General features: G+C 36.8%; 59 protein-coding genes and 3 riboswitches (1 of these 62 only partly in view). Of the genes, 15 read left to right on the top strand and 44 right to left on the bottom strand.

Going from position 1 to position 57,671, the window contains the following annotated elements; all coding sequences use genetic code 11:
- The 3 genes from ptsG to ACFSTA_RS04485 form a co-directional block, all read right to left on the bottom strand.
- Positions 1-326, bottom strand: partial view of a glucose-specific PTS transporter subunit IIBC gene (gene ptsG, locus ACFSTA_RS04495; RefSeq protein ID WP_377555358.1) — the beginning only. Its footprint begins 1,615 nt before the window's first position; only the first 326 of its 1,941 coding nucleotides appear in the window; the start codon lies at positions 324-326; its stop codon lies off the left edge, out of view.
- A 219-nt stretch (positions 327-545) separates the two neighbouring features.
- Positions 546-1,373, bottom strand: coding sequence for a glucose PTS transporter transcription antiterminator GlcT (glcT, locus tag ACFSTA_RS04490; protein ID WP_377555357.1), 828 nt, complete (start codon positions 1,371-1,373; stop codon positions 546-548).
- Between the two features lie 203 nt (positions 1,374-1,576).
- Positions 1,577-3,502 (bottom strand): ATP-dependent DNA helicase, encoded by a 1,926-nt coding sequence (locus ACFSTA_RS04485; protein WP_377555356.1) that lies wholly within the window; start codon positions 3,500-3,502, stop codon positions 1,577-1,579.
- Positions 3,503-3,846: 344 nt separating this feature from the next.
- Between ACFSTA_RS04485 and ACFSTA_RS04480 the strand changes: the two genes are divergently transcribed.
- Positions 3,847-5,286 carry a potassium/proton antiporter gene (locus ACFSTA_RS04480; protein WP_377555355.1) on the top strand — a complete coding sequence of 480 codons (1,440 nt, stop codon included), beginning with the start codon at positions 3,847-3,849 and terminating at the stop codon, positions 5,284-5,286.
- A 40-nt stretch (positions 5,287-5,326) separates the two neighbouring features.
- Here ACFSTA_RS04480 and ACFSTA_RS04475 read toward each other — a convergent pair whose 3' ends face one another.
- The 4 genes from ACFSTA_RS04475 to ACFSTA_RS04460 form a co-directional block, all read right to left on the bottom strand.
- Positions 5,327-5,791, bottom strand: a complete 465-nt coding sequence (locus ACFSTA_RS04475; RefSeq protein WP_377555354.1) for a hypothetical protein — start codon at positions 5,789-5,791, stop codon at positions 5,327-5,329.
- 198 nt (positions 5,792-5,989) lie between these two features.
- Entirely contained in the window at positions 5,990-7,504 is a 1,515-nt protein-coding gene (locus ACFSTA_RS04470; protein WP_377555353.1) for an acetyl-CoA hydrolase/transferase family protein, read from the bottom strand.
- 129 nt (positions 7,505-7,633) lie between these two features.
- Positions 7,634-8,278 (bottom strand): LytTR family DNA-binding domain-containing protein, encoded by a 645-nt coding sequence (locus tag ACFSTA_RS04465; RefSeq protein ID WP_377555352.1) that lies wholly within the window; start codon positions 8,276-8,278, stop codon positions 7,634-7,636.
- Between the two features lie 55 nt (positions 8,279-8,333).
- Complete coding sequence (locus tag ACFSTA_RS04460; protein WP_377555351.1) at positions 8,334-8,816, bottom strand: PaaI family thioesterase; 483 nt, start codon at positions 8,814-8,816, stop codon at positions 8,334-8,336.
- Between the two features lie 154 nt (positions 8,817-8,970).
- Here ACFSTA_RS04460 and htpX point away from each other — a divergent pair, with 154 nt between their 5' ends.
- Both htpX and ACFSTA_RS04450 read left to right on the top strand, forming a co-directional pair.
- Entirely contained in the window at positions 8,971-9,843 is an 873-nt protein-coding gene (gene htpX, locus ACFSTA_RS04455) for a protease HtpX (RefSeq protein WP_377555350.1), read from the top strand.
- 244 nt (positions 9,844-10,087) lie between these two features.
- Entirely contained in the window at positions 10,088-10,756 is a 669-nt protein-coding gene (locus tag ACFSTA_RS04450) for an SIMPL domain-containing protein (RefSeq protein WP_377555349.1), read from the top strand.
- Positions 10,757-10,913: 157 nt separating this feature from the next.
- On the opposite strand, the gene ACFSTA_RS04445 is transcribed toward ACFSTA_RS04450, so the two are convergent.
- A complete protein-coding gene (locus ACFSTA_RS04445) occupies positions 10,914-11,687 on the bottom strand; it encodes a hypothetical protein (RefSeq protein WP_377555348.1) in 774 nt (257 codons plus the stop codon).
- Positions 11,688-11,890: 203 nt separating this feature from the next.
- On the opposite strand from ACFSTA_RS04445, the gene ACFSTA_RS04440 reads away from it, so the two are divergent.
- A complete protein-coding gene (locus tag ACFSTA_RS04440; protein ID WP_377555347.1) occupies positions 11,891-12,952 on the top strand; it encodes an NAD(P)/FAD-dependent oxidoreductase in 1,062 nt (353 codons plus the stop codon).
- 42 nt (positions 12,953-12,994) lie between these two features.
- Here ACFSTA_RS04440 and ACFSTA_RS04435 read toward each other — a convergent pair whose 3' ends face one another.
- From ACFSTA_RS04435 to ACFSTA_RS04410, 6 genes are all read right to left on the bottom strand, one after another.
- Positions 12,995-14,086, bottom strand: coding sequence for a glycosyl hydrolase family 8 (locus tag ACFSTA_RS04435; protein WP_377555346.1), 1,092 nt, complete (start codon positions 14,084-14,086; stop codon positions 12,995-12,997).
- 55 nt (positions 14,087-14,141) lie between these two features.
- Positions 14,142-15,419 (bottom strand): glycosyltransferase family 2 protein, encoded by a 1,278-nt coding sequence (locus ACFSTA_RS04430; protein WP_377555344.1) that lies wholly within the window; start codon positions 15,417-15,419, stop codon positions 14,142-14,144.
- Entirely contained in the window at positions 15,412-17,178 is a 1,767-nt protein-coding gene (locus ACFSTA_RS04425; protein ID WP_377555343.1) for a DUF2334 domain-containing protein, read from the bottom strand. The genes ACFSTA_RS04430 and ACFSTA_RS04425 overlap by 8 nt, the downstream gene beginning before the upstream one ends.
- Before the next feature lie 77 nt (positions 17,179-17,255).
- Positions 17,256-18,938 carry a DUF2334 domain-containing protein gene (locus ACFSTA_RS04420; RefSeq protein WP_377555342.1) on the bottom strand — a complete coding sequence of 561 codons (1,683 nt, stop codon included), beginning with the start codon at positions 18,936-18,938 and terminating at the stop codon, positions 17,256-17,258.
- Positions 18,939-19,099: 161 nt separating this feature from the next.
- Positions 19,100-19,858: a hypothetical protein gene (locus tag ACFSTA_RS04415; RefSeq protein ID WP_377555341.1), complete on the bottom strand. Its 759-nt coding sequence runs from the start codon at positions 19,856-19,858 to the stop codon at positions 19,100-19,102.
- Positions 19,859-20,098: 240 nt separating this feature from the next.
- On the bottom strand, positions 20,099-20,254 hold the full coding sequence (locus ACFSTA_RS04410) for a hypothetical protein (RefSeq protein WP_377555340.1): 156 nt from the start codon (positions 20,252-20,254) through the stop codon (positions 20,099-20,101).
- Positions 20,255-20,610: 356 nt separating this feature from the next.
- On the opposite strand from ACFSTA_RS04410, the gene ACFSTA_RS04405 reads away from it, so the two are divergent.
- Positions 20,611-21,180, top strand: a complete 570-nt coding sequence (locus ACFSTA_RS04405) for a hypothetical protein (RefSeq protein ID WP_377555339.1) — start codon at positions 20,611-20,613, stop codon at positions 21,178-21,180.
- Between the two features lie 214 nt (positions 21,181-21,394).
- On the opposite strand, the gene map is transcribed toward ACFSTA_RS04405, so the two are convergent.
- Positions 21,395-22,135, bottom strand: coding sequence for a type I methionyl aminopeptidase (gene map / locus ACFSTA_RS04400; protein ID WP_377555338.1), 741 nt, complete (start codon positions 22,133-22,135; stop codon positions 21,395-21,397).
- 384 nt (positions 22,136-22,519) lie between these two features.
- Positions 22,520-22,622, bottom strand: a riboswitch (SAM riboswitch).
- Positions 22,623-22,816: 194 nt separating this feature from the next.
- Between map and ACFSTA_RS04395 the strand changes: the two genes are divergently transcribed.
- Positions 22,817-23,467, top strand: coding sequence for a glycoside hydrolase domain-containing protein (locus ACFSTA_RS04395; protein ID WP_377555337.1), 651 nt, complete (start codon positions 22,817-22,819; stop codon positions 23,465-23,467).
- Positions 23,468-23,536: 69 nt separating this feature from the next.
- Here ACFSTA_RS04395 and ACFSTA_RS04390 read toward each other — a convergent pair whose 3' ends face one another.
- The gene (locus ACFSTA_RS04390; protein WP_377555336.1) at positions 23,537-25,231 is read right to left on the bottom strand and encodes an FAD-binding dehydrogenase; all 1,695 of its coding nucleotides are present in this window, start codon (positions 25,229-25,231) and stop codon (positions 23,537-23,539) included.
- Between the two features lie 294 nt (positions 25,232-25,525).
- Here ACFSTA_RS04390 and ACFSTA_RS04385 point away from each other — a divergent pair, with 294 nt between their 5' ends.
- Together ACFSTA_RS04385 and ACFSTA_RS04380 are read left to right on the top strand one after the other, a co-directional pair.
- Entirely contained in the window at positions 25,526-26,113 is a 588-nt protein-coding gene (locus ACFSTA_RS04385; protein WP_377555335.1) for a sigma-70 family RNA polymerase sigma factor, read from the top strand.
- Entirely contained in the window at positions 26,106-27,302 is a 1,197-nt protein-coding gene (locus tag ACFSTA_RS04380) for a hypothetical protein (protein WP_377555334.1), read from the top strand. The genes ACFSTA_RS04385 and ACFSTA_RS04380 overlap by 8 nt, the downstream gene beginning before the upstream one ends.
- A gap of 55 nt (positions 27,303-27,357) precedes the next feature.
- Here ACFSTA_RS04380 and ACFSTA_RS04375 read toward each other — a convergent pair whose 3' ends face one another.
- The 5 genes from ACFSTA_RS04375 to ACFSTA_RS04355 all read right to left on the bottom strand — a co-directional run bounded on the left by ACFSTA_RS04375 (position 27,358) and on the right by ACFSTA_RS04355 (position 30,516).
- On the bottom strand, positions 27,358-27,561 hold the full coding sequence (locus tag ACFSTA_RS04375) for a CDGSH iron-sulfur domain-containing protein (protein ID WP_377555333.1): 204 nt from the start codon (positions 27,559-27,561) through the stop codon (positions 27,358-27,360).
- Positions 27,562-27,645: 84 nt separating this feature from the next.
- Positions 27,646-28,560: a fumarylacetoacetate hydrolase family protein gene (locus tag ACFSTA_RS04370; RefSeq protein WP_377555332.1), complete on the bottom strand. Its 915-nt coding sequence runs from the start codon at positions 28,558-28,560 to the stop codon at positions 27,646-27,648.
- A 174-nt stretch (positions 28,561-28,734) separates the two neighbouring features.
- Positions 28,735-29,364, bottom strand: a complete 630-nt coding sequence (locus ACFSTA_RS04365; protein ID WP_377555331.1) for a GNAT family N-acetyltransferase — start codon at positions 29,362-29,364, stop codon at positions 28,735-28,737.
- A 112-nt stretch (positions 29,365-29,476) separates the two neighbouring features.
- The gene (locus tag ACFSTA_RS04360) at positions 29,477-30,028 is read right to left on the bottom strand and encodes an alpha/beta hydrolase (protein ID WP_377555330.1); all 552 of its coding nucleotides are present in this window, start codon (positions 30,026-30,028) and stop codon (positions 29,477-29,479) included.
- A 59-nt stretch (positions 30,029-30,087) separates the two neighbouring features.
- Positions 30,088-30,516, bottom strand: coding sequence for a VOC family protein (locus tag ACFSTA_RS04355; protein WP_377555329.1), 429 nt, complete (start codon positions 30,514-30,516; stop codon positions 30,088-30,090).
- Positions 30,517-31,131: 615 nt separating this feature from the next.
- Here ACFSTA_RS04355 and ACFSTA_RS04350 point away from each other — a divergent pair.
- On the top strand, positions 31,132-31,929 hold the full coding sequence (locus ACFSTA_RS04350) for an N-acetylmuramoyl-L-alanine amidase (protein WP_377555328.1): 798 nt from the start codon (positions 31,132-31,134) through the stop codon (positions 31,927-31,929).
- 39 nt (positions 31,930-31,968) lie between these two features.
- Here ACFSTA_RS04350 and ACFSTA_RS04345 read toward each other — a convergent pair whose 3' ends face one another.
- The 5 genes from ACFSTA_RS04345 to ACFSTA_RS04325 form a co-directional block, all read right to left on the bottom strand.
- Entirely contained in the window at positions 31,969-32,403 is a 435-nt protein-coding gene (locus tag ACFSTA_RS04345) for a pyridoxamine 5'-phosphate oxidase family protein (protein ID WP_377555327.1), read from the bottom strand.
- 298 nt (positions 32,404-32,701) lie between these two features.
- On the bottom strand, positions 32,702-34,984 hold the full coding sequence (locus ACFSTA_RS04340; RefSeq protein ID WP_377555326.1) for an ATP-dependent DNA helicase: 2,283 nt from the start codon (positions 34,982-34,984) through the stop codon (positions 32,702-32,704).
- Positions 34,985-35,075: 91 nt separating this feature from the next.
- On the bottom strand, positions 35,076-35,264 hold the full coding sequence (locus ACFSTA_RS04335) for a XapX domain-containing protein (RefSeq protein ID WP_377555325.1): 189 nt from the start codon (positions 35,262-35,264) through the stop codon (positions 35,076-35,078).
- Between the two features lie 11 nt (positions 35,265-35,275).
- Positions 35,276-35,431, bottom strand: a complete 156-nt coding sequence (locus ACFSTA_RS04330; RefSeq protein WP_377555324.1) for a XapX domain-containing protein — start codon at positions 35,429-35,431, stop codon at positions 35,276-35,278.
- A 73-nt stretch (positions 35,432-35,504) separates the two neighbouring features.
- Positions 35,505-36,050: a D-glycero-alpha-D-manno-heptose-1,7-bisphosphate 7-phosphatase gene (locus tag ACFSTA_RS04325; protein ID WP_377555446.1), complete on the bottom strand. Its 546-nt coding sequence runs from the start codon at positions 36,048-36,050 to the stop codon at positions 35,505-35,507.
- 190 nt (positions 36,051-36,240) lie between these two features.
- Here ACFSTA_RS04325 and ACFSTA_RS04320 point away from each other — a divergent pair, with 190 nt between their 5' ends.
- On the top strand, positions 36,241-37,002 hold the full coding sequence (locus ACFSTA_RS04320; protein WP_377555323.1) for a DUF2087 domain-containing protein: 762 nt from the start codon (positions 36,241-36,243) through the stop codon (positions 37,000-37,002).
- Positions 37,003-37,020: 18 nt separating this feature from the next.
- Here the strand turns inward: ACFSTA_RS04320 and ACFSTA_RS04315 are convergent, their stop codons facing one another.
- Positions 37,021-37,746, bottom strand: coding sequence for an endonuclease/exonuclease/phosphatase family protein (locus tag ACFSTA_RS04315; protein ID WP_377555322.1), 726 nt, complete (start codon positions 37,744-37,746; stop codon positions 37,021-37,023).
- A 95-nt stretch (positions 37,747-37,841) separates the two neighbouring features.
- Here ACFSTA_RS04315 and ACFSTA_RS04310 point away from each other — a divergent pair, with 95 nt between their 5' ends.
- Positions 37,842-39,428, top strand: coding sequence for an alkaline phosphatase family protein (locus tag ACFSTA_RS04310; RefSeq protein WP_377555321.1), 1,587 nt, complete (start codon positions 37,842-37,844; stop codon positions 39,426-39,428).
- 370 nt (positions 39,429-39,798) lie between these two features.
- On the opposite strand, the gene ACFSTA_RS04305 is transcribed toward ACFSTA_RS04310, so the two are convergent.
- On the bottom strand, positions 39,799-41,004 hold the full coding sequence (locus ACFSTA_RS04305) for an MFS transporter (protein ID WP_377555320.1): 1,206 nt from the start codon (positions 41,002-41,004) through the stop codon (positions 39,799-39,801).
- Positions 41,005-41,134: 130 nt separating this feature from the next.
- Between ACFSTA_RS04305 and ACFSTA_RS04300 the strand changes: the two genes are divergently transcribed.
- Positions 41,135-41,941 (top strand): polysaccharide deacetylase family protein, encoded by an 807-nt coding sequence (locus ACFSTA_RS04300; RefSeq protein ID WP_377555319.1) that lies wholly within the window; start codon positions 41,135-41,137, stop codon positions 41,939-41,941.
- Between the two features lie 62 nt (positions 41,942-42,003).
- On the opposite strand, the gene ACFSTA_RS04295 is transcribed toward ACFSTA_RS04300, so the two are convergent.
- The 5 genes from ACFSTA_RS04295 to ACFSTA_RS04275 all read right to left on the bottom strand — a co-directional run bounded on the left by ACFSTA_RS04295 (position 42,004) and on the right by ACFSTA_RS04275 (position 46,570).
- Positions 42,004-42,348: a helix-turn-helix domain-containing protein gene (locus ACFSTA_RS04295; protein ID WP_377555318.1), complete on the bottom strand. Its 345-nt coding sequence runs from the start codon at positions 42,346-42,348 to the stop codon at positions 42,004-42,006.
- Positions 42,349-42,583: 235 nt separating this feature from the next.
- Positions 42,584-43,411 carry a MetQ/NlpA family ABC transporter substrate-binding protein gene (locus tag ACFSTA_RS04290; protein ID WP_377555317.1) on the bottom strand — a complete coding sequence of 276 codons (828 nt, stop codon included), beginning with the start codon at positions 43,409-43,411 and terminating at the stop codon, positions 42,584-42,586.
- Between the two features lie 28 nt (positions 43,412-43,439).
- Positions 43,440-44,105: a methionine ABC transporter permease gene (locus tag ACFSTA_RS04285; RefSeq protein WP_377555316.1), complete on the bottom strand. Its 666-nt coding sequence runs from the start codon at positions 44,103-44,105 to the stop codon at positions 43,440-43,442.
- Positions 44,092-45,108, bottom strand: a complete 1,017-nt coding sequence (locus ACFSTA_RS04280; protein WP_377555315.1) for a methionine ABC transporter ATP-binding protein — start codon at positions 45,106-45,108, stop codon at positions 44,092-44,094. The genes ACFSTA_RS04285 and ACFSTA_RS04280 overlap by 14 nt, the downstream gene beginning before the upstream one ends.
- A 65-nt stretch (positions 45,109-45,173) precedes the next feature.
- A riboswitch (SAM riboswitch) is annotated at positions 45,174-45,280 on the bottom strand.
- A gap of 117 nt (positions 45,281-45,397) precedes the next feature.
- Positions 45,398-46,570, bottom strand: coding sequence for a pyridoxal phosphate-dependent aminotransferase (locus ACFSTA_RS04275; RefSeq protein WP_377555314.1), 1,173 nt, complete (start codon positions 46,568-46,570; stop codon positions 45,398-45,400).
- A gap of 130 nt (positions 46,571-46,700) precedes the next feature.
- Positions 46,701-46,805, top strand: a riboswitch (SAM riboswitch).
- A gap of 74 nt (positions 46,806-46,879) precedes the next feature.
- Here ACFSTA_RS04275 and ACFSTA_RS04270 point away from each other — a divergent pair.
- Together ACFSTA_RS04270 and ACFSTA_RS04265 are read left to right on the top strand one after the other, a co-directional pair.
- Complete coding sequence (locus ACFSTA_RS04270; RefSeq protein WP_377555313.1) at positions 46,880-47,980, top strand: iron-containing alcohol dehydrogenase family protein; 1,101 nt, start codon at positions 46,880-46,882, stop codon at positions 47,978-47,980.
- A gap of 1 nt (position 47,981) precedes the next feature.
- Complete coding sequence (locus tag ACFSTA_RS04265) at positions 47,982-48,767, top strand: carbon-nitrogen family hydrolase (protein ID WP_377555312.1); 786 nt, start codon at positions 47,982-47,984, stop codon at positions 48,765-48,767.
- 60 nt (positions 48,768-48,827) lie between these two features.
- On the opposite strand, the gene abc-f is transcribed toward ACFSTA_RS04265, so the two are convergent.
- From abc-f to ACFSTA_RS04220, 9 genes are all read right to left on the bottom strand, one after another.
- Entirely contained in the window at positions 48,828-50,696 is a 1,869-nt protein-coding gene (abc-f, locus tag ACFSTA_RS04260; RefSeq protein WP_377555311.1) for a ribosomal protection-like ABC-F family protein, read from the bottom strand.
- A gap of 245 nt (positions 50,697-50,941) precedes the next feature.
- The gene (locus tag ACFSTA_RS04255) at positions 50,942-51,079 is read right to left on the bottom strand and encodes an RAxF-45 family protein (RefSeq protein WP_377555310.1); all 138 of its coding nucleotides are present in this window, start codon (positions 51,077-51,079) and stop codon (positions 50,942-50,944) included.
- A 554-nt stretch (positions 51,080-51,633) separates the two neighbouring features.
- A complete protein-coding gene (locus ACFSTA_RS04250; RefSeq protein ID WP_377555309.1) occupies positions 51,634-52,722 on the bottom strand; it encodes a metallophosphoesterase in 1,089 nt (362 codons plus the stop codon).
- Entirely contained in the window at positions 52,715-53,671 is a 957-nt protein-coding gene (locus tag ACFSTA_RS04245; protein ID WP_377555308.1) for a Gfo/Idh/MocA family protein, read from the bottom strand. Before ACFSTA_RS04245 ends, ACFSTA_RS04250 begins: the two co-directional genes overlap by 8 nt.
- A gap of 54 nt (positions 53,672-53,725) precedes the next feature.
- Complete coding sequence (locus tag ACFSTA_RS04240; protein WP_377555307.1) at positions 53,726-53,965, bottom strand: hypothetical protein; 240 nt, start codon at positions 53,963-53,965, stop codon at positions 53,726-53,728.
- 21 nt (positions 53,966-53,986) lie between these two features.
- Positions 53,987-54,322, bottom strand: coding sequence for a hypothetical protein (locus tag ACFSTA_RS04235; protein WP_377555306.1), 336 nt, complete (start codon positions 54,320-54,322; stop codon positions 53,987-53,989).
- A gap of 1 nt (position 54,323) precedes the next feature.
- Positions 54,324-54,791: a hypothetical protein gene (locus tag ACFSTA_RS04230; protein ID WP_377555305.1), complete on the bottom strand. Its 468-nt coding sequence runs from the start codon at positions 54,789-54,791 to the stop codon at positions 54,324-54,326.
- Between the two features lie 184 nt (positions 54,792-54,975).
- The gene (locus ACFSTA_RS04225; protein ID WP_377555304.1) at positions 54,976-55,668 is read right to left on the bottom strand and encodes an SRPBCC domain-containing protein; all 693 of its coding nucleotides are present in this window, start codon (positions 55,666-55,668) and stop codon (positions 54,976-54,978) included.
- A complete protein-coding gene (locus ACFSTA_RS04220; RefSeq protein ID WP_377555303.1) occupies positions 55,661-55,981 on the bottom strand; it encodes an ArsR/SmtB family transcription factor in 321 nt (106 codons plus the stop codon). The genes ACFSTA_RS04225 and ACFSTA_RS04220 overlap by 8 nt, the downstream gene beginning before the upstream one ends.
- A gap of 150 nt (positions 55,982-56,131) precedes the next feature.
- Here ACFSTA_RS04220 and ACFSTA_RS04215 point away from each other — a divergent pair, with 150 nt between their 5' ends.
- A complete protein-coding gene (locus ACFSTA_RS04215; protein ID WP_377555302.1) occupies positions 56,132-56,518 on the top strand; it encodes a YidH family protein in 387 nt (128 codons plus the stop codon).
- A 47-nt stretch (positions 56,519-56,565) separates the two neighbouring features.
- Here the strand turns inward: ACFSTA_RS04215 and ACFSTA_RS04210 are convergent, their stop codons facing one another.
- On the bottom strand, positions 56,566-56,922 hold the full coding sequence (locus ACFSTA_RS04210) for a VOC family protein (protein ID WP_377555301.1): 357 nt from the start codon (positions 56,920-56,922) through the stop codon (positions 56,566-56,568).
- A gap of 77 nt (positions 56,923-56,999) precedes the next feature.
- On the bottom strand, positions 57,000-57,656 hold the full coding sequence (locus ACFSTA_RS04205) for an RNA polymerase sigma factor (RefSeq protein ID WP_377555300.1): 657 nt from the start codon (positions 57,654-57,656) through the stop codon (positions 57,000-57,002).
- Positions 57,657-57,671 lie beyond the last annotated feature (15 nt).

The raw sequence follows: 57,671 nt of genomic DNA, 5'->3' as shown, positions 1-57,671 counted from the left end.
TGTAGTGTGGTGATTCCGAGCATTTCAATTGTTTCAACACCTCTAGCCTCCGCCATGATGCCAAGTGTTACATTCATAATTAAGAATCCTATAACAGCTGCTAACCCAGCAACACCATCACCATCAGAAAGTCCTATTGCTACTCCAATAGCAAATAGTAATGGTAAATTATCAAAAATAATTCCACCAGCTTGAGCCATAATTGCTATGTCTAAAACGTTTTCATGACCGAGCCCAAGTAATAGACCCGCAGCTGGCAAAACGGATACCGGAAGCATTAATGCTTTACCAACCCGTTGAAGTAAGCCAAAAGCTTTTTTAAACATGGTTTTTCCTCCTAAATAAATAATAAAAAAATGACGTCAAGGATATATGTTAAGATTCCCTTTCACCAGTAAATTACTTGCATAAAAACGCAAAAAAGGCATGAGTAAGAAAGGATTCCGTTTCAATTTTGGATAGGCGTATCCCGTATTGAAACATAAATCTTTCTTCACTCATGCCTGAATCGAATCAGTTACACGTAAAGAATAAGTGTTATGAAATTAATCCAATAATCGTTGTAAATGAATCGTTAAATAAACGACCTCTGATTCATCTACTGGTTTCTGTATGGTCTTTTGCATCACCTTAACGATTTTCCAAGCAAGATTATAGCATAATGGATATTCCTTTTTCAATACATTTGCTAAAATTGCTTGGTCCTTTGTGTAACTACCACTTTTTGCTCGTTCGATCGCATGACGAATATGTTGAACTAAACGATAGTAATTAATACTATCGCGGTCTAGCTTAATTTCCAATCCTTCTTCGATCATTTGAATGAGATGAAATACCAGTTTCGAATATTGATTGAGCTCACTCAGATTCCGATCTGTAACAGAACTATGGATATGTAAAGCGATCATCCCTATTTCCCCTTCAGGAAGATCGACACCACTGTATTTTTGGATCATTGCTACAATGTCTTTCGCAACTTTATACTCTTGATGGTAGAGCGCTTCCGTTTCTACTAAAAAGGGGTTCTTTATATAGATCCCTTCTCTTGCTCGTTTAATGGCAAAAGCAATGTGATCTGTTAACCCGATATGAATATGTTCATTGATAATCTTACCCATCTTACTCTCAATAAGACTTAATACATCATGCATAAATGTTATAAAGTCTTCATCTAGGTATGGGAGTAATTGTTTATATTTGTCCTGTTCTTTCTGATCCTCAAGCCGAAATACCTTTTCTGCAGCATCTGCATTTATCGTTTGACCCACTTTTTTATTGAAACCAATTCCTTTTCCTATTAAAATTACTTCTTTATAAGAGGGATCGATTGTGATGACAACATTATTATTTAAAACCTTTTTAACTTCCACCATTATCTCCCCTTGTAAGTAATATTGTTTAGTATAGCAACTAATAGGGTTGTTGTCGAAAAAAGCAGAAGAAGTGCTAGCTACCAAATGCTGATTACAGCTTGTTGATTGGTGCAAAAATCAGTCCAACCTTATCATAGGATAGACAAAATAAAAAAGTCTGCCCATAAGCCATGGTTCATGACTTATGGGACAGCCTCTTTCTATTATTCCCATACTAAATCCACTGGTAGAACACGTTTGATTACATGATGATAATTATTATGTTCTTCTGAAGTCATCCAAATATGAGCTGTTCCGTAATCATTGCTCGTTCGAATAAGGCGCCCAACACCTTGCCTTAGTCGCAGTACCATATATGGTATATCTACTTTCTCAACAGGATCGTTGACATGCTTACGTTTCGCTTGAAATACTGGATCTTTTGGCGGGAAAGGAAGTGATGAAATAATTACTTGTGTTAATGATTCACCGGGTACATCTAGCCCTTCCCACAAATGATGAGAGCATAAAACGGTACTATGTTCCATTTGGAACTGTTTTACTGTTTCACTAATTTCTCGATCGCCTTCAAACAATAATACAAATGGCCATTCTTTATCGGAAGCCCATTGACGAAATTGATCCATTTCTTCTTCCGATGAAAATAAAACCAATGATCTACCATTATTCTTCTTAAGCTGTCCCTCTATTCCAGACCATTTATCAGTTGTATCAAAATGTCCAAACAGCTTCATTTTATCCTCATAATCAAATGGGGAGGAAACGGTAAATGAATCATATAGATCAATGCCTAAGCTGTTCGCCAAATAAGTAAAATCTCCATCTTGTGATAGTGTGGCTGAAGAAAACACAACTGGCATGTCCTTGGAGAATACTTCTTTTTTCAACACATTTTCTACTAATCTAGGCATCATAACAAAAGAGGTTGTTGTTTCATCTTCTTCCAGCCAAAATATCCCTTCATCATTTTTCAAGAATATCGATAACCCATGGAAAAAGAACTCCAAGTATTCCTCAATGATCTTAATATGATACTCATCAATCGTAAACATCTCAGAATCAAATACGAGTTGGTCCAGTAGCTGTTCCACTTTTTGAAATAAATCACTAGCTATTTGTAAAATATTCTCATTCAACATGAGTTCTCTTCGATTGGAACCAGCTACATAGGTTGAATTTTTACTAAGTAGATCGAACCAATCATCATGTAGTGTAAGGATGTCCTCGATAAGAAGAAGTGATTCTTCCCTTACGTCCTGTCCCATGTAACCCGTGAGTACTTTTTCCAAGGTTTCTGCGTTAAATCGATAAGTCAGACCTTTTTGTGCTGCAAATTCTAACAAATGTCCTTCATCAAAAACAACTGTACTCGATTCAGGTAACAGTGGGATTTGACCTTCACGTTTACGAGATTCCTTTGTCCAAACATGCTCCATATAAAAGTCATGTGAGCAAATAATTAAATCTGTTGCTTGTCGATAGTAATCTCGGTTTAATGTTTGCCCACTACGATGACGCCATTCACAAGTGGAGCATTGCTGCAATGGATCCCATGCTATTTTCTCCCAAGTTTCATCAGAAACCCACGGATACTCTTTACGATCCCCATAACGTTCAAAGGATTTCCTAGAAGTACTTTGATCAAAAACAAAATCAGGAATATGATCATGTACTTGCATAATACCCTCATCTGATGTTTTATCTATCATTGCATCTAACTTTCTAGCGCAAACATAATTTTCACGTGCTTTTGCTAATCTAACATCGATGTTAAGGTCCAAAGCTTTCTCTAGCTTCTCAATGTCACCATCTTTTTTTACAAGTTGCTCGATTAATGTTTCATCTGCACAAGATATAATCGCTGGTCGACCTTTGTATCTTGCGTAACTAATGGCATATAACAAGTACACAAGTGTCTTACCAGTTCCTACTCCTGCTTCAGCAAATATTGTCCGTTTATTTTTGAATGCCTGCTCTAGCTGAAAGGCCATATAAATTTGTTCATCTCGTAATTCAAATCCTTTTTCCGGTAGGATATCGTAGAAAACATCGCCGACAAAGTCCCCTAATCGTTCGAAGAAATTTTCTGTCTTTGATATCGTGAACGGTAATGCATTTGGTTTATTCATGTAAAACTCCTTCTCCATCTATCATTAGCCATGCTATTATACTTTAATTGTGTCTCTCCTGTCGATAGTTTAAACAAATTGGACGAGACACAGTAAAGTTTTTTCGTCATTCTAATTTATTTTTTTCGGAATTATCGTTAAAATAGTTATAGGAGCGTGTTCAAATAGGAGGATAAAAAGGACCGAGAAGTTCGAGGCAGCGTAGCTTTGAGTAGCGGAATGTATGCTTTTAATACATGAGCAACGGAAAAGCAAGCTAACGAAGAAATTCGATGTGTCATTTTTACCGGACCTTTTGAACAACCTCTATAGGTGTATTTTTTACACAAGAAAGGTGGTTCGGATTGGACATAACGATTGTAACTTTACTCTTTTTATTAGCGATCATGCTATTAACTGGTGTTTTAGCAACCAAATTCTCTACTAGGTTAGGCCTTCCAGCCTTAGTGTTATTCCTTTTAGGGGGCATGCTACTTAATAATGTGTTTTATTTTGATAATGTTGAACTAACTCAAATAATTGGGATTATGGCTCTAATCATTATTTTATTTGATGGTGGTACCCAAACGAAATGGAACCATATACGTCCGATTATAGGCGCAGCTAGTTTGTTGGCGACCATTGGTGTATTGTTCACAAGCGTACTTACTGGGTTAGCTGCAATGTATATTTTAGATTTTTCATTACTTGAAGGGATGCTTTTTGGAGCAATTGTAGGCTCAACCGATGCTGCTGCTGTCTTCTCTGTATTAGGAAATAAGAACTTCAACAAACGATTAACCGCAACGCTTGAGGCAGAGTCAGGATCCAATGATCCAATGGCTGTTTTCTTAACAGTTGCGTTGATAGAGCTAATTCAAATACCCGATAGTTCTATTTGGATGGCGATCGGAAGCTTTTTTATTCAAATGGGAGTTGGCCTTCTTTTAGGATTACTTCTTGGAAAGGCAACCGTATTTATCATTAACCATATCAAGCTGGATACGTCTGGTCTATATCCAGTCTTAGCAATGGGGGCAGCTGTTTTCACCTACGCAATTACAGATGCAATAGGAGGAAGTGGACTACTTGCCGTATATGTAATGGCTTTATTTGTTGGAAATAGTGATCTAACATATCGATTTACAATTATCCGATTTAACGAAGGATTTGCCTGGATGATGCAAATTGTTATGTTTACACTACTTGGATTTTTAGTATTTCCAAGTGAATTATTGGATGTATTCTGGCAAGGTATTTTACTAGCAATCATATTGATGTTCATCGCAAGACCTTTTGCTATATTTATTAGTATGTTGTTCATGAAGTATAGCAATAAAGAAAAAGTATTTATATCTTGGGCAGGCTTAAAAGGAGCCGTACCAATTGTATTAGCTACCTATCCCGTGATCGCTGGTGTGGAAAATAGCAACTTAATCTTTAATGCTGTCTTTTTCGTTGTATTGTTCTCTGCATTAGTGCAGGGCAGTTCGTTGTCTTGGCTAGCTAGTAAGCTTGGACTAACGATTAGTGAAGAAGACGCAGCATCTCCAAGTCTAGAACTTATCCATCTTGGAACAAATGAATCAGAAATTATGAAGCTAACATTAACCAAGAAAAATGCTGCAGTTGGCATTTCCCTTACAGACCTTAAACTGCCTGATGATACATTAATAATTGGGATTACTCGAGGCAAGAAGCTCATTACACCAACCGGGAACTCCGTCATCAAACATGGAGATACCTTATTCGTACTAAGCGACAAAGAACATCGCGAAGAAGCGAAAAAAGTATTACTTGGATAGGTGCCAGGCACTTGTAAAAAATTAACAAGTGCCTGGCACCTTAAATGGTTTTGGTTCGGAACAATTTATCTTCTTTTGTTCGTCTTTGCAATTCTGTTTTAAATTGCTTAAGGTCACTTGGGGATAACCATTCAGTATGTATTTGGACATCTCCAGGACTGTCCTTTAATTGGATTTTCATGTACTTCCGATCCTTTTCATACACCTCGACACAATAATCGATATATCTATAGTCTATTTTCTCTCGTGGCAGAAATGGTCCACGGTAAATATATAGTTTATCTTCAGCCATATAGATGTATTCCATATCCGCTCTTTTCATATAATGAATCCCTTGCAAAACAGCTATCACAACAGGTAAAAATGCTATTATGACAATCATGTTATCGGGTCGATACATATGTTTCGCTTGTAAAACAACTAACCCAAGGCTTAGGAATGCCAAAGAAAAAGCGCCCCAGGCTTTTTTCATCCACGCACTATTGTTTGCATATTGAAATCCCAATAACATCACCTCGACTAAAATTCATTACTTACAAATACGACTGAGATAAACCAAAAGTTTCATGGAATGAAAAAAGCCCGGTTATCTTTCCCCCAAAAGAAAACCTGACTTTTATATATGAATCCCCGTTGTTTATTTAACCAACATAAGCAAAACTGCCCCGCTATATACTTACATCCCTTACTACTACAGTACGTATTACCTTACTTTTTCAAAAGAACGCATTGTTCCCTTTTCCATGAAGTTGGTATGCCAAGAGAATGCCTTTTCAAGCACGTGCGGGGTCTGCCCATCCCTTTCAAGTGCCTCTTGATAGTATTCCCAAAGCTGCTGGCGATACAGTGGATGGGCACAGTTTTCAATAATTAGTGGTACACGTTCTCTTGGTGCCAAGCCTCGTAAATCAGCATAGCCTTGTTCTGTAACAACGACATCTACATCATGTTCCGTATGATCAATATGTGAAACAAATGGAACAATACTTGAGATGTCACCACCTTTTGCAATGGACTTTGTCACAAAAATAGCTAATCGAGCATTACGAGCGAAGTCGCCAGATCCCCCAATACCATTCATCATTTTTGTTCCTGTTACATGTGTGGAATTGACATTACCATAAATATCAAATTCCAACGCTGTATTAATTGATATTAATCCGAGACGACGAATAACCTCTGGATGGTTAGAAATTTCCTGTGGACGCATCATTAATTTATCCCGGTATTTTTCAAAGTCAGTAAATACTTGATTCATTTTCTCTTCGGACAAGGTAATCGAGCAGCACGATGCAAAGCTAACTTTTCCTGCATCGATTAAATCGAAAACGGCATCCTGCAACACTTCAGAATACACTTCTAGATTTTCAAAATCAGAGTCAACCATCCCATGTAATACTGCATTTGCAACCGAACCAATTCCTGACTGTAGTGGTGCTAATTTCTCTGTTAATCTACCAGCAACAATTTCTTTTCGTAAGAATTCTAATAGGTGATCCGCCATTATTTTCGTCTCTTCGTCTGGCGGTACAATAGTAGAAGGCGAGTCTACTTGATTCGTAAACACAATACCTTTTATTTTTTTGGGATCTACCGGAATCCCTATTGTCCCAATGCGATCATCCACCTTTGTTAATGGAATTGGATCGCGTTCACCTTGTTTACCGGGACTATACAGATCATGTAAACCTTCTAGCAATTCAGACTGTGCTGTATTGATTTCTACAATAATAGATTCGGCATTCTCAGCAAATGCTAAGGAATTACCGATGGAAGTAGTTGGGATGATCATGCCATCATCCGTTATAGAAATCGCTTCCAAAATTGCATAATCAACCGTCTCTATTACATTACCTCGTAACAATTCGGCAGTGTGTGACAAATGATGATCAACAAATAAATGATCCCCAGCATTTATTTTCTTTCTCATCGTTGGATCTGCCTGAAATGGCAATCGTTTGTTTATGATCCCCACTTCAGCAAACATTTTATCCACATCAGATCCTAAGGATGCTCCAGTAAATACATTTACTTTAAATGTTTCCCCAGCTTTCGCACGTTCTACTAAAGCCGTTGGCACCGCTTTCACATCGCCCGCACGAGTAAACCCACTTAACCCCAATGTCATATCATTTCGGATCCATGATGCTGCTTCTTCTGCTGTAACAATTCGATCCTGTAAGCGAGGGTCTTGTATGCGATCATAACTCTTCTTCATGTCCCATCCCTCTTTTCATACAGTTTAGAATTATTTTAACGTATGGAAATTAGAAAAAGGAAAAAAAGGGACATTTAAGAAAAATTTTGATTAAGCTACTAATTTATATGTATAAAGCAGAAGATATCGTTAAAATCCTAATAATTTTCTAAAATAACTTGAATATGACTGGCTAACAGGTATTCTTGTGTTATCGTCCATTGCTAACATAAATGTCGAATGGGTATCTGGGTAAATTTCCTGGATATGATTAACATTTACAATGAAAGAACGATGACAACGAACAAACATTTCACGTGGTAAAACATATTCAAACTCTTGTAATGAACTTTTATGTGTTCCAAAAAATTCATTGGCATAAACATGTGTTTTGCGATCTTTTACTTCAATATACTTTACGTCCTGAAACGGTATCGGCTTCCATCCATCATGCGTTTTAAGGGTGACTACTGATTTCCCTTCTGTAAAAGCTGGGTAAATTGCTGTTACACATCCCTCTAACTTTCCGCCATTGTGAAAAGGTACAGCCATGCCATGATAAGGTACACCAAACACATTACGATCAATAAATTCAGAAGCCTTTTGTTCCGTCTCCAACGCTTTATGCGCAATCGTTCCTTCCTTTACCGGGTCCCCATTTCTAATCTTCAAATCGATCCGTTTACTTGGCCGATAGTAAACATACTCAGTCGTATTCGATACAGCAATGGAAATCTCATCTGAGAACAACTCCCCAATTACATCCAAAAGTGACGCAGTCGTCAACCTATACATTACTAACCCCCCTGTTGGTGCCTGTCACCTGTCGAATTTTGTCGGTGACAGGCACTTATTTATTATCAAATGTTTTGGGCATTACTACTGCAATGACTTCGCCTTTGGCGGTGCAGTGGTTGTCGGCGTGGACTTCTATTTGGATCTTCCATTTCTTTGGATGGATTTCTTCTACTGTTCCAATTGCTTTTAATGGGACTTCCTGTGGCGTCGGCTTTATATAATCGACATGTAGTGATGCCGTTACAAACCGTGGTGGTTCCAATCCTTCTCCTGGTTCATGGCCATTTTTCCGATGTAATGCTAGTGCAGCAGACCCTGTACCGTGACAATCTATTAATGAGCCAATTATTCCTCCATAGACAAATCCAGGTATAGCTGTGTGTTCTGGTTTAGGAGTATAATAGGTTATCGTATTTTCCCCCTCCCAACCTGTCCGAAGCTTTAAACCATCCTTGTTTAAACGTCCACATCCATAACACCAGGAATAATCATCGGAGTAATCATCTTGGATAGCATGTATAATTTTTTCACTCATCCATATCTCCCCCTTTTTCAAACTAGTATATCATGTTCTAAATCAAATAGTTACCAACGTCACTAAACGTGACACTACTTGAAATCCTTTGTATAATGTAATTATGTGAGATTACTCACTTATATTTCCAAATATTCTTAAAAAGGGTGAAAAAATGGGAAAGCGCATATTTTATTTTCTATTAACTAATATTCTCGTTTTACTTACAATTAGTATTATTTTCTCTATCTTTAATGTCAATTATATTAAAGGAGACACGATTCAACTAGGTTCCTTGTTGATCTTTAGTGCTATAATCGGCTTTACAGGTGCATTTATCTCCCTAGCCATTTCACGTTGGATGGCCAAGCGTATGATGGGTGTAAAAGTAATCAACCCTGATGGTCCGATGTCATCCTATGAAAGAGATGTCGTTGAAAAAGTACATCGCTTATCAAGAGCAGCTGGCTTAACATATATGCCAGAGGTTGGAATCTATCACTCTCCTGAAGTGAATGCATTTGCAACAGGTCCATCAAAAAAGCGCTCCTTAGTTGCTGTATCTAGTGGACTATTAGAAGAAATGGATGATAATGCTATAGAAGGTGTTATTGCTCATGAGGTAGCCCATGTTGCAAACGGTGATATGGTTACGATGACACTTCTACAAGGAGTTGTGAATACATTCGTTGTCTTCTTGGCACGTATCGCAGCATTTGCGGTTTCTCGTTTTGCCAAAGAAGAGCTTGCTCCACTTGTTCATTTTATTGCAATCATCGTTTTCCAAATAGCCTTTTCTATATTAGGAAGCCTTGTTGTTTCTGCATATTCCAGATACCGGGAATTCCATGCTGATAAAGGCGGAGCAGATTTAGCAGGCAAAGATAAAATGAGACATGCGTTAATTAGTCTGAAGGATTACACGAACCGCATTCGAGGTGGGAATGAACAAACTGCAATCTCAACGTTAAAAATTAATGGTAAAGGAAAATCAATGTTATTTTCCTCACATCCAGATTTAGATGAACGCATTAGGCGTTTGACCTAGGAAAAAGATAGTTCCAAAAATGGTTGTATATCAAATCGCACAGGTATTATTTCACTGTGCGATTTTGTTATATTGAAAATGGAGTCAAGTAGCAATTGATATGGTATATTTACATCGGACAAGCCATGGCCGCTCCGTTTTTCACCTCAGAACTGAACTCATTACAAAAAAGGGCTCTATTCAAATCATGTATTTACAATTTCTAGAATAGAGTAAAAGTAGAAGATGAAAAGAGGTGAATATTATGTACTTTACAAACCCTTACATTCGAACAAATGACTCGCCTAGGCAGAACGATCACAAGCTATTGGTAATTGGAGATGGGGCTGTTTCTATTGAGCCAGATCGTGCAGTTGTAACATTAGGTGTTATTACAGAAAGCAAAAACCTTCAACAAGCGCAACGTGAAAATGCAGAACAAACAACGAATGTAATTAACGCACTTCTTCAGCAAAATATCCCTCGTACAAACATAAAAACTTCAGACTACCGAATTAATATGCAATATGACTATAAAGAAGGGGTACAAATTTTCAGAGGATATCAGATAACCAACATGTTACAAGTGACGATAGATGCTATGGAGAGTGTTGGTCTTATCGTCGATACTGCGGTTGAACAAGGAGCAAATACGGTACGAAACATCCAATTAACTGTCGCTAACCAAGATCGTTATTATGAAGAAGCGTTAAAAAAGGCTGTTGAAAATGCCCAAGTAAAAGCAAGTATCATCGCACAGGAACTAGGAGTAAGTATTAGTGTTGTTCCGTTTAAATTAAAAGAAGTAACTAGACGAGAAGACTCCGTACCCCGACCAGCTGTCTTAGGCGTATCAACGGAAAACGCCACAACTCCGATTGAACCTGGAAGAATGGAAATCCAGGCACAGGTGGAAGCGGAATTTCATTATTAGATTTACCAGTCGCTCGGGATTCCGAGCGTTTTACTTTTACGAATAGGAAGTACTCTAAAGGATAAGATTTTGGAAGAGTATCATTGAAAAAGAACGAACTCCGTCTACCCATAAAAAAGAGACCAACCTATCTCATTGGCCTCCTTTGTTCATTTATTTAATCCTTTTTGTGGTGATGTCCCCAGAAATAATCCATTTTATTTTCTTCAAATGGGAATAGTTTTAGCTCTTTTGCTTTGTCTGCATGTTCTGTGAAAATTTCATCTAATAACTCGCTTGCATCTTTATCATTTGTATCAATTCCTAATTGTACTGCAGAATTATAAATTTTCGCTTCGTGAATTTCTTGTACAATTTCATGGGTGTTTTTTCCTTCTGTTTCAATCCCATAAACTGCTGCTTCCTTTTCAAGCTGTGCTTGAAGTACTTCTTTTCTTATTTCATCCGTGTCTTTACCTTCCGTCTCAACACCTAATTCCTCCGCTTTTTGTTTCAGCTTTGCATCATAGACCTCTTCAGCAAGCGCTTTTGGGTCTTTACCTTCTGTTTCAATCCCCAACTCTTCCGCTTTCTGTTTTACTCTTGCATGATGAACTTCTTTACTGAGTTCCTTGAGGTCTTTATCCTCCGTTTCGATACCATACTTATCTGCCGCTTTCTTCAGCTTTGCTTCCTTAACTTCTTTTGCAAGTTCTTTTAAGTCCTTACCTTCTGTTTCAATTCCAAGTTCCTCAGCTTGAACTTTTAGCCAGGCTTCGTGTTTAGTTAAATCACCTTTTTCACCTTTATCTTCCTTGTCCTGCTCGTCTTTCTTAAAAAAGTCGAATAAACCTACTTCATCATCCTTCTCATTTGCAAATACGCCAGAACCTTGCCATGTGAAACCAACCACTAACACAATCGCTAGCATAAAAAATACGTGTTTTTTCATCTTACTTACCCTCCTGATGTTAAATATGTATTTTTTCATTTGATAGTATTTCCAATTAGTGAAAATAAATGAATAGAAATTATAACTTAAGCTAGTTTTCCAACTTGTTCTTTGGTAATCTGTAATAAGAGACAATTAGTAAGCGTTTTCGATTGAAACCCGGTTACTAGCATTATTTTTTCAGGCAGGATGGGGGTTATTTTATGAGAAACATTGTCATATTAGGTGGCGGCTATGGCGGAATAAAGGTTGCAACAGGTTTATTAAATCAATACTTACCTGAGGACGTGGAAATTACACTTATCGATCGAAATCCGTACCATTCTTTAAAAACAGAATTTTACGCAATTACTGCAGGAACTGTTGCAGAAAAAGATGTACGCATGGAATTCCCAGATGATTCTCGTGTCAATTATGTATTTGCGGAAGTAGAAGAGATTAACACGGAAGCACGTGAGATACTTTTTAGTAATAGTAGTCAAGTATTATCGTATGACTTTTTAGTCATTGCACTAGGTTGCGAAGATAATTATCATGGTATCGAAGGTGCAAGCAAGTACACGGAGAGTGTTCAAACAATTGCAAGGGCACGAAAAGCGGGTGTTGCAGTTGGAAATTTAAAAGCACATGGAAAGGTTACTGTTGTTGGCGCTGGTTTAAGCGGTATTGAAGTAGCCTCCGAGATTCGTGAAAGCAGACCAGATTTAAACGTTCGATTACTAGATCGTGGAGAATCTGTATTAAGAGCTTTTGATCCGAGAATTCAAGCACATGTTGAAGATTGGTTTAATAAAAACGATGTAGAAGTTATACATCATGCAAATGTGGAATACGTAGAAAAAGATGGCGTATGTAATAATGGAGTTTGCTATGTAAATGATGTAACCATTTGGACAGCTGGAGTTCAGCCTAATCACATTGTTCGTGGCTTACCATTTGAGAAAGATAGACAGGATAAAATACTCTTAAATGAATTTTTTCAAGTACCTTCACAGGAACAAGTTTACGTTGTTGGTGATTGTGCAGCATCTGAACATTCTCCAAGCGCACAATTAGCAGGCATGCAAGGTGAGCAAATCGCTTCGGTTATACTATCGGTCATTAACGGGAAAGACCCGAAGATACCAAAACCACTTAAGCTAAAAGGTACCCTTGGATCATTAGGTAAAAACGATGGATTCGGCAATATGATGAAACAACCAGTTACCGGACTATTACCACGATTAGCGAAGTCTGGTGTACTTTGGATGCATAAACGACACTAAAAGCTTGATGACAATGTCACAAGCTTTTTTCATTTGAATACTTCATTCAGCCTGCATATTGCGTAACCTTTTTTCTGCTAACAATGGAACAAGATTATCAAAAATATGTGTGTCACCAGATTCACTTACAGAATATCCACCATAATAGGAACCAAGCTTATTATCATTACGAAACACAATCATTCTCTCATATAAATTTTCTGCCATCGAAAGCTCCCCTACTTCTAAGCAATATAACATTAACAGTCCGTACACCGCTGGAGATTCGTAAGTTACAGCTGGTTCTTTTGAATGAATATCATATTTACCAAAAATCGCCCCGAATTGAGAATATTGTTGTACCGCAAACTGTATCAGTTCATTAGATTCTATATCTAATTTTGCAAGGTGGTAAGCCACAAGTGCTTGATCCACCATATTAATTTCATTATCAAATTGATAGTTCTTTTCCGTTACTTGATATCGTTTTGGATAAAATCCATTTTCCAAGGGGGCATTTTCCAGGATTAAAATCGTCTGTCCAAAGGATTCTTGATTTAGCCATCCTCGATGCACCATCTTCTCCATAGCTCCTGGATCGATGTAGGGTAACGTTACTACGTCACTACTATATTGATGTTTTCGCTCATAGAAATCAGTTAATATACCCGATTTCTCACTAAATTTGTTCACATAATGACTAATAAGCTTCGCTACTTCCTCATAATGATGATGATTCCACCTCTCATGCGCCTGTATTAGAGCATCAATGATTCGCAAATCATCTACCAAAGCATTCGTATGTACTTCACTTTCTCCGGATGCAAGTAGCTTCCAATGGATAAAACCGTCTTTTTCCAGAAAAAAATCAATTAACATATTAAATGCTTGATCAAAATGCTGTTCATCATCTTTTTCAAGCGCATATAACATCCATAGCCCTAAGGTTTCTGACAGTGACTCCCTCCCTTGTACTAAATCCTCATCCAATTCATGATCGTCTCGTACATAAGTCGCCAACGTACCATTATCGTTAATGAGCCACTTTTTTATAAACTTTTCCGTAGCTAATGAATTCTCCTTGTTAAAATGGACGACTATTACAGCAACGATCACAATGATCAAAACACTAATAATACTTGTTAATTTCCTCACCCCTTGCCACACCCTACGTAGAAATTTTTACCTTATGCTTCTACTCAACCACCTATTATGCCGAGCGATCTTTTGGAATTGGAGTTTGTTCAAATCGCTTTGTTTTATACCACTTTACCTCTTGTTTAAATAAGACTCGTTTCATTTCTAAAAATGATGCATATACCACTAGTAACACCCACATTTGTGAATAAGAGAAATACATAAAGAGAACTGTAAAGAAATTCTTCATAGTTAATTGATTTTTTTCCATACTTAAAGCAAGCAACTCTTCCGTCACAAATAATAAAAAACCGATGATCAATAGTAGATATGAGACTACACCAATAGTTAAATTCAAATCAAGAAATAAATTCAAAATAAAAATCGTGTGAGAAATCATTATACCACCGAAGAAAAGAAAATAAGTAAATAAGAAATAAAATAAATCAATGCCTATTTTTTTATTTTTTAGTTTATGAAACCCGAAAAAGAATTTCATTATTACATATATATTTCCACGTGCCCATCTGGTGCGCTGCTTCCACCATACTTTTAGTGTTTCCGGCTCCTGTTCCCATGTTATTGCAGAAGGAAAAAAGCGAATATAATAACCCAAATTATAGACTCGGAAGCTTAATTCTGTGTCTTCCGATAAGGCTTTCTCGTCCCAACCGCCTAATTCTTCTAATATGGACCGCCTTATCGCAAAATTCGTACCTGGAATGGTAGCCATTTTAAACCAAAACCACCTACCAGCCTGTGCTAACCATTGAAATGTTAGTGTTTCAATATTTATTAATCTCGTAAGTATATTTTTATTCGCATTTAATACCCGGAACTTCCCAACGATTGCACCTGCTTGTTGGTCATTTGCCAACCCCATGGCTAGCCAATAAACGGCATCTGGCTCAGGTATGTTATCTGCATCATATACACAAATAATATCACCGGTCGATTCTCGTAATCCGTTATTTAATGCACCAGACTTTCCTTTCCCTCCATTCGGTGGTTTTGTGTGAATAACCTTGATAAATGCATACCTTCGCGCATAAGCTTCCGCAATTTCTCCCGTTCGGTCACTTGAATTATCATTAATAACAATAACCTCTAAACAATCGCCAGGATAATTTAAATTACTCATTGCTTCTAACGTGTTTCCGATTACGACATCCTCATTATGTGCCGGAATAAGTATACTTACCCTCGGAAACGGCGTATTACGTTGCTGCCACTCCTGCTCTTTTTTTCGATATTGAACAGAATGCAAATACCCCCCTTGCATTAAGAATATATGGTAGAAAAGCATCGACCATATTAAAAACAACGAAATATAAACGAACACATCAGCCAATGAAATCCCTCCTCTTATACTTTATATATTTGTGATATCTTCTCTTTGAAATGAATGTATAAGAAATAAATAGGATAACCGCAAAAGTCCCAGCACCAAACAAGCCCCAAGTTACAGGAACGGATAACTTCTTTATGTGATAAACAACATAATCAAAGGATGTGAAAAAAATCTTAACCTTGTTCATATCGACCTGGATAGTACCGTTTTTGGATTGTAAGTTTACATGGTCTGCGTGCACATTGTTATTCATTTGTTTTAAATCAATCCAGTTTAGCCCCTCAATCTTTTCCATTTCATCCATGAGTTCGACAAAACGATCCTCTTCCACTTCAAGAAATGGATGATAAAACCCAGCAACTATACCATCTCTAACAATAGAATATTCATCCGCTTTATCCATCATTAACTCAATTGCTTTTGTTGAGGTATAATCTTGCGGCACAAAACCAATGGTTTCGGGGAGGAGCACCATTCCGTTTAGAAAGCTAGGGGTAGTTATATATGGTGCTGTACTCATTATTTCCCAGTCCTCATCACTCAATTGAATCTGACCTACATAGGTTGAAAAATACTTTGCCGTTTCTGCATAGCCATTTTGTGACATCGTGTAATGTGGCGCTTCAAAGGCTAATGGATATATTCCATAATACGCGAGCTCCTGAATGCCTCTTGTAAGTTTCTGTTTAATATAATTGTTTTCATAAGTGAGTTGTTCCTTACGATGATTCTCATAATCTTTCTCAGTCTCAAAGTCATCCCTTGTTACCTTTGTTACCTCTTCATTTGGCTCATGATAGATTGGCATGTTATTTTCGGCATCCCAAAACTCATAACCTTCACTACCAGCTTCATTTGAATGAAACTGATGGGTATAACCATGTAATACAATACTTCCCCCATTATCTTGCATATATTTCAACGTCTTAAGTAATTGTGGAGAATCCGATAAATGATGTTCTTCTTCCGTTTTAGGGTTTGTATAAACTGGTACAACCGCAATCATATAAGGGATATCCCTTTTTATAAGTTCTTTTGCAATTTCCATTAACGCATTCGGATCAACCAATGGATGAACATCCTCTAAGCGAATATATGCTGGATGTTCATGTACATGTTCTACATCAAAAAAAGCATGTAATACTTCTCCTATAAAAATGGAATTTGGTGGTTTAATTGTATCTGCTGCGAAATAATAATTATCTTTATTCCTAATCATCAATGGATACTCAATATTTGATCCATGACTTGCCTTAATGAGTACATCCGAGTCTGCCGTTACATCGACATGTAATAACAAACGAGGAATTACACTTGTATTTTTCGTTTCGTCCTCTGTTAAAGTTATTTTCGTATATTGCTCTTCCCCTAATAGTTCTATAAATGAGAATGATCTTTTTAGCTGTGAAACATTATATCCTAGTGCCATAAATGGGCCATCATATACATCCGTAATTTGTATAAATTCATCAGGTAATTTTTCCTTTATCTGCCCGTAATAAAACAAATGTGTAGTATCGTCAAGGTCTTTCGGTTGAACTTCTGAAACATGCCTGAACGTTATATCTGAAGTAAAATGACCGATAAGCATATCTAGCATACGTCCGTTTTCATCCACTTGACCACTTTTCGAGGAAAATACAACAAGTACTTTTGGCACCGATTCCTTCGCCGGTTCCGCTTTTACATGAAGTTGTTGAAAATTCATGTATAAAAGTACGATACATATGAAGATGATTATTACATTTTGCCGATTCATCATTACCCCCCTTAGAATCACAATAACGGTCGTTCTAAATAAAGAACAAAACGGTTAAAAATTTTTATCATCAACTTTTAAATGCTTTCTACTTTTCTTCTAAATAACATATAAGATATGACCCCTGTTAAACCCGTTATGCAAAATCCTAATACTATCCACACGATATTTACTTCTTTTAGTTGAATGATATAGTTTTCCATCCATCCTATTTCGTTAGATTCACCTTCCTGATCCTTGTTTATAAGTTCTTCTCCATCTTCATTGAATACTTTGTTATCCATCTTACTAAGGTCCATCCAAGTCAAATTCGGAATTTTTTCCATTTCATCCAATAATTCTTTCAGACCTTCCACCCCCAAAAATGGGTGATAGAACGCACCAATAATGCCGTCACGTACAATGGTAAACTCGTCAATTCGATCTTTCATTTCCCGAATGGAGGTAGGTTCCTCATAACGAATGTACCGGATTGTTTCAGGAATAAGCTTCATCCCCTTCAAAAACTTCGGCTCCGTAATATAGGGTGCCTCAGTCATTATTTCCCAATTCGTGTCTGTCAATTGCACTTGCCCAACATATGTTGAAAAAAATCTCGAAATAACCTCATACCCTTTTTGACTCATGGCATAATGTGGTGCTTCAAAAGCTTTTGGATAGATCCCATAGTTTACTAGCTCCTGTAAACCTCTTGAAATACGATCTTCAATGTATTCACCTTCATTCTCTAATGGCTTATTGTTTTCTACGTCCCAAAACTCAAAACCATCCCCAGTCTCAGCATTTTTATACTGGTCTGTATATCCATGTAGAACGATACTAGCCTTATGTTCTTCATTATTCTGCATCTCTTTCAAAATTGTTATCAATCCCGGGTTATCCGAAAGATAAAATTTCTCATCCGTTTTGGGATTTACATATACTGGGGTTACCGAAGCCATATATGGAATATTTCTATCCTTTAATACCTCAGCAATAGCAAATAGATCTTCTGGATCTGTCTTCGGGTTAATATCTTCTAATCGCAGAATTGCATTTGTTTCCGTATCATGATTAATCCCAAAAAAATGGTGAAGTTCATCTGCTAAAAAATTTGAGATCGGTGGAAATAAGTTTGGAGATGCAAAATAATAGGCATCCTTTTCATTGATAAGTAAAGGTAACCGTTCCTCTTCCTGAACTACTTCAAGTAAAACTTCCGCTTCGTCGATAAGCAATGGAAGTCTTTTCTCTCCCTGAATTACTTCAACTAATACTTCCACTTCTCTAGTGGTTATTAGTTTCATCATTGGATGTGAACTAATAGAGATACTGTTTCCGTGTTCACGTTTTACAATAAAGTCATTTAAAATTTCTATTTCCGTTGACTCGATAAAGTTGAATTGATTGACCTGCTCAACATTATGTCCAATCCCCATTATCGGACCTGGATACGAATTAATAATATCTATGACTTTTTCCGGTAATTTTTCCTCCACCTGCCCATAATAAAAGAGGTGTGTCACTCCAATTATGTCAGACGTTTTAACTTCCGAACTGTGTTTAAAGGTTATTGATGAAGTAAAATGACCGATCAAAAGATCCAATAACCGCTGGTGTTCATTAAGCTCTTTGTCTGAACTCGAATAAATAACGAGAACCTGGAAATCATCTGCCTCATAGCTTCGTACATTCAATGGGTTAATCAACAATCCTAAGAATAAAATGACGCATAGCATAATGATCTTTGGACCTTTATACTCGTTTATCATTTGCTTCATCATTTCACTCTCCTTTGTCTTATTTGTTCCTTATAAAGAACATACATCAATTTTATAAAGAACACAAGTGTTTTATTTTATTTGTCCCAGTTTGAATGACATACTATATGACACTTCATCATGGATTATGTACAAAAAAAAACACTCTACGATGAGTGCTTTTAATCGGTGTTCCCATTCTCATTATCTTTCCGTTTACCTGCCATCATTAAAGTTAATGGCTTTTCTGATCCAGTAATCAATTTATACATTAAAGACGAAGTAAGATTGTAGCTATTTTCTATTTTTTCAGCTATATAATTTGTACGTTCATAAAGAATAGAACGAATATGATCTACCTGTCTAAACGTTTTTTCCATCAACGCTTCTTGGTTCTCAACACTATGAAGCACTTGATCTTGTTTCGTATCTTGTTCGGAAAGTTGATCTGCCATTTGTTGATGTAACTCATATAATTGATTTAATTGTGTATTTAATTGTTCTGAGAAGGACTCATGTTTTGCTATCTGCTTTACAATCTCTTCATTTGATTTACTTACACCATCTATTTGTTCCAACATCTCTCTTGTTAATTCACTGTCATTTGCAATCAAGTGTTGAAGTTCTTGACTATTATTTTCAAGCAATTGTAACCACTCCCGCGCCTCAAGTTCAAATTGCTCATGCTCGGAATTACTTTTTTTAAGTTCCATGATTTGTTTACCAATATCATTCCACTTACCAAGTTCTATTAATTCAAACTGTTGATGCCTCTTTCTTAGTTCTCTTAATCCTTTTGCAAAGGATTCGTTCCGTTTTTTCTGCTCTTGAAGTATTTCAGAAAAATATTCGGATTTATAATAACTTTGATTTGGTTCTTTTATTTTTCCTCCATGTTGAAAAACACGTGGGTGTTCAGATTTATTTATAAACAGTCCCATAAATAACATCACCTTAATGTACTTTTTGGATATATCATATGATGATTTGTAGAGGTGTGGGACAGATGACCAGATATTAAACGAAATATGGGCTATGGTACTATGTGGTTCGCTGATAATAAATTATTCATAATAAAAAAAAGACATCACCTACCCTAGGTGATTCCATAAAAAACACCAAAGGCAATCTATACCTTTGGCGCAGCTCCATACTAGGAGAGGGTGGTTGTTCCCATCTCTTTAATGGTCCTTACTATTTACATACTCATTTGGTTCATCGCCACCGTGAACAGCACTATTCTTAAACTGACTTTTACGACCATTACGGTGCTCCCCATGATTTTTGTTTTCTTTGAACATATTATCATGTTTCTTCTCGTTGTTATTATTAGCCATTTTATTGCCCCCTTCCTACCATGCATGATTTTATTAGTTTTCGATATCCGAGCTAAGTTATACATCAGTTTTACTTCCATATCTTCTATTACTAATTTATAAAATTTCTTTTTTGCATGGAATGGACATAAAGGGAGAAGTTACGAAAAAAATATATCTGAAAAAACAAAAATATTTGTTATTATTAATTTAGAAATTATAAAAGAGGTGAATAAAATAAATAAAGAGAATTATCCAATTGAATGACCTTCGAGGGTTTTTAAAAACTGTATTTTATCAATCCCTCTAAATGAATCTAAAGTTAAAATATATAAATCAATAAGATTTTCTTCAAAATATTATTTAGGGGTGTTTATATGGTTGTTAATTATAAAATTGAAATGGATGATTTACTTGCCCTCCAAAAAGATGCTGTTGACACAACAAATATTCATAAAAGAAATAAAATAATAGGGGGATTACTTGGAGCAATTTTGCTGTTTTTATTTGCTATTAATTTTGTAAAAGTCACCCTGGGTACGGCTCTTGTTTTTGCAATAGCAATGTTCTTTTTATGTAAATCCGCCTATAAACTTGCAATTGTAAGACAAACAAAAAAACTAATTGAAAAAAATCACACTCTTACAATTGGTGACTGTATATCAACTATATCTGATAAGGGTTTCATTAGAGAGTTTAAGAATACTAGTCAAAATATATCTTGGTCTCAAGTTAAAATAGCAAAAGAGGATGAAGAAAGGTATTTCCTATATATATCAGATATACAAGCATCTATCTTAAAAAAAATACCAAATAATCTAACTGAAAGTGAACTTATTAAATACCATAATTTGATTCGTGAAAACCTTTTAAATGAAGGAATCGTATTAAAAAAGACTAAACGTATTAGTAGTTCCGAAGCTGTTAAAAGTCTACATAAATTTTAGAAGCAAACTAATATAAGAATAGATTCTTTTGTTTATGCTCTCTAAAATGAAAAAATAGTTCTTTAATGAGTTCGGTTTTTGAATCAAAATAGTTAAAAAAACAAACAAAATAGAGGTACAAATAGCAAATAGATTGGTACCTCTATATTACCGATTTAAAAGGTTTTATAATTGTTCGGTAATAGAATTAGCAACTTTTGTGGTATTAATGCTCTTACAATGTAGTAATAATTGGTCCTTCCTTCGTAAGAATAATCGTATGTTCGTATTGAGCCACAAAGCTTTCATCGGTTAGATAGGTCCATCCATCCTCGGATAGGAAAACTTCCTCTTCAAATGTAGAGATAAAAGGCTCAAAGGCAATTACCATACCATCTTTTAAAATTTCGTCATCCCAGCGAGAGAAGTAATTGAAAATATGGTCTGGTGCTTCATGTATCGAGCTCCCGACACCGTGTCCGGTAAGGTTTTTTATGACAGTTAAGCCATGCTGTTTCGCTACATTGTGTACTGCTTTTCCTAGAGCGCTTTTTTTCGAACCTGGTTTTGCCTTCTGAATTCCAGCGTCGAATGCTTCTTTAGCAACGTCACATACTTTCTGCAAAATTTCCTCCCCCTTCCCAACAACAAAGGAAATTCCCGTATCTGCGAAATACCCATTTTTAGAACCTGAAACATCTATATTTACAAGGTCCCCTTCTTGAATAGTCCGCTCACTCGGAATTCCGTGCGCTACTTCTTCATTTACGCTAATGCACGTATATCCAGGAAAATCGTATTCTCCTTTTGGTGCAGACTGTGCTCCTACTTTTTCAAAAATTCTCTCAGCAATGAAATCGAGTTCTTTTGTTGTAATTCCAGGTTTCGTACATTGGACTAGCTCATCTCGAATCGCTCCACAAATTTTACCAATCTCTTTTAATCCATTAAAATCCTCTTCAGTCTTTGCAATCATCGGGGATCCTCACTTTTCAAAGTAATTTATGATTATCATTCCATTTAATTTCTAGCATAAATGGAACGCATTTTCAATCAACAAAAAGGCGTTTATAGTTGAATGAAAATTGAACAGAAGCAACCACACATGACTTAATTCCATCTGCAAATATGGTGTTATTTTATTGATATTTACTATGCGAAAAGAGATGCTAATAGCATCCCTTTTATTGATGTTTATTTCTTTTTGCAAAACAAAACCGAACCCGTTATTAATTCTTTTGATTTTCAACTATTTTTTATAGAGTTACAAATAGAAGCTCGTTTCACACTTAGCGCTTGATAAGGCACAATTAGACCAGAGTTTTATTGTGTTTACTCAAGCGCAAGTGGAAACTTCGAACATTTATCATCCAAAGCATGGCGCTTTGTTGGTAGTAGCACCTTACATGCGCAGGTTGCTGTGATTTCATTGAGCCAGTTCTCTCCATCACTCTTGATAACAGTTAATTCGATAGTTGGGACATGCCCAGTGATACTACCATACAGTAAGTCGGTGGAAGAAGTCTCTGCTTCATGAAGTTTCACTTTATCTTATTGTTAAAATTGGATCTTGTGAGTATTTTTAACAAACTTGTTTCGATTATAAAAAAGTATCATATATATATCTAGACAAATTATTACAGAAGGGGACTATGCTATGCCAAACGTAATATGGGGAGTTGATTCGGCGACAGCTGTTAATCAAGAGCTTTTTTCTTGTGTCGTTAATAATTTTGGCAAACCTAGATTTTGGGGGAGATACTTATCAACAGTACCTAATGTATCAGGTGGACTGACAGAGCAAGAGGTAGGTTTGTTACATGGGAATAACGTCAAAATTTTACCAATCTACAATGATTACAATGCTGCAGTTGGATATCGGGAAGGAAGAGTCGCAGCTTCCAATGCGGTGTATCACGCAAGGAGACTAGGTATTCCAAAAGACATCTTCCTTTTTGCCAATACGGAGCGGTTCTTTGACATAGACGAAGCATGGATACGCGGATGGGTCGATGCTATATTTCCAAGTGGATATCGTCCAGGTATTTATGCAGACCCTACTACCTCTTCCTTCAATGAATCTTATTGTGCTGCAGTACGAAATAACGCCCATGTACGTTCACAGGTTGTAATATGGAGTCAAGAGCCTACACCCGGATCTACCCCAGCAAATCAATCACCTGCTTATAATCCTACAAAACCAACTTGCGAAGCTAATGTTTGGGGTTGGCAATATGGCGAGAATGCCGAGACATGTCCAATCGATACCAATTTAATCGATACAAGATTATTTAATAATTTGTGGTAGATAAATAGTGGAGATACAAAAAGAAAGGTGCCAAATCGATATTTTGGCACCTTTCAACTACTTGAATCTTTAATTCGTTTTTTGCACCACTGGATTCATAACGGTGCTTTTACCTAACGCCTCCACAACTGCACGCCCTGCAACTCTACCGGAAAATAAGCACCCACCTAAAAATGTACCTTCAAGTGCACGATATCCATGAACACCACCACCACCAAATCCAGCAACCTCTCCAGCAGCGTATAATCCCGTTATTGGTTCACCATGATCATCTAGAACCCTTGCAGATAAATCCGTCTGTAATCCTCCTAATGTTTTCCTACTTAGAATGTTTAGCCTTACAGCAATAAGTGGACCGTTTTTCTGATCCAAAATTTTATGAGGTGAAGCAACTCGAATGAGTTTATCTCCACGATACTTACGAGCACCACGAAGTGCTGTAACTTGTAAGTCTTTCGTAAATGTATTATCTATTTCACGGTCTCTTGCCCGGATTTGCCGTTCAATTTCATCCTTTTGTAGCAAATCATCACCTGTTAATTCATTCATGCCCTGGACTAGTTCCTCTAAACTTGTTGCAACAATGAAGTCCTCTCCCTTTTCCATAAACGCTTTTACAGGCGCAGGCGGACCCGGAAGAACTCTCGATAACAGTTTTTTGATACTCTTACCGGTTAAATCCGGATTTTGTTCGGATCCAGAAAGAGCAAACTCTTTTTCAATGATTTTCTCCGTTAAAATAAACCAGGAATAATCATATCCCGTTTTTTGAATGGCTTCTAACGTTCCCAACGTATCAAAGCCAGGGAAGTTTGGAGCAGGGAAACGGTTTCCCTCAGCATCTAGCCATATCGAAGATGGTCCAGGTAAAATTCGAATGCCGTGTTGATTCCAGACTGGATCCCAATTTTTTATTCCTTCTGTGTAATGCCACATACGATCTCGATTGACTATGCGACCACCAATATTCTCAGTAATGGAAAGCATACGCCCATCAACATGAGCAGGGACACCAGATATCATTCGTTTTGGTGGTTGCCCAAGTCTACTCGGCCAATTTTTTCTTATCATATCAAAATCAGCTCCGATTCCACCACTAGAAACGATAACCGCTTCAGCCCTATATTCAAAATCCCAAACAACTTGACGAGAACTCTCTTTTCCTCGTTCCGTATCGTCTGGTGAAAGAACAGAGCCTCCAGCTCCTTTTACATTTCCATTCTCACTAATGAGATAATCTACCCGATGACGCGGGCGGTAATCTACATGACCGTTTTTTATATGTTCTCTTACTCGACGTTCAAAAGGCTCAACTATTCCAGGACCTGTTCCCCAGACAATATGAAAACGAGGTACAGAGTTTCCGTGCCCTTCTGCAAGGTAACCTCCACGTTCCGCCCAACCTACAACCGGAAAAAATTTCACACCCATCCCACGTAACCAGGAACGTTTTTCATCAGCAGCAAAATTAACGTATGCTTCTGCCCACTTTTTTCCCCAATAATCCTCATTTTCTAACCGATCGAATCCTGCCGTTCCAAGCCAATCCTGCCAAGCTAATTCTTTTGAATCCTTTATTCCCATTTTTCGTTGCTCGGGGGAATCGACAAGGAACAATCCTCCAAATGACCACCAGGCTTGTCCCCCAAGTGAAGATTCTGGTTCCTGATCTAACAACAAGACTTTTTTCCCGGCATCTGCTATTTCAGCAGTAGCAACCAATCCCGATAATCCAGCCCCAACTACAATAACATCGAATTCCATGGAAACCACTCCTTTTTCAATCTGGAAAGCAAGGTTTTATTTCTTTTAATTTTCTGAAATTAATGTTAGTTCAAGTATATAGTTGTGGTATAGCTTAGTCAATGAGAGATTCGTCTTTAGAAGCTTTTAATGGTACTATGTAACCACAGAATACCCATCAAGATTCACTGCAAAATGTAACATATTTTTTCATTAAAGCATGTTAAAATGAAAAAAGTATTTTCTACATGGATTGAAACATCTAATAAAAACACTACGTCTAATAAATGAGCTTGATAGTTAGGAGGAAGAAGAGTGGGCCACTCGAAAGCTTTCCATCCAACATACGATGAAGATGATATTTTACAACAAGATCAAACAAGAGCAATTGAAATGATCATGGACACGTATGGTGATGAAATTAAACGATTAGTTTACACATACATGAAAAATTCGGCTGATACAGATGATGTGACGCAAGAAGTATTTGTTACGATCTATCAAAAATTAACTACGTTCCAGGGCAAATCATCATTAAAAAGCTGGATCTATTCCATTGCTATTAATAAATGTAAAGATTACTTGCGGAGCTGGCATTCTCGCAATAAACGTCTAAAAGAAAAATTAACTCAGAGTGCACAAGCATCAGATAACAATAGTGAAACCCCAGAAGATTTTTATATGAAACAAAATGAATCAAACCAACTTTTGAATCAAGTAATGGGGTTGCCTATCAAATACAGAGAGGTTATTACCTTGTTTTATTTTAAGGAGCTTTCAACAAAAGAAATCGGTCATGTTTTAGGAATGAAAGAAGCAACTGTCAGAACTCGTCTGGCGCGCGGTCGTGATAAACTGAAGGAATGCTTATCGCTAGAAAGAGGTGGTGAAAACCATGGATAAGCAACTAAAACATTTAAAATCTCACTACGAAAATGAAGTACCAACTACATTTACTGAAAAAGACAAACAAGCGGTACTTGAAAAAATTAAACAAACCGACAAGAGAACGTCTGGAAAAGTATTTCCCTTTTATCCAAAAGTATTAACAGGTGTAGTATTGGCAGCATTAGTGATCATTGTTGTTATTTCTACAAATAATCAACCAGACATGTTTATGAGTTTAACTGATGATGCAGCAGATAGCGAAATGGATTCCAATGAAATGGCCGAAATGAGGGAGTTTTCAGACGGTGGTGACAGTAGTTTAGAAGAAGAAGGCGAAGCTGCTAAGAGTCAGTCAGATATGGAGATTGCTGGTGATGCCGGAAACCATTTCTTTGATCCTGAAACAGTATTAATTGGCTCCACCTACGGATCAATGGAAGTGATTGAAGTCGATCGCCAAAGTGAACAAACATCGATCATTTTTAACGGGGAAACCTCCTTATCTGGTGATTTTCAGCTTGATGGAGATAGGCTAGCATTTGTTCCACATGAAAATGCTCTACTAGCTTTTCCATTAGCAAATGGCGATGAAAGAAATATTCCAGCATTCTACTTTCAAGATGAGTCATCCGTAAAAATGGCGTATGGTATTGGGGATGATCAAAATTCACTTTCAACCGCTGATCAAGGTTACACGCTAGATGTTACTGGAATGGAGTACATTCATTCCCCAACTGGATCAACTATCTATTTGGAAATCACTACTCGAATGACGAACACGTACGACACGAACATCAAGATGTCACAAGAACTCACTGACATCTATGAACAATATAAAGAAACCCTTAATGATGAATTACTTGAGGGCTTAAACCCAATTGATGTATTTAAAATGCATTTTTATGCTGAGAATAATGAAGATGAGGAAGTAAAATATGCTTTATACATTCAAGACGAAATGTATGGTACACCTGATAAAGACGCGTATTTTAATGACCCATTCTTTGCCGAAGACGATACAATGAAGAAAAATGCTGAACAATTCTATGAGGAATTATTAGCAGTTGATGTCTTTAAAGAAGAATACCTATCGGAAGAGGAAGCGATTATTCATTTTGCAACTGTAGAGTCCAATGGCTTGGCATTCCGGTTGATAAAAAATTCAGAAGACATTTGGAAAGTAGCATGGATCCCTATGCAATAAACAAATCCTTCCTTTTACAATAATCCGTAGTCCTAAGTGGACTACGGATTATTAATTACTTTGCTCGGGGAGCACTTTCAAATTCAATTTTCTTATGTGTGCCGTCACAAAATGGTTTATTTGCCGAATGACCACAACGACATAAAGAAAATACTTTCTTTGTTTCAAATACGTTACCTTCTTTATCAATTAATTCCACATCACCAGTTACTCGTAATGACCCATTATCATTTACTTTTATTTGAGCCTTTTCACTCATATAAAATCATCCCCCCTCGTATTTATATATAAGTTTTACTATCATTTCCACTTACTTATTTAACCTATGCAGCTAAATAAGGGTTTAGCATTCTCTCACTCTATTTTCCATTCGTCCTATTTTTTCAACTTCTAGAGCTATAATGTCTCCATCTTTTAAAAACGTAGGTGGGTCCATGGCAAACCCTACCCCGTTTGGAGTTCCTGTCATTATAATATCACCCGGATTTAATGTCATTAGTTGAGAAATAAACGTTATTAAATATGGAATATCAAAAATCAACTTACTAGTATTTGATGCTTGGCGTTCTACGCCGTTTACAAACGATCGAATATCCAAGTCACCTGGATTTCCAACCTCATCAGCAGTAACTATCCATGGACCAACCGGTGTACTATTATCTAAGGATTTACCTTGAAGCCATTGTGGTGTTCTTTTTTGTAGATCACGAGCTGTTCCATCATTCCCAATCGTATAACCAGAAATATAGTCCAGTGCACGTTCTTTTGATACATTGGATGCTTCTTTACCAATTACAACCGTTAATTCTACTTCATAATCAAACTTTTCTGTTTCAGCACTTTTCACCATCTCATCATCAGGGCCAATTAACGCATTTGGAAACTTTGCGAATAATACCGGATAATCTGGTACCTCACTTTGCATTTCAGCAGCATGTTCTACATAATTTTTTCCTACACAAATAATTTTCGATGGCTCCGGAATGGGAGTTGAAACATAAACTTCTTCACGATTAAGGCTAGCATTCTTTAAGTCGTTCTCGAATGAATATGTATATATTTCTTTCGCTATTTCAATGGCAGGGATACCCATTTTGTAAAATTTTGTAGGATCTGCAGGAAGTATGGACTCACTAACAGAACGAATACCCTTTAATTGACAGTATGCTTCCTGTACATCTATAATTTTTTCCTCTTTCATAAAACCAATTCGTAAAGACTCTAGTTTCTCTTTCCTCTTATAACTTACTAACTTCATTCCAACACTCCTGACTTTGTATTTCAAATCACTATACTACCGTATTCATTTCTCTACCATCATCATAGCCTGCCTACTTACCTTTTTATCAACCAAATCGGCAAAGGGTGTTGCAACTACCTGTATGTTCGGCAACGTGGCAATCTATCCATATGTACATGCAAGAGAATTATATTAAGTTTTATTACTAAAAGATTCCGTGTTATTTTTTTCGTATCCTAAATCCTGTTTCACCTTACGAATTGCCTCGAATTCTGGTTTCAGCATGGAATATACAACCGTATCATGATAGATTTCCCCATCAAAATCAGTTTGTCTCAATACCCCTTCTTTTTTGAACCCGTACTTTTCTAACAGTTTTCTAGATCCTTGATTCTCTGCAAAAATATCGCCTACAATACGGTTCAAATCTAAAGAATTGAAACTAAAATCTAGTATTCTCCCTAATATCTCGGTCATTACACCTTTTTTCTGAAAATCTTTTCTTATTACAACCCCCATTTCCGCTTTTTTATGCCACATATGTAGTTTATGTAAACGGAATTGCCCAATTAGATCCCCATCTGCCTTATGGATAATAACCCAAGGGATTTCCTTTTGTTGCGTAAAATTATGAAGATAGGTTCGAATATTATTATGTAAAACTTCTTTGGCATGTACCGGGTTTGGGGTAATATATTGCATGGTTTCTTTATCTTGCATAAAAACGAACATGCTGTCCACGTCTGCCAATGTCATTCCACGCAATATGTAGTTTTCCGTTTCTAATCGAGGAATGACAGATAAAAGTTGATTCGTACTCATATGTTTACCTCCATGGTTGCGTTCTTAAAATCATCATATCATTAGGTTAATCATTTAATAAAGGATTGCTTGGCTGCTTTTTTAACTTCAACTCCCTATCCTTTAAAATATTTTATAATTTCTTCAGATCCGAAATCAGTTGCGGTATTCCATCCTGAAATAAATGACTATCTCCGCTTAACTTCCTGTTTTTTGCCTGTGGAAAATCCTTTATATATTGTAAAAAGTGATCATATGGAACGATAGGATCGAATTCACTATGGTAAAGATATATTTCTGGTATTTTTGGAAGTCGTTCAATATAGTTTCCTTTTAATTCAAAATCCTGATATATCCACTCGTTATCCAACCCCCAGTATGGTACAGCGATATTAAAAAGACCCGTAACAGTTAAGGGACATGTTTCTTCGGATAAGTATTTTAGCAAGACCGCTCCACCTAATGAATGACCGATACATATTACTTCACCATCTAGCTCCTCTATCACTTTGCTTAGTTTCTCTTTCCATTGCCCGTAGTTCGGATCTTCTGGATATGGCATATGTGGCGTAATGAACTCATACCTATCTTGTAGTTCATTAGCCAAATAACCGATAAGGTCAACACTTCCTTGCTGTTCAGATTGCGGACCAGCACTATGAATAAATAATAGTTGTTTTTTCATGCTATTCCTCCTTAAAGAAATGGAGTTCTGAACAACGTTCCGAACTCCATCAAATTATACTAATTCTCACCTTTCAAGGTAGACACTTGCCAGGTTATACCGAATTTATCTGTTACCTGACCGTAAGATGGACTCCAAAACGTTTCTTGCAATGGCATTCCAACAGTACCCGATTCCTCTAACACTCCGAATACTTCTTTTGATTTTTCTACATTATCAATGGATATTGCAATAGTAATTTGAGAACCAGTTTGATATGGCTGACCAGGGAATGTGTCTGAAAGCATTAAGTTGGTATTTCCAATTTTCAAATGTGCATTTAACACCCTGCTCTTGTCCTCATCTGAAATAGGCATTTCTGGATTATCAGGCATATCACCAAAGGTTTGTACATTGAGTACCTTTGCATCTAAAGCGTCCTCGTAAAATCTTATCGCTTCTTGTCCATTACCGTTAAAAACTAAATAAGGATAAACTTCTACAATCATTCTAAGCACCCTTTCTTCTTAATTAATTTCACGATATCATATATCCATTTATGTAGTTCTTCCCCATTGTGTCCTAATGGTTATTTGGGACCAGCGTTAGGTCATGCAATAAATCCGTCTAAGGATATAGATATATCAAACATTACCTTCCTTATAAGATTCATACCTCATTTTCATTATAATTATAGAGTTATTTCCTATGTACTTTCTTTGACTGACGTGTTGGAATGATTCATACAAATATAAGAACATCGAGCGATGACGAAGAAGTATTCGGAAGGGGGGTATCTAGTATCTATTATGTCATACCTAATTGTACCATAATATATTATAGTCTTTTTTACTATTTTTATATAATTCTAATATTTCTTCAGTGATTTTGCGTCTCAACAAATAATATCTACCTTTACATCTTTTTACGTGAATAATGCCACCAAATACACTCCCATTTCGATTGTATAGATGAAGGAAACCTATTTTTCAGAGCAAAAAAATAGGCCTAAACGATGGTGACAGATATGGAAGTTTAAAAACATTGAGACGTTTGTACAATTCATTTTTTCAAACTATCATAATCTATCATTGTAAGAATTAAATATTTGAAAAGGAGGTTTTATGATGAAACTTTACTTGGATCCTGGCCATGGTGGTTCTGACCCCGGTGCCAGTGGAAATGGCTTGCGAGAAAAAGATATCGTATTGGATATCGCCCTTAAAATGCGCTCGATTTTATTAAACGATTATGAAAATGTAGAAGTTCGAATGAGTCGCACCAGTGATAGTACGAAAAGTTTACAGCAGCGCACCAATGAGGCAAACGCATGGGGTGCTGATTACTATCTTTCTGTTCACTGTAACGCATTTAATGGTTCTGCTCGAGGGTATGAAGATTACATTCACAACAGTCTTTCAGATTCGTCACAGACTGCTAGATACCGAGATTTACTTCACGAAGAAATTACGAAGGTAAACCAACTGAGAAACCGCGGGAAGAAAAAGGCAAATTTTCATGTGCTTCGAGAATCAAACATGCCTGCCTTCCTCTCAGAAAATGGCTTTATCGATAATAGTCAAGATGCTGCTTTACTACGCGATTCTTCTTGGCGACAACGAGTCGCACAAGGACATGTTAATGGACTAGCTAGAGCATTCAATCTAAAGAGAAAACAAGATGGTGGTTCTGATGCCATTTATCGTGTTATAGCTGGTTCCTTTCAATCAAGAGCTAACGCTGAACAACGAGCTCAATTTTTGCGTTCTAAAGGAATTGAATCTGCATTGACCGCTATAACTATTTCTGGTCAACAGTGGTATCGTGTTCAAGCTGGTGCTTTCGCTAACCGTAATAATGCAGAACGACGTTTGAATGAAGTAAAAGCCGCCGGGATCAGAGATGCTTATATTATGAGTTAATGGACATAACCGCTACTTATCCGTAGCGGTTATCGTTTTTTAAAATTTTTTTAAATCTACTTCTTTAGGGTCGTCGCCAATATGATTAGTGATCAACCTGACGATCTCCGGCTCTATTTCCAGGACGATATAATTTGGATCTTCCAGACTGTCAAACCATGGCTCCATTTTCTCATTCCATAATTGGGTCTTTATTTCCTGTGAATCATTAATTGATACTTTACCATGGTAATCTATATACGCATCTCCATATCCTTCCCCTCCATATCCAATAAGGATATGGGTATATGGATTTGCTTCAATTTCTTCTGTCTTATCCGTATCCCTACTCGTCACTGTATATAGTTTCAAATCATCGTGAAAGAAAGTCATAAAACGCGTGTGTGGTTTATTATTTTTGACAGTTGCCATCGTTCCAACTGAATGGTTTTCTAATATTTTTTCAACGGTTGATTTTACTTCTTGTTGATGCAAAAACATACACTCCTTTTCCATAATATGTTTTAGTATCTCTTATATTTTAAAAAATATTATTAAACCTATAACTACGACTGTATGTGGTTGCGAGAAAGCGAAGACGCTGAGACCCTACAGCGAGCGTTCTTGCGAGTGAAGAGGATTAGTGCAAGCCCACGGTAGTGTATCTCTGTAACGGTATTCAGAGCGATATGTTACTACGCTTTTACATCAACATAGCAACACACGATGCAAAATGATCCTTCCATAATAAAACCGCCTCCTTTTAATTAGAAAGCGCCCTAAACAATCACATTTATTCTACGGTACCTATCTTATATTGTTGCCATTCATATGGAAGCAGTGCCTGATATTTCTGATGTAAAAATCTATCATCTACCAGAACAATCGTACCGGTATCTGCCTCTGAGCGTATTAATCTACCACCTGCTTGTAGTACTTTATTCATGCCAGGATATACATAGGCATAATCAAACCCATTACGTCCAGTTGTCTGAAAGTAGTCTTTTATGATATCTCGCTCAAATCCAATCTGAGGGAGACCAACACCAACAATAATTACTCCTTGTAGACGGTCCCCTACTAAATCTACCCCCTCAGAAAAAATACCGCCCAAAACAGCAAACCCTAAAATTCTTTCGTCCTGTTCAGACTGAAAGACACCTAAAAATTCCTCTCGTTCTTCTTCAGACATGCCAGTTTCTTGCAAAATCGTTTTTACTTTTGGAGCATATGTAACAAACTCCTCATATACGGCACGCATATAATTATAGGACGGAAAAAACACAAGAAAATTACCCTTTCTTTCTTCCAATACAGTGGCGAAAAATTTCACCATAGCTCCCATCGTTCGATTACGATCATGATATTTTGTAGACATCGGTTGAATGATAACTTCAGCATTTTCTCTTATGAACGGGGAAGGTATCGATATAACATAATCTTCTGTACTTCCTCCGAGCAAATTTTTATAGTAATCTGCTGGTGTTAAGGTAGCGGAAAAGAATATTTTTGAGCGATAACCTTTACTCATTTTTTGAATGAGCTGCGAAGGATCTAGACAAAACAACTTCATCCTGACCTCACTCTGAAATACTTCTACATACGTGATAAACCGTTCATCATATAACTTGGAAATCTTCACAAAAGCTTGTGCAGCAAAATATGTATCAAGCAATAGTTGATTTGCGTCATCGTTCCGTGCCAGTTCAACTTCAGCTTCCACGATAAACGTTTCTAATAACCCAACAATCGTTTCATCTAGTTCTTTGTCCAAAAATTCCTCTCGCTTTTTCACAGCTAAAAGATGATCATTTACTAGTTTTGCAGTATTTGCTATTCCTTCATTCTTCCCTTTAAATTCCCGTTTTAATTGCAAAAAACTGGATTTATACAATTCCGAGGAATACATATCTCTCCCTCTGTCTACTAAATTATGCGCTTCATCAATTAACAAGACCGTTTGTTTCTTCTGTTGCTCAAATAGACGCTTCAAAGAAACCCTTGGATCAAAGATATAATTATAATCACAAATAACTGCATCTGCCGCATATGCCAGATCAAGTGAAAATTCAAATGGACAGACGCGATGTTTGGCAGCGTATGTCTCAATAACTGTTCGACTCATCAGTTTTTCATTTTCTAAAATGTCTAGCACTGCTTGGTTAATTCGATCATAGTAACCATCTGCGAATGGGCAAAATTCTTTGGAACAGTTAATCTCTTCCTGAAAACAAACTTTTTCTTTGGCTGTAATCGTTACAACTTTAATATCCAATCCACTTTCTATTAATAAGCGAAATGCTTCTTCGGCCGTTGTTCTTGTTATCGTTTTTGCAGTTAAATAAAATATTCGATCTAAATGTCCCTCGCCAATTGCTTTTACTGCTGGAAATATCGTTGAAATTGTTTTACCAATTCCTGTCGATGCCTTTGCAAATATGTCCTTCTTTTCTACAATTGTTTTGTAAACAGCACCAGCCAGTTTACGCTGGCCATTTCTATAATTAGCAAAAGGAAATTCAAGTGCATGGCTACTTTTATCTCTTTGCGTTTTATGTTGTAATCTTGTAATGGCATATGGTGCATATTGTTTGATAACATCTTGTACATACGCTTCAAGTTCTGTATATGTCATCTTCTGCTGAAACTGCTCTTGTTCTTCTGTTTTCACTTGCACATAAGTTAATTGAATCGTAACTTCATCTAAGTTATGATCACCTGCATAAATATAACCATAAAAAATAGCCTGTGCCCAGTGAACTGGATGTGTATCTGCTGTAATCTCCTCGAGTGAATGAGAGGTAGACTTTATTTCATCAATAATCACTGCCCCATCTTGTTGAATAAGTACCCCATCACATCTGCCATCAACATGTATTACAATATGTTCAAATGGAATCTCTGCTTGCACATACACTTCTTTTTGGTCGTCCTCATTATAGGTTTTTTGAATTTTTTGGTGAGCTTTTGTTCCTTCCGTCATGGAAGTAGCGGTTCGAAAACCTGATTCGATGCTTCCACTCCTAAACACATACTCTACTAAATTTCTCACAGAAATCTTAACTACATTTGTCATCTTATCACCCATATTATATTCGATAGGTTAAGTGTAGCAGTTTCTTTCGTAATAGGGAATGATCAAAAAGAATAAGCCCCAACTTAAGAAGTTAGGACAAATCACGCTTTGCTTTTCCTCTCATTTCGTTCCACCGATTCAAGATTAAAAAGCCTACAAAAATACCGACAATACCCATTATCCCGGCTAAGTTTGGTGGAGCGGGAATTGGTAAATTCAGTAAGGAGAATATCGCACCTAATACGATACCCGCTAAGAATGATTGTATGGTTAGTTTCAATTTTATTTCACCTACATTATATTATTTATTAATACAAACCCTGCATAGACACCTACAATACCCATTACACCGGCGAAGTTTGGCGGTGCTGGAATAGGAAGTTTTAGTAATGAGAATACGATCCCTAAAGCAATACCAGTTAAAAATGAAATGATAACTACTCCCAAAAAAACTCCTCCTTGCATATTAGCAAATCACAGTATTATCGTATTTAATCTCCCATATCCATTCTCAAATATACTATTTTTCTTTATTCAAATTTGTAATCAACCATTGTGAAAAGGATAGTAAATCGGGAAAATACATATCTGCATGCCCTGTCACGTCTTCTCGTTCACCAACTAAAACGGTCTTTGTACCTGCTTGTTTTCCAGCCACAATATCTGGTTCCCGGTCACCGACCATATAACTCTTTGCCAAATCAATGCCATGCTTTTCGGCTAATTTTACTATCATTTGTGGTTCTGGTTTACGACAAGCACACCCTACATGTGGCTTATGTGGACAGTAGGAAATATCGTCAATTTTTGCCCCATATTCCGCTAAATCTTCTTCCATTTTTTTATGTATATCATGGAGTGCAGCCTCCTTCATGTAACCAAGGCCGATTCCCCCTTGATTAGTAACAACAAATACATGATAACCAGCGTCATTAAATCGTTTTACCGATTCACCTACACCATCTAATAAAAAGAAATCCTTTGGCTTATTAACAAACTTAACCCGATGACTCAACACCTCGTTTATAACACCATCTCGATCAAGAAAAATACCAATACTACTAATACAAACCACCACCCTAGTATAGATACATATTAGTTTTAACCATTCTTTCGCACATTATTCGAGTGTCTGGCACCGATACCCTTTGAATCTTACTATCTAAAAAATAAAACAAATAAGTAATTTGTTTGCTTTTAATAAAACATTAAATTATAATGTTTATTAAAATGACATGGATAGGTGGTTGACGAGCGTGGCTTATGAGGATGTTTTTTGGAATGCTTCCATTAGTGATTTAAAAAATGGGTACAGATATGATCCGAAACTTGAGGTGTTTCAATGTATTATTTGTGAAGAAATTTTTCAGCAAGGTGTTATTTATCCTGTTAATGGCGTTTTGTATGATGCGCAATTAGCAATAAAAAAACATATTCAAGAAAAACATCAATCTATGTTTGATTTTTTACTTGGCATGGATAAAAAGTACACGGGTTTATCCGAACTTCAAAAGGAAATTCTTACATTCTTTCATGCGGGATTGTCAGATAAAGAAATTGCTAGCAAACTAGATGCCGGTAGCACATCAACCATACGGACACACCGCTTTAAATTAAGAGAAAAAGAGAAACAGGCACGAGTCTTTTTGACAATTATGGAATTATTAAAGCAAGAAGATAGTAGAAGTGAAGACTTAATCACAATTCATAAGGGGGCGACAATGGTGGATGAACGATATGCGATTACAAATGCAGAAAAAGAAAAAGTACTCTCAACTTATTTTAATCAAGGGTTAGATGGTCCTTTACAATCATTTCCGAGTAAAGAAAAAAGAAAAATTATTATACTACAACATATAATAACAAAATTTGATGTAAACAAAACTTACTCAGAACCAGAGATTAATGAAACGTTAAAGCAAATTTATGATGACTTTGTCACCTTAAGAAGGTATCTAATCGAATATGGATTTATGGAACGAAACAAGGATTGTAGTCAGTATTGGTTAAAAAGATAGTACAAGTACATACTTGCCTTAAAGCGAAAAAGAAATCCGTAATGGAAGGTGATCAGAGGCTTTCGGATTAGCTTTAATAATTTTTGCCTCCGTAACGGAAAGATGGTCACTCATAAAAATATAATCTAAGCGCCTTTTAGGTCGAGTGGATGGGTAGGTATACCCTGCCCCTTCCCCAGCAACTTCCCAGGCATCCGTATAGACATCGGTCATGTTCTTCCACCCATTTGATTGCGGCTTCATATTCCAATCCCCCATTACAATTGACGCACTTGATGATTTCGAAAGAATGTCGATTATAGAGCTCGTTTGCTTATTGTGCAGAAAAGGGTTTAGGCTTAAATGTGTCACATATACTTGCAACATCTTATTATCTATTTCCAATGTAGCCTCTAGCATGGATCTACCCTCTACTAATCCCTTAATAAAATTAAAATGATGGTCCTTTTTATTTACAATCGGAAATCGCGAAAGTAAGGCATTTCCATATTGTCTTTCATTCTCTCTATCCCTCGATTTTAACTTAATGGAATGAGTGAAGGCTTGTTCCATTTTCAAGTGCTTTGCTAGCCAGCTTATTTGGTCTTCAAATTCACTCCGATTTGAAAAATATTTATCCACTTCATTAAGTCCAATAATATCCGCATTGCTTTTTTCAATTACATATCCAATTTGATCTAGATTAAGCTGTTTATCTACGCTTTTCCCATGGTGTATGTTATATGTCATAACGGAAATAACCAAAATATACCCTACTTTCGTTTTCTTAGATATCTTTAGGATAGATTTCCCCTTAAATATCATACTAAGTTTTATATAGTAAAAAAAGGAAGGATCAGATGAAAAAAATGCTGTATATTATCCTAATCGTTGCCATCCTATTGATTGCGCTCATATTATTTTTAATCGGACGTAATGGAGCAAATCAGTCTTTAGAAGAGGAACAGGTAACACCCACTACAGAGCCAGTAATTTTATTAATTATCGACTCTTTAATGGATCAGCCTCTTCAGCAAGCTATTCAAGAAGGCCGGGCACCAGCTTTAAAATTTTTTATGGATAAAGGCAATTATTACCCGAATGTTGTTAGTAGTTATCCAACCATGTCCGTCTCTATAGATAGTACCCTTTTAACCGGAAAATATCCTGATGAACACCGCATTCCTGGCTTAGTGTGGTTTAATGATCAAGAAAAAAGATTAATTAATTATGGAAGTGCAAAGGAAGAGATTTTCAAAGTAGGTATCAAGCATGTTATAGAAGATAATTTTTACCATTTAAACCATACACATTTGAGCTCACAAATAAAAACTCTCCATGAGGAAATCGCTGAAAACGGATTACAAAGTGGATCAATTAATGCTCTCGTGTATAGAGGGACAGAAAAAAAGAAATTGAATCTTTCTAAAACATTATCAGAATTCGACTTGTTGCCAGAAAGCTTTGAAATTAAAGCACCACATATATTTTCATATGGAGCTTTTGCACAATACAGCCCCGAAAACAAAGAAAATACCCAACTGTGGGAGCGCTATGGATTTAATGATAAATTCGTAACAGAAGAAATAAAGTATGTAATTGAAAATAGCAAGCTTCCGGCATTTACTTTGTTATATTTATCTAATCTAGACAAAGAGGTCCATCAAGATGGGCCAAACAATCACATCCAAGCAATTGAAGAAGTAGATAAACAACTACAAGAAATATTGAACACGTACGAAACTTGGGATATGGCCATACAGGATACTATTTGGATGATCATGGGGGACAGTGGGCAAGCACCTGTTAAAGAGGATAAAAGTGAATCTCTAATTAGCTTGCACTCTTTGTTACAGTCCTATAATATTCACAAAACAAAGGATGAAATCAAGCCAGACGACGAACTTGTATTTGCCCTGAACGAAAGAATGGCTTATATTTATACCTTGAATCAATCGATAGAATTCAATCAAATTGCTGCACATCTTCAAGAAGACCAACGTATTAGCTTTATAGCATGGAAGGAAAATAATAATGTTCACGTCATAACAAGTGACAAGGAAAGTGAATTGACTTTTCGACCGGAGGGGTCCCTATCAGATAATTATGGACAATCGTGGACAATAAATGGCGACTACTCTATTTTAGATCTAAATAAAGATAACAATCGTTTAGAGTACGGCTCATACCCAGATGCCCTTGCAAGGCTTTACAGTGCACTACACTCACACGAAGGAAACTTTCTTGTTGTGGACGCAAAACCTGGTTTTGAATTTATTGGCGAAGGGACACCAACACACCCAGGTGGTGGATCACATGGGTCATTACATGAAAGCGATGCATTCGTACCATTAATTGTTAGTGGAACTGATACAAGACCAGAATACTTTCGAATTGTAGACTTAAAACCATGGATCAAACAACTGATTATGAAGGATCGTCAGTAACCCTAGGAATCACATTTGAACAGTAATTGGTTATCTATTCACCACAGTTACGAGCGACCGTTTGGATCTTTTTTCTCTCTATTCGGGTTTTCATCTCTGTTATGAACGACCGTTTGGATCTCTTTTCTCTCTATTCGGTCTTTTATCTCTGCTATGAACGACCGTTTGGATCTTTTTTCTCTCTATTTGGTCTTTCATCTCTGTTATGAACGACCGTTTGGATCTTTTTTCTCTTCATTCAGGCTTTCATCTCTGCTATGAACGACCGTTTGGATCTTTTTTCTCTTCATTCGGGCTTTCATCTCTGCTATGAACCACCGTTGGATCTTTCTTTGACGAAAATACTTTTGTCCCAGCCTTTTTCTGGCTGTTATTTTCCGGGAACGGGAATTCGACTATGAAACACAATCCATCCTATTCCTAACAAAATGAGTAAAAATCCAGCAACATAATAAACTGCTGATAAACTATAAAATTCCAAAATTATAAAGGATGCAAGTGGTCCTAAGGCAGCGCCAATGTCGACAGCTACCGTGTGGGCTGTCATGACTTTCACACTGTCCGTTTGCGATGCTGCTGATGTCGCTATGGTATCAGTCGTTGTTACGAACATCGTAGAAATGAGCTGAAAAATTAGCAGTGCAGCAAGTAACAAGACGATCGTTCGAATACTTCCTAATGCAATAAATAGGATTCCACCACCAAATAAGGGAATGAGTAAGATTTTCAGCAAAGAAGTCGATTTATCTAATATTCTTCCAAGTAAGGGAGCAAGAAACGGATCCCAGCTCCAGCGAATTGCTTGTACGATACCTGCGAGTGTTGCCGCACCAATTGTTACTTGTGATAATGTCCATTCATTTACATAAGCTCGCTCGATTAATGGACTCAGCGTGGAAGCGAACAAGCCAAAAACGATAAATCCCATTGCTATGCCAGTAAGTAACACCATTTGAACATAGGAGGAAAACCATTTGACTTTCTTTTCCTCCTGTTTATTCTGTTCATCTTCTGTGTTTTTCGCAACGGGAACTAAATACCAAACGATAGGAATCATGAACAACCCTATAACAGCAAACAATGTCGTTACAAAAGGAATGGAAGTTTGATCAACTAGAATTCCACCAGCTAGCATTCCTATCAAACCGCCAATTCCCCATAATCCGTTGTACAAACCTACATATTGGCCTCTATTATGATCCTCTGTAACATCAATAACAGTTAAAAAACCACCTAAACGAAGTAGCGACCAAGCTACGCCCCATAACGCTCTCATGAAAAGTAATAACCAAAATTGATGTAGAAACCCATAGGAAGCTGTCGTGATTACAGCTAGTACGATAGCTATAAAGACCCCGGTTCGCATTTGAAAATGCTTATAAAATAAGCCAACTAATGGGTTGATTGGCAAACGAATAAAACGGTTAATAGATAAAAGGATTCCGATCTGCCATATAGCTGTAAGTCCAAAATCCTGCCAATATAATGGTAATACAATAAATAACATAGCATCTCCCAATACCGCAACCGCTGTAATTAATGCTATTCCAACAACCCTTCTCTTCGTAGCTGACATCATTTCAATTCCCTTCCGTAAACAAAATTATTGCTATTTTACTAGTTTAGCATAATTAGGAGATTATATTTTACTAATAATTTCCTTTATCAAGGCAAAACTAAAACATATAAAAAAAGGAAGTGAATACATGCGAACGAACGTTTTGAAATTTTTTACCTATTTCTTACTCCTAACAGCCTTCCTTTTCGTTGGAAGTATGTCTGTTCCAGCACAACAGGATGAAATACCTCAGCCAGAAGGTGGACCAGAATTTACGGAGCGAATACGATACCCTGTTTCAAATATTATTTTGCAACAACGATATCCAGATACAATTGTATTAAGTGGTGATCAAACCGAAAATAAAATTGCGGTAACCTTTGATGATGGACCAGACCCTCGCTTTACTCCACAAATTTTAGATGTATTAGCTGAAAATAATGTTCCAGCAACTTTTTTTCTAATGGGGGCAAGAGCAGAAGCATATCCAGAGCTGGTAAATCGAATCATGGAAGAAGGTCATATCGTTGGCAACCATACATATTGGCATCCTAACCTAGTGGAAGAGGATGATATCGCAACCCTTGAAAATGAAGTAACCAGAACGGAAGACGCGTTAGCTGAGTTGATTGGCTACCGGACAAGCTTATTTCGTGCCCCTTATGGATTTTTATATAATGAATTAGTGGAAAAATTAGATGATCTGGATTATACAGTTGTTGGTTGGACTGTCGACTCATTGGATTGGCAGGAGGAACCTCCTGAAGAGATCACCAATAATGTAGTGAATAACATTCATCCCGGTGCAATTATCTTAATGCACGATGGCGCGGAGTGGGACTCAGATCGGACAAATACGATTGCGTCACTACAGCAAGTCATCACCGAATTGGCGGGACAGGGATATGAATTTGTAACTGTTCCTGAATTATTGGGGATTCCATACCAAAAATGAACAAAAATAGTGGCTATGAAAAAGAAAATGGAAGACTCTTTTTCACAGCCACCTATAACTAACTACTCCGCTTCTTTCAATAATCTTTTTGCTTTCACAAAAGCAATTGCATCCACTAACTCATCTTTACTAAGTTGACGATTATCAATAGTTAATGTATGTCTTTTTAAGTCACTTATATGCTGAAGATCTAGTGTTTGGTTTATTTCAACACCTTTAAGGAGATAGTCAATTGATACATCAAAAAAATTAGCTAACCTCAAAATGTGACGAACACTCGGCTCCTTCTTTTCCATCTCATAACTCCAAATAACACTTTTGGTAAAGCCAATTTGTTCTGCCATCTGATCCGGGGTAAGAGCTCTCTTCTCTCGCAATGCCTTTAATCGATTCCCAAATCCATTCATCTAATCACTCCGTAGTAAAACTAATAATTATTTTCTAAATATTCTATATTAATATTATCATATGTTTTACTTATGTCTATGGTTAAAAGTTTTCATCTTTTAACTTTTTTTCGTTCTCTAAGCACAAAGAATTCCTGCTAATGACATAGAAAAGGGATATACTTTAGTATGTGGCATGATTTACACCATAGTAAAAAAAAACGCCCCACAGGACGTTTTTTTAAAAAATAAACTATTATCTATTTAGCATCCATTGTGGTTTACCAAAGCCTTGGAATTGTTCATCAATGATCTGTTCGAATTCATCCGATTCAACCACTTCTTTAATATCCTTCACCCATTGTTTATCTAAATCATCTGTATTCACTACAACACGATTACGATAGTCATCTGGCATATCTTCTAATGCTAAAGCATCTAATAAATCCATATCTGCAGCAAGTGCAAAGTTACCTGGTACAGCAGATACATCTTCTGTTTCAACTAATCGTGGCAATTGCCCTGCCTCTACTTCTTCAAACTTAAGATTGTTAGGATTTTCTACAATATCTTTTACCGATGCTTTCAACGGATCAACTTCTTCACTAATTGTTATTAATCCTTCATCTTGCAGCATTACTAATGTTCTTGCAAGATTTGTCGGGTCGTTAGCAATTGTGATTTTACTGCCATCCTCTATAGCTCCTATACTGTCAAACTTATTGGAGTAAAGCCCCATTGGTGCTGTTGGTACAATGATTACTTCTGATAAATCCATGTCATTTTCTTCAGCAAATGCTTCATAGTAAATTTTGTGTTGGAAAAGGTTAACGTCAAGGTCACCATTATCAAGTGCATTGTTTGGCTGAATATAATCCGTATATTCCTGATTTTTCACTTCATAGCCCTTTTCTTCTAAAAGTGGTGCAATAGCCTTGGTTACCATATCACTATATGGACCAACTGTCGCACCAAATTGTATGGTCGTTTTTTCATCACCGCTTGCTTCTTCACCGTCTGACCCGCATGCTGCTAATACAGCAAGCAATAATACAGATAATAATACCAATATAAGTTTTTTCATTTTCTTAACACTCCTATTTTTATTTTTCCTAACGTTTATTCACAGCTTTCGCTATAAAGTCACCCAAATATTGAATAAATTGTACTAATACTATAAGAACAATAACGGTTGTAAACATCACGGTGTCATCATAACGGTAATACCCATACCTAATTGCTAAGTCACCAATACCTCCACCGCCAACTGTTCCCGCCATTGCAGAATACCCTATTAGACTAATTGCGGTAATTGTTAGCCCACTAATAAAGCCTGGCTTTGCTTCTGGGAAGATAATATCTTTAATAATCAACCACGGAGAAGCCCCTGCTGCAACTGCAGCCTCGATAACTCCTTTATCTATTTCTCGTGCAGCTGATTCTACGATTCTAGCATAGAAAGGGATAGCAGCAACGGAGAGGGAAACAGATGCTGCCAAAGGACCAGTCGTTGTATCTACTAACCATTTTGTAAAAGGTAGCAAGAAGACTAAAAGGATAATAAACGGAATCGATCGAATTAAATTAACAATGATACCAACAACTGATTTTACCCATCTATTTTCTAAAAAGAGCCCATGATCTGTCACATATAATAAGATTCCCATTGGCATACCAATCAGTAAAGCTACTAGTAAGCCAATCCCTACCATCAATAAGGTTTCGAAAAATGCTTGATTTAATTCTGGTAACAAACTAACAATACTATTTAGATACATGTTTGATCACCTCCACTTGCTTCAATCTATCTTGAAGGTAACTAATTGCTCTTTGTATCTCCACTTGTTCTCCGATAACCTCCATTATAAAAATACCTAGTGGCTTCTCCCTTATGTATTCCACTTTCCCATGAAGGATATTGCCTTTCACCTTGTGATTTTGAAGCATATCTGAGACCACTGACTCCCCTGCTTGCTCTCCTCTAAATTGTAACCTGACCAGTGTTCCAGAACAGTTTTCTAATAGCTTTGCTGGTAATTGGAAATCTAAAACCGTTTGAATAAATTCTTTCGTCAAATCCTCCTTTGGGTTTGCAAATATTTCATATGACGGTCCTTCTTCCACTACCTTTCCATCCTGCATAACTGCACAGCGATCACAAACTTCTTTTACTATTTCCATCTCGTGGGTAATAATAACAATTGTAATCCCTAGTTCATCATTAATCTTCTTCAACAACGATAGGATCGATTTTGTTGTGCTAGGATCTAATGCAGAGGTCGCTTCGTCACATAGCAAAACTTTTGGACTATTCGCTAACGCTCTTGCAATACTTACTCGTTGTTTCTGTCCACCACTTAACTGTGAAGGATATTGGTTCGCTTTATCTGCTAAACCAACTAAAGATAGTAACTCTAGCACTCTTTCTTCCCTTTTTGCTCGGTCCACCCCTGCAGCTTTCAAGGCAAAGGCGACATTTTCAAATACCGTTTTGGACGAAACTAAGTAAAACCCTTGAAATATCATACCAATGGATTGTCTAGCTTCCCGTAACCTTTTACCAGAAAGCTCCAAAAGGTCGACACCATCTACAATCACTTTTCCTGATGTAGGCCGTTCAAGTATGTTAATACATCGTAGTAAGGTGCTTTTTCCAGCTCCACTATACCCAACAATTCCGTATATTTCCCCTTTTTCAATGGACAAGGAGACATTGTCTACCCCTACAACTCTACTAGACTTTGATTCATATACCTTTTCAATACTTTCTAAGGTGATCATCGTTATCACACTCCATTAAAAAAACCCTCTTTCAATCTGAAAGAGGGCACAAAATTTTACAATAAGCCTTATCTTTCAGAATGTAATCATTCTGCAGGAGGTAGCACCACTCCATATAGGAAGGTTGCTGTGACTTCGTCGGGCCTGTTCCCTCGGTCACTCTTGATAAGTTAATTTAATTTTTCACTTTAAATGTTAGGACTTATATTAATCTTCAAAAACCAATTTGTCAATGCATTTTTATACATTAATTAAAATATTTATTTGGTAGCGTTTTCTTATGTTTACTCTAAAAAAGGTTTAATTTTGCAATTCGGTCAGCAGCTTCCACTAATCTTTCTTCACTTTCTAGTAGACCAACACGTAAATACCCTTCACCATGGGGACCGAATCCATTACCAGGTGCCGTTACGACATGCGCTTTTTCCAGTAAGAGATTTGCAAACTCTTCTGATGAATACCCCTTTGGAACTGGTAACCATGCAAAAAATGTTCCTTTAGGTGCCTCCACCTTCCATCCAATCTCATTTAATCGGTCAATAAATCGGTCTCTTCTCCCTTGATAGATTTGTACTAACTCTTCCACGGATTTTTGGTCTCCTAAAAGTGCCTCAGCAGCAGCTTTCTGAATTCCACCAAATAAACTAACGTATAAATGGTCTTGAATCAAATTAATACTTTCTATTACCGAACGATTGCCAACTGCAAAGGCAACTCTCCAGCCTGCCATGTTATAGGTTTTTGATAATGTATAAAATTCTACCCCAATTTCTTTGGCTCCTTCTGACTGTAGAAAACTCTGTGGTTTTTCTCCATCAAAACCAATCGCACCATATGCAAGATCATGTGCTACACAAATATTGTAACGATTTGCTAGTTCAACCGTCTCATCAAAGAACGCTTTTGTAGCAGTAGCTGATGTTGGGTTATTTGGGTAATTCAAAAACATTACCTTTGCTTGCTCTAAAGTTTGTTCATCCAGCATTGCATAATCCGGCAAAAAGGCATTCTCCTTCAATAAAGGCATCAAAGCTGTTTTTGCATTAGCTAAGGCAATACCAGACATATAATCCGGGTATCCAGGATCTGGCAAAAGTGCCAAATCCCCACGATTAAGCAAGCACTGACTCAACTCAACCAAACCTGTTTTAGCACCAAATAAAATAGCAACTTCTGTTTTCGGATCAATGTCAACTTCATACTCTCGTTTGTAAAACTCGGAAATAGCTTCTTTTAAGAAGAAATGCCCTTGGAATGGCGAATATTTATGGAAATCTGGGTTGGAAGCAGCCTGTTTTAATTGATCAACAATATGTGGAGGTGTTGGTAAATCAGGATTTCCTTGACCAAGATTGATAATATCATGACCTTCTTTTGCTAATGTTTGTACGTTTGAAACTAACTTAGCAAAAAACTGTTCTGGTAGTCGCTTTAATAAATCGGACTGCTCAAATTCTTGCATTGCTATCACACTCCTTAAGAACGATGAAATTCTAGTTATCTATAATAGCTACATGCTTCCGTTTTGTAAAGTTATTTTTTACCTTGACAGAAAATATATCGAGTGCAATAATTGTCACAACTATATCAAACTCTTATCAAGAGAAGGTGGAGGGAATGGCCCTATGAAGCCCGGCAACCGGTAATGTATGCATTACACGGTGCTAAATCCTGCAGTGCTACTGCAAAGATAAGAGGAAGAGCCGAGCGTATGATACCTCTTCCTTTTGGGAAGAGGTTTTTTTATTTAACGATATGGGAGGAGTCGTATATGCAAACACTAGAAGTGAAAGGTGCACCCAATCATTATGTATGTCATCAAGGCGTACTGAAAACATTACCTACTAGATTAAAAGAAAATCAGCTTACGAAGGGCATTCTTCTACATGGTAGAAAATCATGGGAAGCTGCTAAGTCCTATTTTCCTCATTTTGATATACCCGTAATGAATGTACTTTATGACGGAGAGTGCACCTATGAGGAGGTACAACGAGTAAGTGAATTTACTACTGATCATGGTGCAGATTTTGTTTTAGCAGTTGGTGGTGGAAAAATAATGGATATTGCGAAAGCGGTTGGAAACACTGTTAACTTACCAGTTATCCTAGTACCAACATTAGCTTCTAACTGTGCCGCATGGACGCCATTAAGTGTTTTCTATGATCAGAAAGGAAACTTTTTAACGTATGATGTTTTTTCCTATAGCACATTTATGGTTCTTGTTGAACCAGACATCTTGATTGATTCACCCGTTGCATTTATGCGAGCTGGGATTGGAGATACGATCGCCAAATGGTATGAGGCAGATGTCCTAACGCGTCATATGACACCAAAACCTATCGCAGTTGAGATTGCCATTCACGCAGCTAAACTATGTCGTGATGTACTATTAGAAGAGGGAACCGTGGCAATTACTGCAATGAAGGCGAAGCAAGTTACTCCTTCATTTGTTCGAGTAATCGAAACCATCATTATGTCAGGTGGGATGGTTGGTAGTTATGGTGATAAATATGGCAGAATAGCCGGAGCACATTCTATTCATAATGGAATAACAACGATTCCAGAAACACATGTATACATGCACGGGGAAAAAGTAGCATATGGTGTATTAGTTCAGATCGCTTTAGAAAATCGATTTAATGAAATCGATTTTCTATTGCCATACTATCATGAACTAGCATTACCAACTTCGCTTTCGGAATTAGGTATTACGGAAAATACGGATAAAACCATTCAACTGATCGCAAATGCCTCCACTAAATCCGGGGAATCCATACATTTGATGGGAGTCTCGAATGCTAGCGAATTAACCCAAGCAATGCAATTATTGGAAGAGCATGTAACGAAAAAACGCTTAGCCAAGGAGGGATAATATGGGATTGAAAATAGCCTTGTTACAAATTGATATTACTTTTGGAAGTCCCACGGAAAATTATAGACACGTTGAAAAGTTGTTCACTAACCTGAATCAAGTCGACACTGTTGTTCTTCCAGAATTATGGACCACCGGCTATGATTTGACACGATTGGATGAAATTGCTGACGAGAATGGGAAGGATTCGTTTGCATTCATTAGTAATCTCGCCAAAAAATATAATGTAAATATTGTGGCAGGTTCGGTTGCTAAAAAGCTACCAGACTCAAATGTGACAAATACGCTATTCATTGTGAACCGTAATGGGGAATTGGTAAAAGAGTATAGTAAAGCACATCTATTTCGCTTAATGGATGAGGAAAAGCACTTGGTTGAAGGACATGAAAATGGACTTTTTGAATTAGAAGAGCATTTTAGTGCCGGTGTTATTTGTTATGATATTCGCTTTCCCGAATGGATTCGTACTCATATGCTTGAAAACACTAAAATATTATATGTTGTTGCGGAATGGCCGAAACCTCGTATTGACCACTGGCGAGCATTATTGATTAGTAGAGCGATTGAGAATCAATGCTTTGTTGTTGCTTGTAACCGCGTTGGATCCGATCCTAATAACGAATTTGGTGGACACTCTATTATTGTAGGTCCATGGGGTGAGATAATTTGTGAAGCAGATAATGAAGAGACAATCCTTTACGGAGAAATTGATATAGATCAAGTGGAAAAAGTACGAAAAACGATTCCTATATTCAGTGATCGTCGCCCTGATATATATAAACTATAAACTTCATTTTAAAATTGTTATGACTCCAGTACCCGTACTGGAGTCATTGTCTATACATAATTACCCATGTAGCTGTTCATATAAATGTTCCCATTTTAATTCAAGTTGTTCTTTTTCTTCGTACAACGCCTGCAACTGCTCTACATTTTTAATGGCTTCTAGTTTACATTCTAGATCCATAATCTGTTGTTCTACTGTTTCCATTTCCACTTCCGGGTTGGGTTCCTTCCTACGTGGTTCTTTTCGCTTGCTCGTTTGGAGACGATGGCTTTTCTTTATCGAAACTTTTTCTTGACTTGTTTTCATTTCCTCCATATTATCCCTTGCCCAGGAATAATCACCATCAAAACCATGGATTCTTTTGGAATCGATCCAATATATCTTTCCAAATAACTTATTTAGAAAATAACGGTCATGAGAGACGGCTAGAATCGTACCATTATAATCCGCTAGCACTTCTTCCAAGACTTCACGTGACTCGATATCTAAATGGTTTGTTGGCTCATCTAACACTAGAAAGTTAATGTCTTGATACATCAGCTGAGCCAATCGTAACCTCATCTTTTCGCCACCACTTAGCTGGGATACTTTTTGAAAGACATTCGGACCATAAAACAAGAATCTTGCTAGTATATTCCTAGCTTCCCCTTCCGCAACTGCGACATACTTTCGAAATGCCTCAATAATAGTTTCTTCTTCTGTTCCGACAAAAACATGCTGTGACAAATAGCCGATTTTCACATTACTACCTACCCTCACTTCTCCTTCATCTGGTTTTAATTCCTGTAAAATCAGTTTAATTAACGTCGATTTGCCGGTTCCATTTTCCCCAATTACAGCTACTCTTTGTTGGTAGGAAATTTGCATTGTTGCATCTGTAAAGAGTACTTGCTGACCGAAACTCTTAGAAACCTCTTTAAGCATAACGACATCATTTCCGCTTCGATCTGTAGCTTCCATATTCAGGTTCATTTTCTTTTGATTTAGCACCGGTCGATCCAGCTTTTTCATCCTTTCTATAGCTCTTTCCATATTTCTCGCTCGCTTATGCAGCCCTTCATTTGGTGGATTCGCTCGATTCGCCCAATCTTTTAACCTCTTTATTGCTTCTTTCATTTTTTTAATTTTCTTTTGTTGCTCCTCATAGGCTTGAAATTCCCTAAGAAGTCGCTCCTCTTTTTCTTTGATAAATCCGGTAAAGTTTGTGTGATAGCATTCAAGTTTTCCATCTTCTAAATCTAATATTTTCGTTACTACCTCGTCTAAGAAGTAGCGATCATGAGATACTACCAAAACGGTTCCTCGATACTCTTTCAAAAAACCTCCAAGCCATTCGACAGCCAATAAATCTAAATGATTTGTTGGCTCATCTAAAATTAAAAAGTCCGGATTCTTAAGAAGAATTAAAGCCAGCCCCACCTTTGTCTGCTCTCCACCACTTAATGTTGAAATTTTTTGCTCTAACAGATGAGTCATATTTAACCCAAAAGCAACTTTATCCAAACTGGAATCTATTTCATATCCACCTTCTCTTGTAAAATAATCTTGGTGAGTGCCATAACTCGTTACAAGCTTTTGTAAAGCCTCTGGATCTCCTTCGTAACTCATTTCAGCTTCAAGTTTCTTCATTTTATCTTTTGCATCTAATAAATCCGAAAAAGCGGTAAACAAAACTTCTTTTGTCGTGACTTCTTTATGATAGTTTGGTATTTGCTTAAGATATCCAATTCCTAACCCTTTCTTCCAGTGAATCTGTCCATGATCCGGTGTTTCCTCCCCTGCCAATAACCGGAGAAGAGTCGTTTTACCTCCACCATTTTGACCAACTAAACCAATCCGTTCTCCTTCTTTCACTTCAAAAGAAATATCTTCAAAGATGGAATTTCCTCCATACATTTTAGCTATTTGATTAACACTACAAGTTATCACTGTAAAGTCCTCCTTTTAATGGAACACAAAAAAGCCATGAAGAGAATACACCTCTCCCATGGCTATTTGTACTTTTATCATAAAATGGTATAAGAAAGCTCGGCTATTGCCAAGCCTTTTTGGCAATAGACTTAGTTGCACTTATGCAACATAAGAAAGCTTATACTTTCTTATCTGCCAAAAAAAGGAGAGCATGAAATGCCCTCCCTCTTCTTTCATAATATAACGTGGGTTTAGAGATATTTTCACTGTTTTAGATTTGCTATTAAGTTGTTAAAAAAGGGCATACGTATCCCGCCATCAACTAAAACAGCAAATTTTGCACGGTTAAAATATAGGATCTCCAGCCAGAAACCGTGCACTAAAACAGTATGATTTAACATCTCTTCCCACCTCCGCTTCCAATATATTCCCTTACATTGTAATATGTACCTTGATTTTTTTCAAGTTTTTTCGTATTTTCTAAAATCTCTCTTCGCATCGCTTATAGTATTTGATAGAAAATGTGCATTAACTTTGAAACGTTTTTCTCCCTTAATCTTATTGAATCGAGAGTGCTACAAAACCGCTCTGGCAGAACACTTCGCTAGTGGTGATTTTCTGATTTAAGATTGGTTTTATCATAATATCAGCGACCTTTAGATTTCTTCTGAATTGACCTCTATTCTAGCGGAAGAAATACACGTAGACTCCGGCGGGAGGAAAGGCATCGGTGAGACCCCACAGAACGGAGTTCGAGGAGGCTCACCAGCCGCCCGCGGAAAGCGAAGTGTATTTCTGGAGCGAGATTTGATGCAGTAAATTTAATCTCGGATTTCACCACGTTTTTCATATTAAGTTATGGCGCAGTTTATATAAATTACTCATTAAGATTCATTACCCAAAAAGGTAATAATATTTTAGAAAACATCCTATCTAATAGATTCAAAGTATTAGTTCACCCCATGATTGTTTTAGGTATCCAGCCTACTTCGCCATTCATTCTTTTTATTAACGCATATCCAGCACATGCATTATTAACAACCGACACTTCTTCTCCTTTGGTTACAGATAGAAATGTTGTACTAAGGTCTCCCTTTGAGCTAATGGTATCATCTTCAACGGATATAAATTCATTTTTTATCCACTGTTGAATTCCTAGATTACGATTTTCACAAAGCGTAAAATATTCCTCTTCAAGGACTAATTTTAATTCGTAATTCGGATAAGTTACCGTACCCACTCTTCCCGTTGTATCAACATGATCCTTTTGAATAATTGCTTTATCCGTTAGCTCGTCAACATACGTATAGGAATAATTTTCATTTTCAATTATTAGGGCATTAAGCTGTCCATCTCTTTTTATTTGATTTCCGCCATCTAGTGCGATTATTCGCTTATCAAGATTAATCACCGGGTTGTTCGAGCTTATTTGCTGGGCTCTGTAATTAACTACTGGCCAGTGTCCGACAATTACAGTTTGATCTGCTTGGTGTTCCTTTTCGTAAAACGCTGGTGCCGACAGAGCAAAGGACTCTTCGGTATCCCGCCAGTTTACTATATTACTAATACCTGCATGAATAATAATATGATTCTCTGTTTCATAAGCATGTGGTAGTGATTCCAGCCAATCAATTTCATTTTGAAAATGTTCCCGATATAATGTTACTAATTCTTGTACATTAGCGAAATCATCAATTGTTTTTCCATGCTCCTGGATCATTTCATTCAAAACGGAATGCCGTTGTTTCTTCATATAAGAGATAATCCCCTCTACACCGTCAAAAACATATCGGAATACTACGTCACAATTTCCTTTGGTTACAAAAACTTTGTCCGATTGATTTGATAATTCACGTACATATGCTACAACCTCTAAGCTATTAGGGCCTTTCTCACAAAGGTCACCATTAACAAATAAGTAATCTTCTTCGGTATAATTCACTTTGTCTAGCAGTTCTTTAAATAACGTTACATTGGCATGTATATCAGAAATTACTATCATTCGCTTGGAATAATCGATTTCTATATTTAGTACGTTAATCATTTTTCCCCAATATTCCTTCCAGTACTTGTTGAACGTCAAACCCTTTATCAAAAGTAATGAGATGTGAAGGCTCACCTGCTATAGCCTTAACCAATTCATCGATTAACCCTGGCTGTGTATTGTCTCTTTCCACTACATTAACAGCTTCCTCTTTTATTGAGGTGTAAGTAAGCTGTCCCCAATTCAATAAAGATAGAACTCCATTGCTACCATAAACCTCATAAGCCAATTCTTCTTTTTTACCAATACCACTTATACCATTAATTAATATCGGTGTTCCATCTTCTAATTCCATTCGGGCAATAACCCCTGTTTCACATGCCTTTTTATTTTCTGGATAATCGATATGTGATTGAATATGAGTTACGTTTCCAAATAATTGCTGTGTTAGCTGGATAAAATGTGGGGTGATCTCGCGTATAAACCCACCTTGTTCACGCCCTGCAATCCAATCATTTTGCTGCCAGCTTCTCGGCCAATCTGGAAATTTCATCGTTAGTTCAATCCGTTTGAGCGTACCAATTTTTTCTTTTTGTATATTCTCAGCTAACATTTCAGTTGTGTTAGTATATGGTAATGGAAAATTAATCGCATGAACGACGTCAACTGATTGTGCTTTTTCTTGCATTTCCTTTGCCTCTTGAAACGAATTTGCAAGTGGCTTTTCGCATAGTATATGTTTACCCGCATCCATGACATCCATTGCAATTTGATGGTGAAATTTAGGTGGAACGGCAACATAGATTAGATCTACACATTCATCAGCAATTAGTTGTTGATAATCTTCATACATCTTAACGTCTGTTAAAATCTCCTTCATCTCTTCCATCCGCTTCACATTCACATCACTTATGGCCGTAATTTGAGTTGCAGTATGTGCATGAAATTGTTTTAGTAACCTTTCTCCAATAGCACCTAATCCGATAATTCCTACGTTTACTGTTTTCATTATTTTTTTCCTTTCATTCTACGTGTGGGAAGTTCCCATGTCGCAATTGTATTTTTACCTTAAATCTTCTTCATATATGACTTCTCTATTTTCATCCAGTCCTCTAATTGTTAACGCCAAATAGTCATGCTTCTCTTCATTCCAATGAAATAAAAACATGCGATGATCTTCAAGTGGATTTGACAATGTTTGTATATCCTCTTCTGGTATAACATCGTCCCAACCGTACCCTTCAGTCACATCTAATTCTACTTCCGTTATTTCTGGATCTGTCACAATACCATAGTACTTCATAAGCATAAGCTCCTCATTAATCTAGGAACCTGACCATGTGTGGGTAAGACTCTTATCTTTTTCAATTTCAAATCCACCAACCTGACTTCCTGGTTGCCAAAAAACACCTGCATGGTTCAAAACGGTATTGGCAGAAAACCAATCTTTATATTTTGCTAGATATATGCGAGCTTCCCCAAAGTCTACTTCCTCTACTATCTCCGAGGGGCCGTAATAAAAGGTTCGCTCTGATTGTTCATGGGCTTTTATTGGTGACAGGTGATAGTAATTTAAATAAGGAGAATCTTTCACCAGAAAAAAGAGCAAGACAATTGCTAATGCCCACTCGAGGGTTGCTATTAGTTTTTTCTTACGCACACTAATCCCCCTCCTCTATTAACATAATGTCTGTTTGAAACGACCTATCATACCAATTGAAATCTAGTATAACTTTATCCAATGTTTCAGGAATTGGCTCATAATCCATACGTATAATAGCCCCCCATGAGTTTCCGGATGAACTGCCACCGTTGAATAGATACGTGTTCCCTTGTTCATCTTTCAACTCCAAAGCGTTATCGGGAAAAGACCATCCAGGTTCATACGTAAGTACTTCATAGATTAATTCCGTTCTATCTTCTGTACGTACTAAATGCTTAAACTTGATGATATCCTGATCCAATTGAACCTCTTTGTCTAAATCATAAATCATAGCATTTCCTGATTCGACTTGCTCTCTAGTTTCTTTAGGGATATCGCTTCCTAAATCTGTTAACAACGTAAAGATATTCGGAAGTAACATAATGAAGGCTATCACAATAATAATCCGCCGAATCCACTTCCCCATTTTAACACCTGCTTCTTCACTTTTTCTGTTAATTAATTCTATTTTAACAAATTGACTACTATAATCGAAGAGAAACTCAAAGAAACGGTATTGGAATTGTTCCAATACCGCTCTTAATCACTAGGAAATGAAGCATTTCCTTCATCTATTATTCTACTATTCTATTATGTCCATTCCATAGTCTTTAATATGATACCGGGTAACCAACAATCATACACTCTACGTCCATTTGTTGATCATTTCTTCTCACGGTTAATAATACCGGCTTATTTATTTCTTTTGTATTTATGATTGTTTCTAAAGCATCATACCCATTTACTGATTCACCATCTATTGCTGTTATTACATCGCCTAAAAGGATTCCTGCACTTTCTGCAGGGGAATTTTCTCCAACCTTTACAACTTTACTTCCATGTGAATGTGTTGTGTGCATGATCCCAATCCAGGTCCGCCACATCTGTGAGCGAATATCTTGATCCTCTTCATATACACTTTTTAAGTTTCGTAGGAATTGATACGTACCGAAGAGCATATTTTCTTTTGCCGCTTCGCCATCTTCACCACTAAATTCTACTTGGTATGAAATAGATACGCGAACACCATTATCCATTTGCTGCAATGTCGTAATCGTTTTAAAATCCCCACTCTCACTCTCCAGCACGAAATGATTCATTTCATCAATTTCCGTATAGATTCCAGATGATGTTACACCCCAACCGTGATTTAATTCACCATACCCACCTATTCGAAAATCAACTTCCGCGTCCTTGGTGTACCATCGATTTAAGTGTTCTGGCTTAGTTAGTGCGTCCCACACTTTTTCCAATGGCGCATTGACAACAATGTCTCGTTTTACTACGTTCTTCGTTTTACTCAAGTTTTTCCTCTCCCTTTTCCACATATTCTTTTAAGCTTGTTAACTGATGGTCAAGTAAGTCTCCGATGTCATGAAGCATCTCTTCATATGCCGTTTTCAGCATGAAAGAGTCCAAACGATATACCCGATATTTCCCATGAATTTGTTCTGTAATTATCTGTTCATCCAGTAGGATCTTTAAATGCTTTTTTATTGCAGGCTGTGAAATGTCAAACGCTCTTACAAGTTCTTTTTGTGTTTTTTCCCCATTTTTAAGCATGTGCAAAATTTTCCGTCTTGTTGGATCACCTAATGAACGATAAATATCAGGCATATACATTCCTCACTTCTTCATATAACCTTTTGGTTATGTTTAATTTACACATAATTCTGGTGATTGTCAACCAAAAAAATAATTTGGATAAAAACGTGCAGGATATGGAAAATAAGACAGGGGAGTCATCCTAAAAGAGAGTGGTATTCAATGGGAAAAAATGATTCAAAGCATTCTAATAATCAAACATTGGATTTCAAATACATCCAACAGCACCTTGCCAATGAACGAACGTTTTTAGCATGGATTCGAACCGCAATCGCTATTATGGGAGTAGGATTTCTTGTTACTAATCTACATTTCACTTCAACAAATTCAGCGTTACCTTCCATGAGCAACTTTTTAGTAACCTTAATCGGCTTCTCGTCTGTCGTATTGGGAGTATTCACCATCCTATTAGCCATATTTGGATACATAAGGAAATTGCATTCGATCAATAATCAAAGCTTCCAAACAGCAAAAATATCGCTCATCTTAATTAGTATTTGTATGATCCTTGTTGCTATCTTATTTGCAGTGTATATCATATTGCTTTAGCTCAATAAAAAGCCCTAGAACATTCATAAATTCTAGGACTTACTGCATTATTCTTTACTTGTACAAGCTAATAGCATATTTCCCTCTGGATCATAGAAGTGACAACCTCTCATGGAACCTCCAAAATTTTCAATGTCACCTACTTTGGCTCCCTTTTCTTTCAAAGTTTGCTGTGTTTTTTCCACATCCATAGTCTCAAAAAAGAAAACAGAATAAGGTAGAGGTGTGATTTTCTCAACCTGTGCTTGTAGCAGAATTAAAGGCGGACCATCTAGATCAAATTCAAGAAATCCTTCTCCTTCTACCTTTACATCAAACCCAAAAATATTTTTGTACCATTCTTTTGAGTTTTCAAAGTCTACTAAATGAATAAAACAGCAGTCAATTCGGTTTTTGACAAGCATTATTATTCCCCTTTCTATCTATATTCACTTAAGAAACGAATAAGTTATCGAAATGGATGCGCAAAAAGTGAAAAAATTTATGAATGAATAATTCCAATCCTATTTCCTTCTGGATCATGTATGGTGAACCAGTTTTTATTTCTGTTAAAATGAATCTGAAAGCCATTATTTATAATATTTTTGTACGCTATACTAATCAATGTAGGGTCATTATCTTTCATTGCTTCTTGAAATGCCTTTATTAATTCTAATGGTGTTGACTCCCTAACTATTTTTCGATGGCGATTCTGTATATTTTTTCTTCCACGATGTAATGTTGACTTTACTGCACTAATTGTTGAGTTTATCATTTCTGCAGTTTCTCTTGAGGTATATTTAAAAACATCCATAAGTAAAATAACGACAGCTTGTTTTGGAGGTAATGAAGAAGCAAAATCTTCGATCACTTCATGAAGTACGGTAGGATCTGCATCTTCTGTGCTTAATTCCATGACCTTTTTTTCATCTATGTCTAGGTCCACTTTTCTTTTGCGGCAAAAATCGATCCAGGTCGTTGAGGCTACTCTGAACATATATGCTTTGGGATTTGGGTGATGCAATAGTTTATCCTTATGATCGAAGGTTTTAATCATTGTTTCTTGAAATAAGTCTTCCGCATCCCAAGGTGTTCCTGTTAGCATTTTACAATAATTTGTTAAATCTTGACGGTATTTTTCTATTATTCGCTCAAACATATTAACACCTCTTTT

Source organism: Ornithinibacillus salinisoli (genome assembly GCF_042684965.1).
Classification (GTDB): domain Bacteria; phylum Bacillota; class Bacilli; order Bacillales; family Amphibacillaceae; genus Ornithinibacillus; species Ornithinibacillus salinisoli.
This window is presented reverse-complemented; position numbering and strand designations above follow the sequence as displayed.

What these genes read in the sequence shown, in the direction of transcription:
- ACFSTA_RS04275 (WP_377555314.1), bottom strand. Translation starts at nt 46,570, where the DNA reads ATGCAAGAATTTGAGCAGTCCGATTTATTAAAGCGACTACCAGAACAG.
- ACFSTA_RS04445 (WP_377555348.1), bottom strand. Translation starts at nt 11,687, where the DNA reads ATGAAAAAACACGTATTTTTTATGCTAGCGATTGTGTTAGTGGTTGGT.
- ACFSTA_RS04295 (WP_377555318.1), bottom strand. Translation starts at nt 42,348, where the DNA reads ATGAATGGATTTGGGAATCGATTAAAGGCATTGCGAGAGAAGAGAGCT.
- ACFSTA_RS04465 (WP_377555352.1), bottom strand. Translation starts at nt 8,278, where the DNA reads ATGTATAGGTTGACGACTGCGTCACTTTTGGATGTAATTGGGGAGTTG.
- ACFSTA_RS04365 (WP_377555331.1), bottom strand. Translation starts at nt 29,364, where the DNA reads ATGAGTACGAATCAACTTTTATCTGTCATTCCTCGATTAGAAACGGAA.
- ACFSTA_RS04375 (WP_377555333.1), bottom strand. Translation starts at nt 27,561, where the DNA reads ATGAGTGAAAAGGCTCAAATAAAAGTAAATGATAATGGGTCATTACGA.
- ACFSTA_RS04370 (WP_377555332.1), bottom strand. Translation starts at nt 28,560, where the DNA reads ATGAAGTTAGTAAGTTATAAGAGGAAAGAGAAACTAGAGTCTTTACGA.
- ACFSTA_RS04210 (WP_377555301.1), bottom strand. Translation starts at nt 56,922, where the DNA reads ATGCTTGTCAAAAACCGAATTGACTGCTGTTTTATTCATTTAGTAGAC.
- ACFSTA_RS04485 (WP_377555356.1), bottom strand. Translation starts at nt 3,502, where the DNA reads ATGAATAAACCAAATGCATTACCGTTCACGATATCAAAGACAGAAAAT.
- ACFSTA_RS04310 (WP_377555321.1), top strand. Translation starts at nt 37,842, where the DNA reads ATGAAAAAAATGCTGTATATTATCCTAATCGTTGCCATCCTATTGATT.
- ACFSTA_RS04285 (WP_377555316.1), bottom strand. Translation starts at nt 44,105, where the DNA reads ATGTATCTAAATAGTATTGTTAGTTTGTTACCAGAATTAAATCAAGCA.
- ACFSTA_RS04420 (WP_377555342.1), bottom strand. Translation starts at nt 18,938, where the DNA reads ATGAAGCAAATGATAAACGAGTATAAAGGTCCAAAGATCATTATGCTA.
- ACFSTA_RS04230 (WP_377555305.1), bottom strand. Translation starts at nt 54,791, where the DNA reads ATGGGGAAGTGGATTCGGCGGATTATTATTGTGATAGCCTTCATTATG.
- ACFSTA_RS04305 (WP_377555320.1), bottom strand. Translation starts at nt 41,004, where the DNA reads ATGTCAGCTACGAAGAGAAGGGTTGTTGGAATAGCATTAATTACAGCG.
- ACFSTA_RS04265 (WP_377555312.1), top strand. Translation starts at nt 47,982, where the DNA reads ATGGGATTGAAAATAGCCTTGTTACAAATTGATATTACTTTTGGAAGT.
- ACFSTA_RS04220 (WP_377555303.1), bottom strand. Translation starts at nt 55,981, where the DNA reads ATGCCTGATATTTATCGTTCATTAGGTGATCCAACAAGACGGAAAATT.
- map (WP_377555338.1), bottom strand. Translation starts at nt 22,135, where the DNA reads ATGATTGCAAAGACTGAAGAGGATTTTAATGGATTAAAAGAGATTGGT.
- ACFSTA_RS04460 (WP_377555351.1), bottom strand. Translation starts at nt 8,816, where the DNA reads ATGAGTGAAAAAATTATACATGCTATCCAAGATGATTACTCCGATGAT.
- ACFSTA_RS04270 (WP_377555313.1), top strand. Translation starts at nt 46,880, where the DNA reads ATGCAAACACTAGAAGTGAAAGGTGCACCCAATCATTATGTATGTCAT.
- ACFSTA_RS04250 (WP_377555309.1), bottom strand. Translation starts at nt 52,722, where the DNA reads ATGATTAACGTACTAAATATAGAAATCGATTATTCCAAGCGAATGATA.
- ACFSTA_RS04410 (WP_377555340.1), bottom strand. Translation starts at nt 20,254, where the DNA reads ATGGCTAATAATAACAACGAGAAGAAACATGATAATATGTTCAAAGAA.
- ACFSTA_RS04355 (WP_377555329.1), bottom strand. Translation starts at nt 30,516, where the DNA reads ATGATTGTAGAAGTTTATCCTTATTTAGTTTTTAACGGTAATGGACAA.
- ACFSTA_RS04360 (WP_377555330.1), bottom strand. Translation starts at nt 30,028, where the DNA reads ATGAAAAAACAACTATTATTTATTCATAGTGCTGGTCCGCAATCTGAA.
- htpX (WP_377555350.1), top strand. Translation starts at nt 8,971, where the DNA reads ATGGGAAAGCGCATATTTTATTTTCTATTAACTAATATTCTCGTTTTA.
- glcT (WP_377555357.1), bottom strand. Translation starts at nt 1,373, where the DNA reads ATGGTGGAAGTTAAAAAGGTTTTAAATAATAATGTTGTCATCACAATC.
- ACFSTA_RS04340 (WP_377555326.1), bottom strand. Translation starts at nt 34,984, where the DNA reads ATGACAAATGTAGTTAAGATTTCTGTGAGAAATTTAGTAGAGTATGTG.
- ACFSTA_RS04440 (WP_377555347.1), top strand. Translation starts at nt 11,891, where the DNA reads ATGAGAAACATTGTCATATTAGGTGGCGGCTATGGCGGAATAAAGGTT.
- ACFSTA_RS04240 (WP_377555307.1), bottom strand. Translation starts at nt 53,965, where the DNA reads ATGAAGTACTATGGTATTGTGACAGATCCAGAAATAACGGAAGTAGAA.
- ACFSTA_RS04395 (WP_377555337.1), top strand. Translation starts at nt 22,817, where the DNA reads ATGCCAAACGTAATATGGGGAGTTGATTCGGCGACAGCTGTTAATCAA.
- ACFSTA_RS04470 (WP_377555353.1), bottom strand. Translation starts at nt 7,504, where the DNA reads ATGAAGAAGAGTTATGATCGCATACAAGACCCTCGCTTACAGGATCGA.
- ACFSTA_RS04380 (WP_377555334.1), top strand. Translation starts at nt 26,106, where the DNA reads ATGGATAAGCAACTAAAACATTTAAAATCTCACTACGAAAATGAAGTA.
- ACFSTA_RS04280 (WP_377555315.1), bottom strand. Translation starts at nt 45,108, where the DNA reads ATGATCACCTTAGAAAGTATTGAAAAGGTATATGAATCAAAGTCTAGT.
- ACFSTA_RS04205 (WP_377555300.1), bottom strand. Translation starts at nt 57,656, where the DNA reads ATGTTTGAGCGAATAATAGAAAAATACCGTCAAGATTTAACAAATTAT.
- ACFSTA_RS04255 (WP_377555310.1), bottom strand. Translation starts at nt 51,079, where the DNA reads ATGTTAAATCATACTGTTTTAGTGCACGGTTTCTGGCTGGAGATCCTA.
- ACFSTA_RS04415 (WP_377555341.1), bottom strand. Translation starts at nt 19,858, where the DNA reads ATGGGACTGTTTATAAATAAATCTGAACACCCACGTGTTTTTCAACAT.
- ACFSTA_RS04245 (WP_377555308.1), bottom strand. Translation starts at nt 53,671, where the DNA reads ATGAAAACAGTAAACGTAGGAATTATCGGATTAGGTGCTATTGGAGAA.
- ACFSTA_RS04290 (WP_377555317.1), bottom strand. Translation starts at nt 43,411, where the DNA reads ATGAAAAAACTTATATTGGTATTATTATCTGTATTATTGCTTGCTGTA.
- ACFSTA_RS04450 (WP_377555349.1), top strand. Translation starts at nt 10,088, where the DNA reads ATGTACTTTACAAACCCTTACATTCGAACAAATGACTCGCCTAGGCAG.
- ACFSTA_RS04300 (WP_377555319.1), top strand. Translation starts at nt 41,135, where the DNA reads ATGCGAACGAACGTTTTGAAATTTTTTACCTATTTCTTACTCCTAACA.
- ACFSTA_RS04350 (WP_377555328.1), top strand. Translation starts at nt 31,132, where the DNA reads ATGATGAAACTTTACTTGGATCCTGGCCATGGTGGTTCTGACCCCGGT.
- ACFSTA_RS04425 (WP_377555343.1), bottom strand. Translation starts at nt 17,178, where the DNA reads ATGAATCGGCAAAATGTAATAATCATCTTCATATGTATCGTACTTTTA.
- ACFSTA_RS04390 (WP_377555336.1), bottom strand. Translation starts at nt 25,231, where the DNA reads ATGGAATTCGATGTTATTGTAGTTGGGGCTGGATTATCGGGATTGGTT.
- ACFSTA_RS04215 (WP_377555302.1), top strand. Translation starts at nt 56,132, where the DNA reads ATGGGAAAAAATGATTCAAAGCATTCTAATAATCAAACATTGGATTTC.
- ACFSTA_RS04405 (WP_377555339.1), top strand. Translation starts at nt 20,611, where the DNA reads ATGGTTGTTAATTATAAAATTGAAATGGATGATTTACTTGCCCTCCAA.